The 42,352-nt window shown below is 57.7% G+C and carries 38 protein-coding genes; 21 read left to right on the forward strand and 17 right to left on the reverse strand.

Features of this window, described 5'->3' with window-relative positions; translation table 11 throughout:
* Positions 1-121: 121 nt before the first annotated feature.
* The 4 genes from ABSG47_RS09510 to ABSG47_RS09525 form a co-directional block, all read right to left on the reverse strand.
* A complete protein-coding gene (locus ABSG47_RS09510; RefSeq protein WP_424169215.1) occupies positions 122-577 on the reverse strand; it encodes a DUF2335 domain-containing protein in 456 nt (151 codons plus the stop codon).
* Positions 578-649: 72 nt separating this feature from the next.
* Positions 650-802 (reverse strand): hypothetical protein, encoded by a 153-nt coding sequence (locus ABSG47_RS09515; protein ID WP_424169217.1) that lies wholly within the window; start codon positions 800-802, stop codon positions 650-652.
* Positions 803-1,419: 617 nt separating this feature from the next.
* Positions 1,420-2,058: a translation initiation factor IF-3 gene (infC, locus tag ABSG47_RS09520; RefSeq protein ID WP_481133027.1), complete on the reverse strand. Its 639-nt coding sequence runs from the start codon at positions 2,056-2,058 to the stop codon at positions 1,420-1,422.
* A gap of 161 nt (positions 2,059-2,219) precedes the next feature.
* A complete protein-coding gene (locus tag ABSG47_RS09525; RefSeq protein ID WP_424169219.1) occupies positions 2,220-3,674 on the reverse strand; it encodes a MiaB/RimO family radical SAM methylthiotransferase in 1,455 nt (484 codons plus the stop codon).
* Positions 3,675-3,713: 39 nt separating this feature from the next.
* Between ABSG47_RS09525 and ABSG47_RS09530 the strand changes: the two genes are divergently transcribed.
* The 7 genes from ABSG47_RS09530 to ABSG47_RS09560 all read left to right on the forward strand — a co-directional run bounded on the left by ABSG47_RS09530 (position 3,714) and on the right by ABSG47_RS09560 (position 10,145).
* Positions 3,714-4,946, forward strand: coding sequence for an MFS transporter (locus tag ABSG47_RS09530; RefSeq protein WP_424169221.1), 1,233 nt, complete (start codon positions 3,714-3,716; stop codon positions 4,944-4,946).
* Positions 4,947-5,035: 89 nt separating this feature from the next.
* Positions 5,036-6,454 (forward strand): alpha/beta hydrolase, encoded by a 1,419-nt coding sequence (locus ABSG47_RS09535; protein ID WP_424169223.1) that lies wholly within the window; start codon positions 5,036-5,038, stop codon positions 6,452-6,454.
* 65 nt (positions 6,455-6,519) lie between these two features.
* On the forward strand, positions 6,520-6,846 hold the full coding sequence (locus tag ABSG47_RS09540; protein WP_424169225.1) for a type II toxin-antitoxin system RelE/ParE family toxin: 327 nt from the start codon (positions 6,520-6,522) through the stop codon (positions 6,844-6,846).
* Positions 6,843-7,178: a helix-turn-helix domain-containing protein gene (locus ABSG47_RS09545; protein WP_424169227.1), complete on the forward strand. Its 336-nt coding sequence runs from the start codon at positions 6,843-6,845 to the stop codon at positions 7,176-7,178. The genes ABSG47_RS09540 and ABSG47_RS09545 overlap by 4 nt, the downstream gene beginning before the upstream one ends.
* A gap of 115 nt (positions 7,179-7,293) precedes the next feature.
* Positions 7,294-8,781 (forward strand): hypothetical protein, encoded by a 1,488-nt coding sequence (locus ABSG47_RS09550; RefSeq protein WP_424169229.1) that lies wholly within the window; start codon positions 7,294-7,296, stop codon positions 8,779-8,781.
* 33 nt (positions 8,782-8,814) lie between these two features.
* The gene (locus ABSG47_RS09555) at positions 8,815-8,955 is read left to right on the forward strand and encodes a helix-turn-helix domain-containing protein (protein WP_424169231.1); all 141 of its coding nucleotides are present in this window, start codon (positions 8,815-8,817) and stop codon (positions 8,953-8,955) included.
* Positions 8,956-9,347: 392 nt separating this feature from the next.
* Positions 9,348-10,145: a hypothetical protein gene (locus tag ABSG47_RS09560; RefSeq protein ID WP_424169233.1), complete on the forward strand. Its 798-nt coding sequence runs from the start codon at positions 9,348-9,350 to the stop codon at positions 10,143-10,145.
* A 76-nt stretch (positions 10,146-10,221) separates the two neighbouring features.
* On the opposite strand, the gene ABSG47_RS09565 is transcribed toward ABSG47_RS09560, so the two are convergent.
* Complete coding sequence (locus ABSG47_RS09565; RefSeq protein ID WP_481133028.1) at positions 10,222-12,477, reverse strand: 30S ribosomal protein S1; 2,256 nt, start codon at positions 12,475-12,477, stop codon at positions 10,222-10,224.
* Positions 12,478-13,051: 574 nt separating this feature from the next.
* Here ABSG47_RS09565 and ABSG47_RS09570 point away from each other — a divergent pair.
* From ABSG47_RS09570 to ABSG47_RS09580, 3 genes are all read left to right on the forward strand, one after another.
* A complete protein-coding gene (locus tag ABSG47_RS09570; RefSeq protein ID WP_424169235.1) occupies positions 13,052-13,618 on the forward strand; it encodes an HIT family protein in 567 nt (188 codons plus the stop codon).
* 85 nt (positions 13,619-13,703) lie between these two features.
* The gene (locus ABSG47_RS09575) at positions 13,704-14,597 is read left to right on the forward strand and encodes an aldo/keto reductase family oxidoreductase (RefSeq protein WP_424169237.1); all 894 of its coding nucleotides are present in this window, start codon (positions 13,704-13,706) and stop codon (positions 14,595-14,597) included.
* 79 nt (positions 14,598-14,676) lie between these two features.
* Entirely contained in the window at positions 14,677-15,087 is a 411-nt protein-coding gene (locus ABSG47_RS09580) for a hypothetical protein (RefSeq protein ID WP_424169239.1), read from the forward strand.
* Here ABSG47_RS09580 and ABSG47_RS09585 read toward each other — a convergent pair whose 3' ends face one another.
* A complete protein-coding gene (locus ABSG47_RS09585) occupies positions 15,088-16,209 on the reverse strand; it encodes a DNA recombination protein RmuC (RefSeq protein WP_424169240.1) in 1,122 nt (373 codons plus the stop codon). It abuts the gene before it with no gap.
* Positions 16,210-16,845: 636 nt separating this feature from the next.
* On the opposite strand from ABSG47_RS09585, the gene acpP reads away from it, so the two are divergent.
* Positions 16,846-17,094, forward strand: coding sequence for an acyl carrier protein (gene acpP, locus ABSG47_RS09590; RefSeq protein WP_058188192.1), 249 nt, complete (start codon positions 16,846-16,848; stop codon positions 17,092-17,094).
* A gap of 3 nt (positions 17,095-17,097) precedes the next feature.
* The gene (gene fabF / locus ABSG47_RS09595; RefSeq protein WP_424169242.1) at positions 17,098-18,345 is read left to right on the forward strand and encodes a beta-ketoacyl-ACP synthase II; all 1,248 of its coding nucleotides are present in this window, start codon (positions 17,098-17,100) and stop codon (positions 18,343-18,345) included.
* An 83-nt stretch (positions 18,346-18,428) separates the two neighbouring features.
* On the opposite strand, the gene ABSG47_RS09600 is transcribed toward fabF, so the two are convergent.
* The 3 genes from ABSG47_RS09600 to ABSG47_RS09610 form a co-directional block, all read right to left on the reverse strand.
* Positions 18,429-19,205, reverse strand: coding sequence for a YIP1 family protein (locus ABSG47_RS09600; protein ID WP_424169244.1), 777 nt, complete (start codon positions 19,203-19,205; stop codon positions 18,429-18,431).
* A 234-nt stretch (positions 19,206-19,439) separates the two neighbouring features.
* The gene (locus tag ABSG47_RS09605; RefSeq protein ID WP_424169246.1) at positions 19,440-20,582 is read right to left on the reverse strand and encodes a DUF5715 family protein; all 1,143 of its coding nucleotides are present in this window, start codon (positions 20,580-20,582) and stop codon (positions 19,440-19,442) included.
* A 272-nt stretch (positions 20,583-20,854) separates the two neighbouring features.
* A complete protein-coding gene (locus tag ABSG47_RS09610; RefSeq protein WP_424169248.1) occupies positions 20,855-22,006 on the reverse strand; it encodes an alginate lyase family protein in 1,152 nt (383 codons plus the stop codon).
* A gap of 265 nt (positions 22,007-22,271) precedes the next feature.
* Here ABSG47_RS09610 and ABSG47_RS09615 point away from each other — a divergent pair, with 265 nt between their 5' ends.
* Complete coding sequence (locus ABSG47_RS09615) at positions 22,272-22,751, forward strand: nucleotidyltransferase (RefSeq protein ID WP_424169250.1); 480 nt, start codon at positions 22,272-22,274, stop codon at positions 22,749-22,751.
* 19 nt (positions 22,752-22,770) lie between these two features.
* On the opposite strand, the gene ABSG47_RS09620 is transcribed toward ABSG47_RS09615, so the two are convergent.
* Both ABSG47_RS09620 and gyrA read right to left on the reverse strand, forming a co-directional pair.
* Complete coding sequence (locus ABSG47_RS09620) at positions 22,771-23,202, reverse strand: hypothetical protein (RefSeq protein WP_424169252.1); 432 nt, start codon at positions 23,200-23,202, stop codon at positions 22,771-22,773.
* Between the two features lie 50 nt (positions 23,203-23,252).
* The gene (gene gyrA, locus ABSG47_RS09625) at positions 23,253-26,090 is read right to left on the reverse strand and encodes a DNA gyrase subunit A (RefSeq protein WP_424169254.1); all 2,838 of its coding nucleotides are present in this window, start codon (positions 26,088-26,090) and stop codon (positions 23,253-23,255) included.
* A 269-nt stretch (positions 26,091-26,359) separates the two neighbouring features.
* Between gyrA and ABSG47_RS09630 the strand changes: the two genes are divergently transcribed.
* Positions 26,360-27,571 carry an MFS transporter gene (locus tag ABSG47_RS09630; protein WP_424169280.1) on the forward strand — a complete coding sequence of 404 codons (1,212 nt, stop codon included), beginning with the start codon at positions 26,360-26,362 and terminating at the stop codon, positions 27,569-27,571.
* 4 nt (positions 27,572-27,575) lie between these two features.
* Here the strand turns inward: ABSG47_RS09630 and ABSG47_RS09635 are convergent, their stop codons facing one another.
* Positions 27,576-28,796: a hypothetical protein gene (locus ABSG47_RS09635; protein ID WP_424169256.1), complete on the reverse strand. Its 1,221-nt coding sequence runs from the start codon at positions 28,794-28,796 to the stop codon at positions 27,576-27,578.
* Between the two features lie 117 nt (positions 28,797-28,913).
* Here ABSG47_RS09635 and ABSG47_RS09640 point away from each other — a divergent pair, with 117 nt between their 5' ends.
* From ABSG47_RS09640 to ABSG47_RS09660, 5 genes are all read left to right on the forward strand, one after another.
* Complete coding sequence (locus ABSG47_RS09640) at positions 28,914-29,504, forward strand: DUF488 domain-containing protein (RefSeq protein ID WP_424169258.1); 591 nt, start codon at positions 28,914-28,916, stop codon at positions 29,502-29,504.
* Positions 29,444-29,881, forward strand: a complete 438-nt coding sequence (locus ABSG47_RS09645; RefSeq protein ID WP_424169260.1) for a DUF488 domain-containing protein — start codon at positions 29,444-29,446, stop codon at positions 29,879-29,881. The genes ABSG47_RS09640 and ABSG47_RS09645 overlap by 61 nt, the downstream gene beginning before the upstream one ends.
* Positions 29,882-29,909: 28 nt before the next feature.
* Positions 29,910-30,593 carry a dual OB domain-containing protein gene (locus tag ABSG47_RS09650; protein WP_424169262.1) on the forward strand — a complete coding sequence of 228 codons (684 nt, stop codon included), beginning with the start codon at positions 29,910-29,912 and terminating at the stop codon, positions 30,591-30,593.
* 65 nt (positions 30,594-30,658) lie between these two features.
* Positions 30,659-31,696 (forward strand): Holliday junction branch migration DNA helicase RuvB, encoded by a 1,038-nt coding sequence (gene ruvB / locus ABSG47_RS09655; protein ID WP_424169282.1) that lies wholly within the window; start codon positions 30,659-30,661, stop codon positions 31,694-31,696.
* Between the two features lie 34 nt (positions 31,697-31,730).
* Positions 31,731-32,288, forward strand: a complete 558-nt coding sequence (locus ABSG47_RS09660; protein ID WP_424169264.1) for a thioredoxin family protein — start codon at positions 31,731-31,733, stop codon at positions 32,286-32,288.
* Between the two features lie 58 nt (positions 32,289-32,346).
* On the opposite strand, the gene galU is transcribed toward ABSG47_RS09660, so the two are convergent.
* Genes galU through ABSG47_RS09685 form a run of 5 tightly spaced genes read right to left on the reverse strand, consistent with a single transcriptional unit; the run spans position 32,347 to position 40,776 of the window.
* Positions 32,347-33,246, reverse strand: a complete 900-nt coding sequence (gene galU / locus ABSG47_RS09665) for a UTP--glucose-1-phosphate uridylyltransferase GalU (protein ID WP_481133029.1) — start codon at positions 33,244-33,246, stop codon at positions 32,347-32,349.
* Positions 33,247-33,301: 55 nt separating this feature from the next.
* The gene (locus ABSG47_RS09670) at positions 33,302-35,014 is read right to left on the reverse strand and encodes a DUF885 domain-containing protein (protein ID WP_424169268.1); all 1,713 of its coding nucleotides are present in this window, start codon (positions 35,012-35,014) and stop codon (positions 33,302-33,304) included.
* A 58-nt stretch (positions 35,015-35,072) separates the two neighbouring features.
* Complete coding sequence (gene mfd, locus ABSG47_RS09675) at positions 35,073-38,654, reverse strand: transcription-repair coupling factor (protein ID WP_424169270.1); 3,582 nt, start codon at positions 38,652-38,654, stop codon at positions 35,073-35,075.
* 31 nt (positions 38,655-38,685) lie between these two features.
* Entirely contained in the window at positions 38,686-39,294 is a 609-nt protein-coding gene (locus ABSG47_RS09680) for a thymidine kinase (protein ID WP_424169272.1), read from the reverse strand.
* 33 nt (positions 39,295-39,327) lie between these two features.
* Entirely contained in the window at positions 39,328-40,776 is a 1,449-nt protein-coding gene (locus ABSG47_RS09685) for a M20/M25/M40 family metallo-hydrolase (protein ID WP_424169274.1), read from the reverse strand.
* Between the two features lie 114 nt (positions 40,777-40,890).
* On the opposite strand from ABSG47_RS09685, the gene ABSG47_RS09690 reads away from it, so the two are divergent.
* Positions 40,891-41,823, forward strand: a complete 933-nt coding sequence (locus tag ABSG47_RS09690; protein ID WP_424169276.1) for a VOC family protein — start codon at positions 40,891-40,893, stop codon at positions 41,821-41,823.
* 18 nt (positions 41,824-41,841) lie between these two features.
* On the forward strand, positions 41,842-42,352 hold a 511-nt coding region (locus tag ABSG47_RS09695), incomplete at its 3' end, for a creatininase family protein (protein WP_424169278.1).

Consider the following 42,352-nt stretch of genomic DNA (forward strand, 5'->3'; position numbering starts at 1 on the left):
GTAGCTCTTTCTTCTGCTGATTCTGAGTAAAGCATAAATGGGGTTAATTGCATGCAAAGTTTCTGAAGGAAGTGGGGTTACGAAAGGGTGGTGGACTTTGGTAATGACGAAGGACTAGGGACTAGGGCAGTTCTGCTCTTGCTGTGGAGCGATCCCAGCCTGGCCGCAAAACAAATACGCGGCGAGGGTGGGGCGTCCGAACTTTATACCTTCGGGAGAGATGCTCTAAACTCGCGATAACCGCAGAAATTCCATAAATGCTTTTACCCGTTGCAATCAACGCGAAACCACCGAGAATGGTAACAAGGCAAATGATGAAGGCGTAGTGCGATCCCCGAGCCTGGCTCGCGACATTGCCTGAAACCACCGCAGTCTCTAAGGCCTCGCGGTGTGCGCTCTGCCGCTCGGCCATCGCCATTATGCGTTCAGCGCCATTCGGTATCACTTCGTTATATCTGGCTAAAAGGCCCGGCGGCGGCAGAGGTCCAGTAAATGAGACCGATTGCGTAACAGTAGCGATTGAGGTATTTGCCTGGGGTGGCGGAGGATTGTTGCGGTTGCGCTTACGATTGGTCACAAGGTATTAAGCAGCCTGCATTTCTGACTCATTCTGATAAATTGCGTCAGCTAAATCTTGTCCCACAACAATTCAATCGGCAGCAATAGCCTTGGCGTCCGCTTCCTCAGTCGTTTCGCTTCTGTTGTAGTCGTCGAATTGACCAAACATATCGAATACGCGAGCAGCGCCCGACACAAAAGACGGCTGTGCGAATAGAAAATCCGATTTCACTTGGCTTTCCATGATCTCCTCAGCACGTTATCAGTTATCGGCTGAACGCTTCCATCCGTAAGATGGGTCGGGACGAGAAAGGTTTCTCGCAAAGACTGTCGGCAAGGAATCGCCTGATTCCAAAGCCAATAGCGCCCTCAGTATTAAACATTGACTTAAAAAAGTCTACCAGAATAGTGAAGAATTATGTGAAACCGTGTCAAATCGACAATTCATTCACGGCGATTGCTCCCTCAGAACGAGCCCGGTTAGCTTGATGGGGGTTCCAGGCTACAAAGGCCCGAATCCTAGAAGATTCGGGCCGTGGTTTTTCTGTTCCGATTATGAGTGTGGCACAAATGCCCCTAATTGCATGCAAACTATTTTGAGGGCGGCACGGTACGAAAGGGTATTGGACTTTAGTAATGGGGGAAGGCAGGGAAAAGGGACAAGGGACAAGGGACTGAGGGACTGAGGGACTGAGGGACTGAAAAGCAGAAGCAGGTTCTTCCCTCCGCCTGAGAGACGGGTACGCATAGATACAAGCGATGGCAACTTTATAGGAAGTGAGCGGGAGTGCTATCCCACCCATTCGGCAAAGAACGCCGAATGGATGGGGCACCCGAATTTTGCGGTGATCCGAGAGGCTGCTACTGGGCGACGGGTGTGGCGGCGGCTGGCTGCGCGGGGGCTGCCGCAGGCTTGGGCTTGGGGGCTTCCGCTTTTTTGCTGGGCGCGAGGATGGCGTGCAGAATGGTGCCTTCCATGCGCGGCATGAACTCGACAACGCCAACCTCGCCTATGTCCTGAATGAGGCGGTTGATGATGTTGTAGCCCAGGTCGCGGTGAGCCATCTGACGACCACGGAAGCGGAGGCTGGCCTTGACCTTGTCTCCACCATTGAGGAACTTGACGGCCTGGTTCTTCTTGGTCTGGTAATCGTGTTCGTCAACAGTGACAGAAAACTTGACCTCTTTGACGATAATGACCTTCTGCTTTTTGCGCGCGGCGCGGTCGCTCTTGTCCTTCTCGTAGAGAAAACGGCCATAGTCCTGAATGCGGCATACGGGCGGTACGGCATTCGGCGAAACCTCGACCAGATCCAGCCCGCGCTCGCGAGCGATCTTTAGCGCCTCAAAAGGCGCCAGAATTCCCATTTGTTCGCCATTTTCGTCGATTACGCGGATCTCGCGTGCGCGAATCCTGTCGTTGATGCGGATAAAGGACTTAGCTGCTCGTTTATCGAATGCGATGGTGCTCCTCCATTGTCGTTCCGGCGGAGGATTCAATCCTCAGCAGCGGGAAACGCACCCTGAGTATAGCACTGGTTTGGTTACGAATGTGCATGCGGTAATGGCTCAGTTTGAAAAATCCCACAGGGGCTAAAGCCCAAAGACTTTATCAGCCGGATTTTCGGCACGACTGAAGTCGTGCCCTGTTACAAAACAATTCAAACTGAGCCAGTGCCTGCGTGCGGGCTGGGGAAAACGCGATCTTCCCTGGTGGACGGGCTGACGAGGGTTGCGGCGAGAGTGAGGTCGTCAGCGAGGGCAGCGATCCGGACACTGACTAGAGTGTTTGAGGGGGTAATTCTCTCATCCGCATTCCGGATTTCGATGGGGAGAAAGTTCTGGGTGAGAGCGGCTGTGCGGCCTTCCGCAGCAAGGGCTTCCGGCGTATGCAGAGTGATGGCGTCCAGGGTGCGGCCGATCATGGACTGGCGGTGCGCGTGGGTCTTTTCGCGGGCGAGAGTGCGGAGAGCGGCCATTCGTTCTGTGACAACGCGGGGCGGAACGGGCGACTGCCGGTGCAGTTCCCAGGCGCGCGTGCCGGGGCGTGGCGAAAATGGGAAGAGATGCAGGTAGCCGAAGGGCAGGGCGCGGATCAGCTCGTATGTCTCGGTGAATTCGGCGTCGGTTTCGCCGGGGAAACCGGTCATGACGTCGGCGCCGAGGGTGAGGGTGTCTCCGCAGGTGGCACTGAGCGCTGCGGCCTTTTCTACGTAGTGCCAGGGGCGGTAGCGGCGGTGCATGCGGCGAAGCACGGCGTCTGATCCGGACTGGAGCGGCAGGTGGGTGTGACGGGCAAGGCGTGTGGGTGGGAATTCGCGAAATAGATTGATGAGGTCGGCGTCCCAGTCCATGGGCTCAATGGAGCTTAGGCGGAGACGGGGTAATTCGGTTTCCGTGAGGATGGCGCGGACGAGGGCGGCGAGATTCGGATTGTTGTCGAGATTGCGTGGCAGGTCTCGACCCCAGCGGCCTAGATTGATTCCCGAAAAGACAAGCTCATTGCCTCCGGCGGCGACGAAATTTCGGACCTGGCGGAGGATGGATTCCGACGAGAGACTGCGCGAGTTGCCGCGGGTTTGGGGAATGACGCAGAAGGTGCAGCGGTTCCCGCAGCCTTCCTGAATTTTGAGGTTGGGACGGGTTTGGAGACCGGGCAGGACTTGGGCTTCTTCCAGAAAGGAGTGGGCGAAGGCGTCGTCGGCCCATATTGCCGCGCCGGAGTTGGTGAGGGCGGTGATGGGGACGATGGGAGACGCTGCGCTGGGTGAATTTGCGGCGAGGCTTGCGGCGATTTGCGGGGCGAGGGCTTTGTGGCTGTTGCCTACGACGGCGGAGACGCCTTCGATGGCGGCGAGTTCTTGCGGGGCGCGCTGGGCGTAACAGCCTGTGACGAGGATGCGGGCTTCAGGGTTGAGGCGATGGGTGCGGCGGATGTAGGCGCGGGCTTCGCGGTCGGCTTCGGCGGTGACAGAGCAGGTGTTGACGATGACGACTTCGGCTTGCGGCATGGGGTCCGATGCGAGTCCCGATGCGTGGAGACGCTCGGCGATGGCTTCGCCGTCAGCGCGGGCTGAGCGGCAGCCGAAGTTCTCGATATGGAAGCCGGGAGGCATAGGTTTAGTTTACGAGCAAAGAGAGATTTATACTGAGGCTTGACCACCCCTGCCTCCAACCTAGCCGCAGGCCGGCCTCCGCACACCAGCACAGAGCAGGTGGCGACGACGCTGCGGATTGTTGGCTACACGTCATTCACGTTTGTGGTGTACCTGGCGATTGGGCTGCCGCTGGCGATTCTGCCGCCGCATGTGCATCTGCGGATGGGGTTTTCTACGACGCTGGCCGGGCTGGTGATTGGAATCCAATATATTGCCACGTTTATGAGCCGGCCATGGGCGGGGCATATCTCTGACCGCGCGGGCGCGAAGGTGGCGGTGCTGTGGGGCATGGCAATGTGCGCGGTGAGCGGCGCGCTGCTGCTGGGGGCCGATTTGCTGAGTAGAGACCTGGTGCATTTCTCGCCGTGGCTGAGCATGACTGCGCTCATTGCCAGTCGGCTGGTGCTGGGCGTGGGCGAGAGCCTGGGTTCAACGGGGGCGACTTTGTGGGGCATCAGCGCGGTGGGGCAGGAGCATACGGCGCGGGTGATTGGATTTAACGGCATCAGCACATACGGAGCGATTGCGCTGGGTGCGCCGCTGGGAGTGATTCTGGAGGGGCGCTGGGGGTTTGGGTCGATTGGCGTGCTGACGATTGCGGTGTGCCTGGTGAGCCTGATCCTGGCGGTGGGAAAACGGCCGATTCCGGTGGTGCATGGCGATGCGCTGAGCTTTCGCAGCGTGCTGGGGCGCGTGGCTCCGCATGGGATGGCGCTGGCGCTGGGCGGCGTGGGCTATTCAGTGTTGGCGACGTTTGTGACGCTGTTTTACGCGAGCCGCCATTGGGACGGTGCGGCGCTTTGCCTGACGGCGTTTGGAGTGGCGTTTATTGCTGCGCGCATCCTTTTTATTCATGCGATACCGCGGTTTGGCGGCTTTCCGGTGGCGATTGCCTGCCTGAGCGTGGAGTCTGTGGGGACGCTGGCGATGTGGCGGGCTGAGACTCCGCTGGTGGCGGCGGTGGCGGCGGCGCTGACGGGGTTTGGGTTCTCGCTGGTGTTTCCGGCGCTTGGCGTGGAGGCGGTGCGGAAGGTGCCGGAGCAGAATCGCGGGTCGGCGCTGGGCGTGTACACGGGTTTCTCGGATGTGTCGTTCTTTCTGGTGGGGCCGGCGGCGGGTGCGATTATCGGCGCGTTTGGCTATGCGAGCGCGTTTCTGTTTGCGCTGATCTGCGTGGTGGCGGGGCTGGGGATTGTGCTGGTACTAAGCCGGCGTAATTCTGTCGCCTGACGCCAGCTACATTTCGCAATACAAGGCAGATTTTTGCGCAGGGCGAATGCTAGCATGGGTTCCTACCAAAATCCTTTTCGGAGATGGCTATGTCGCCCTTGTATGTTGTTCGCCTGTCAGGCAGTTTTCAGATGCTGCTGGTGCAGATGCCGGATTCTGTTCGCAAAGAAGTGCTGGATATCCTCAACGCGCTGAAGGCGGATGCGCATTTCATACCGAGTGAGACGGAGTACCGTATCACGCGTTCAGCGGACGATGCGGTTGTATGCGCGAAGATCGACGGATGGGATGGATGGTCTCTGAGCTGGCATCTGGAATTCGCTTCCGGGAACCTCGATCAGCCGATTGTTATGTTGAGCGCGATTTCTCCTGGCGTGACGGGAGCGGGGTTGGCGCCACAGGCTGGGACAAGGGATTTACCGACGTATATGGCGCCGCCAGCGGCAATGCCGCAGATGATTCAAGAGCAGCAGGCACAGATACAGCAAGGTGAGACGCCCGAGCCGACGGCTGCGGCGCAGGACCCGAACCTGTCATACGTGCGGGTGTTTTATTCGACGGATCGGGAGGAGACGATTCAGTTCGGCGTTGGACCGCAGTATGGGCCAGGGCGGTCGCAGGGTGGGGTGCTGCATTATGGCGAGTGCGAGATTTCGATTCCGAAGACGCATAAGCTGGGGATGCTGGAGAGCCCGTCGATTTTGCGGCTGGAGTTCAAGCCCGATCCGCAGAAGCATATTGTGCTTGCTTCGATAGAGTCGCTGGAGGAGCAGGCGTTTCTTACGGCTGTGGCGGATGCGGTGGACGAATCGGCGACGCGCGAGGCGTTTGTGTTTGTGCATGGATTCAATGTGGCCTTTGCGGATGCGGCGCGGAGGACCGGGCAGATTGCCTTTGACCTGAACTTTGTGGGCGCGCCGATTCTCTATAGCTGGCCTTCGAATGGGCGCGTGGAGGATTACACCTTTGACGAGACCAATGCGCAGTGGTCGCAGGACCACTTCAAGCGGTTTCTGTGCCTGCTGGCGCAGAATGTGAAGGCCGAGAAGATTCATGTGATTGCGCACAGCATGGGCAACCGGGTGGTGTGCGGAGCGCTGAAGGAGTTGAGCCTGCAGGCGGATAACCCGGTTGCGCTGAGCCAGATTGTTCTGGCCGCGCCGGATATGGATGCGGATACGTTCAAGGAGCTGGCGGCGATGCTCGGCAAGCTCTCCAAAGGCGTGACGCTGTATCAATCGTCGAAGGACAAGGCGCTGCTGGCTTCGAAGAAGATTCATGGAAATCCGCGGGCGGGTGAGCCGGTGCTTGTGATCCAGGGATTGGATTCGATTGATGCTTCGGCGGTGGATACGGATTTTCTGGGGCACGGCTACTTTGCCGATACCTGGGCGCTGCTCTCGGATATTCACGCGCTGCTGGCGAATGCGGAGCCTGCGGCGCGGAGGGTGGGGATGGTGGTAAGGCAGACGGCGGATGGAGCTTATTATGCGTTTCGGGGAGCGTGAGAGAAACTCTTTTAATTCTTGACGAAAGGTGTCCATTGGAGTACAAACTAAAAATGCAGGGCGTTGTGGAATTGCCTTCATACCTGAAGGAAGCAGAGAAGCTTTTTACCGAGGCCGAGCGTGAGGCGATTGCATGGATGGTGGCTTCCGACCCCGAATGCGGCGAGGTGATTCCGGGGACAGGTGGATTTCGCACGGTACGCGTGGGACGCGCGGGCATGGGAAAGCGCGGCGGCGCGCGAGTGATTTACATCCTGCGAAATGAAAACTATCCGATCTTTCTTACGGACGCATTTGCCAAGAACCAGAAAGAAAATCTGACCAGGAAAGAGCTGAATGAACTGGCCAGATTTGCCAGCGTACTTTTTGCCACATACGGGAGCAGGCGATGAGCGAAATGTTTGAGAGGATGATGAACAGCCTGAGAGAGGTGGAGACCTTTCTTGGCGGCGATTCAACGGGATGCCGGGTTCATATTCCCGCGGATATGGATGTGAAGGCGATTCGCGGGAGGCTGAAGATGACGCAGGCGCGGTTTGCCGATACGTTTGGGTTCAGCCTGGATGCGGTGAAGCATTGGGAGGGCGGCAGACGGACGCCGGAGGCTTCAGCACGGGCGTTTCTGACTGTGATTTCGAAGAATCCCGCAGCGGTGATTGAGGCGCTGCATCCGGTGAGTGCGGCGAAGGCTGCGCGGAAGAAGAGTGCGAAAGACGCTGCCTGATTGGGCTGATAGTATCCCATTCATGCGCGATGAAGCGCATGAATGGGGCACAGAAATTCATGACTGGGCCAACCGCCGATAGGTCCGGAAATGAACCGTGCTGTGTTCAGATATCATGAAACTCCGCATTCTTACGATAGGAATCTCCTTGAACCTGAACCGTCGCCGATTTCTCTTTCTTTCGTTGGCAGGAGCTACGCAACTGGTCCGAGGGGTGACATCTGCCCGCGCCGAACCCTCCCTGAAGAAGGTGCAGATTGTGATGGGAGAGGAACGGCTGGGACTGGTGCCCGTGGACTACACGGGGCTTAGCTATGAGGCTCCGCAACTCTACAACCCCGCTTACTTCTCCGAGACCAATACAAGTCTGGTTGAAGCCTTCCGCAAGCTGAGCTCGCATGGGGTGTTGCGCATTGGCGGTAACTTGAGCGATGTGACGCGGTGGAAGGGGCCGAACGGGGATTTTTCTACGCCCAAGCAGACTGCCGGTATTGAGTACGGTAAGACCTACTGGGAGTGGAAGCTGACCGACCCCAGTGTCCGGGCGAACAAGGATGGTGCGATCACGCCGGAAGCGATTCGGACCCTGGGCCGTTTTCTGCGTGCGACGGATTGGAAGCTGATCTATGGCTTGAACTTCGGATGCGGTTCCGCTGAGCGCGCTGCTGAGGAGGCCATGTACGTTACGCAGGAGGCAGGTGATCGCCTTCTGGCCTTTCAGGTTGGCAATGAAGCTGACTTTTTCGGAGGCCGGCCGCTCTTCCGGCAGAAACCCTACGACTTCGACCAATACTTTCGCGAGTACGGAGAGTTTGTGGACGCGGTGCGCGCCAGAATTCCGAAGGCTCCCTTTGCAGGGCCGGATACGGCCACCAACATGGATTGGGTGGATCGATTTGGCCAGCGCGTGGGCACCTCAGCGGTGATGCTTTCCAGCCACTTCTACGCGATGGGCCCGGCAAAGGACCCCAGCATGGATGCAGCCTTTCTGCTCTCCCACAACAAGAGGCTCGACCAACAGATCCAACAGGCGAAACAGGCCGTTGCCCACTCCGATGGCTTACGCTTCCGGATGACGGAGGGTAACTCCTGCTTTGGAGGAGGAAAACCGGGTGTCAGCGACGCATTTGCATCCGCGTTGTGGGGAGCGGATTACATGCTGACGTGTGCATCGGGCGGGTACTGCGGGGTAAACCTGCACGGCGGCGGTGATGGCCTCTATACGCCAATTGCAATCGGAGAAAACCTTTCGACTGAGCTACGCCCGCTCTACTTCGGCATGCAGTTCGCCGAGCAGTTTGCGGGGTGGGAACTTCAGAGTTGTGCCGTTGAAGGAGAGGCAAGTGAGGGAGAGGCAAACCTCACAGCCTTCCTTGCCCACAAAGGTAAAGAGCGTCAGCTGGCTTTGATCAACAAGGACGGAGCGCCGGTGGAGGTGCAGCTCAAGGGCGCCATCGGCGTCCACCACGCCGGCCACGCCATGCGCCTGAGCGGGCCCGGACTCGATGCGAAGGATGGAGTTACGCTGGCCGAGGTGAAAGCGCCTTCCGGAAGTACTTTTTCTGTTAATGGCTACACGGCGTTGCTGCTTCGTTGGCGATGAATGGATGCCGTGATCGAGACGCGATGAAACGAGATGACGTTGAAAGAGCTTCGCCGGGCGCGGGCCATGACGCAGGTGCGATTGGCAAAGAATCTCGGCGTGGCGCAGAAGCAGATTTCGGAGATTGAGAAGCGGACTGATATGCACATTTTCGACGCTGCGGCGGTCGATTGAGGCGATGGGTGGAAAGCTGTCCGGTTGTGCTGGCGGGGATTGCTTCGCTGGATGCTTGATGGGTCAGAGGTAAATGCGGATTCTGTACACGGCTGACGGGGGGCGTGGGATGTTGGCGGGAGTGCTATCCCAGGTCCTCAACAGCAAGGACCTGGGGCACCCGAGTTCTGTGATGGAATGAACAAGGTAAGACCTGGGCCACTGGCCCACATATCAATATTCCTTGCGCGCAGTCTTAGGTAAGACTAGAATTTCTATATTAATAGTTGAATGCAGTTCTGCTGGAAGGCAGATATTCAGCTAAAGTGGATCCCGCTTGACGGCGGCACCCAATGTTTTAATCACCACCTGTCGGGTGGACAACTTTGATCTGTCGGATCACGAGGTAAGTTATGCCTAACGAACAAGCCCCGCTACCTGAGCGGGTAGCAAGTCATTTTTCCCTCCTTCGCAAAGCAGCACAAGATCTCAATTCAATCTCTGATGAACTTTCAAAGTGCATTTCTGAAGTGGATATTGCACTTAAAAAGTTAAATTTGGGCATCACTGTCTGGGTTCCGGTTAGCAAGAATGGCGGAGGCGAATCCGACAGCTGGTATGTGAACCAAGATATTGGCTACGCTAAGATTGGTTCTACTTGGGGTGTCAGTCTCCGGACGATTGATGGTGACTATGCTTTACCGGAAAGTGAAGATATAGATAGTTGGTTATTCAATGATGCTCCGCGCACATTAAGAATTGCAGCAATTGAGAAAATTCCGGAGCTTCTTGAAAAATTAAGTAATGAGGCAATTGAAACTACGAAGAAACTTCGTGGCAAGCTGGCTGACGCGCAGGCGGTAGCGCAAGCAATTAAAGATGCGACTTTAGACACTCAACGCGTCTTGCTCGGGCCTCGCCGTACAAATTCCCAAAGATTAAAAGACGACGAAGTTCGCACCGCAATCTGTTCCACACTGCACAGTGCGGGTCACGCTTCTGCCGCCACTCTCTTATCCACCGCCACGTGGACCTTCGACGATTCTGGTTTACGTATCGAAGTAGCAAGCTTGGGAAAGAAAATGCTTGCTCTTACGGTAAATGCTTCCGCAGAGAAAATTATTCGTAACGAACTTAACCGGTTAGGCTACCCGGGGCTCATCTCGATATTTTCCACTACCGGAGTGCCAACCAATAAGGAGGGCCAATAATGGCCTCCTTAATACCCGGCATTTTCATTGCAACACTAGCCACACTGGTGATCGTCACTTTTGGAGTTCTGGTTTACTATGCTCTCCGAACAAAAGGTGACGTAATTGCTGAACTATCACATGGCAAGACAAGTCTGAGAATTGCGGCAAAAGACAAACGTCGCAATGACAAACAATTACATGAATAGAAACCAATGATTAAATCGCATCCTACACCACGACGGCCACCCCGAAGGGTGGCCGATGGTGTTTGCGCGTAGGCGCGGGTGTCTGGACGACTAGTCCTTACTCGGACTTCTTCCAGTTGATCAGGTCGCCGAGGGTGGTGGTGGAGCTGGAGACTGGGGCCTTGTGGGCGCTCTCCTTGTAACTCTCTACGGCCTGGCGGCTGGCTTCGTGGCCGATGGAACGCAGGCTCAGGCCCACCTTCTTTTCTTCCACGTTGATCTTGATGATCTTGAACTCGTGCTCGTCGCCCTGATCCATCTTGGCTGGTGTACCGCGCGGTGCGGAGCACCTTGCCGTGGACGACATCGCCGACGCGGTGGGTGGCGAAGAAGCTCTCCCAGACATCGGGCTGGAGCTGCTTGATGCCGAGGGAGAGGCGGCGGTTCTGCGGCTCAACGCCGAGAACAACTGCCTTTACCTTTTCACCCTTTTTGACGACTTCAGACGGGTGCTTGACGCGCTTGGTCCAGCTCAGGTTTGAAACGTGAACCAGTCCGTCAATGCCGTCTTCAATCTCAATGAATGCGCCGAAGTCGGTGAGGTTGCGAACGCGGCCTTCCACAATGGTGCCTGCCGGATAGCGCTCAGTGAGGTGCTCCCAGGGGTTTTCGAGGAGCTGCTTCATGCCGAGTGAGATGCGGCGGTCAGCCGGGTTGACGGCCAGGACCACGGTTTCGACCTCGTCGCCGGCCTTGACCAGCTTGGAGGGGTGCTTGAGGCGCTTGGACCAGGTCATCTCAGAGAGGTGAACGAGGCCTTCAATGCCCTGCTCTAACTCGACGAACGCGCCGTAGTCGGTGACCGAGAGAACGCGGCCGCGGACGTGTGCGCCGACGGGGTAGCGCTCGGTGGCATCGAGCCACGGATCAGGCGTGAGCTGCTTGAAGCCGAGCGAGACGCGCTGCTTGTCCTTGTCGAACTTGAGGACCTTGACCTGGATCTCGTCGCCGACGTTGACCAGATCGCGGGGGTGCGTGAGGCGGCCCCAGCTCATGTCCGTGATGTGCAGCAGGCCGTCAATGCCGCCGAGATCGACGAACGCGCCGTAGTCGGTGAGGTTCTTGACGGTGCCGGTGAGGACTGCGCCCTCGTCGAGGTTCTCAAGGGTGAGGCCGCGCTTGGCTGCGACTTCTTCCTCAAGAATCTCCTTGCGGGAGACGACGACGTTGCCGCGCTTCTTGTTGAGCTTGATGACGCGGACTTCGATCTGCTGGCCGAGATAGCCGTCGAGATTGCGGACGGGACGAATCTCAAGCTGCGAACCGGGAAGGAATGCCTTGATGCCGATATCGACGGTGAGGCCACCCTTGACGCGGCTGACGACTGTGCCGATGACCGGCGTCTTGTCGTTGGCTGCCTTCTCAATGGTGTCCCACACGCGGAGGCGCTGAGCCTTGTCATAGCTGACGAGATAGCCGCCCTCCGGCTCCTCGCGCTCGATGACGACTTCAATGACATTGCCAGCTACGAACTTGACTGCGCCGGTATGATCTGTGACCTGCTCGATCGGCACGAGGCCTTCGGACTTGAGGCCCACGTCGACCACGAGATGCTTTTCCGTCTGCTTGAGGACTGTGCCGGATACGACTTTGTCGCCGTAGGCTTCAACCGCAGCGGCTTCAGCAGCCTGCTCACGCTCAAATGCCGCAAGAGCCGCGGAGAAGTCATCCATCGACTCACCGTGCTCATGGAACTCAGCGTGCTCCGCTTCCCACTCCTGCGACGAAGACCTGTCGCCGGGGACCCCGGTTTCGGCTTCCGCAACAGATGCTTCTTCGGCGGACGCTTCCGCGACATAATCTTCTGCGATATGCGCTTCTGCAATGGGCGTTTCCGCCACATGTGCGGGGGCCGGGGACGAGATGGCTACCTGGGCTTCCACTTCCGGGGCCTCAACTGCAGAGGCTTCGAGTTCGGGAGTGTCGGCTAAGGGTTGTGGTGCGGCATCGGCGTCCAGCGCAGGGGCTGTGATTTCTTCGGGCTCGGGTGTGGACGTGGATTCGTGGGACGGCTGCTCCAGCTCCGTCTCAGGTTCAAGGACAGGGGTTTCAAGTTCGGTGTTCAGGGTTATGCTCTCGGTTTCGGGATTGAGGACGTTTGCCATCACTGCCAGCTCCAGGAATTACGCGCCGGCGCAAGCCGGCCTTCGCTTCCTGCTATCGCGCGGCCACATCCACCGGAAGTCCGCATGGCATAGTCCTTGTCATGGGCGGGTGATCCGGGGGTACCGTTTGACGAGCCCCGCTGGGGACTGCGAACGGCTCGTCTCCGTGAGGGTTTCCGACGTGTGATTATGCGCCCTTTTCGGAGCGCTCCCCAAGTCAGTTTCCGCGCAGGAAGCTACATAGATAAGTGTAGCTTTATGGGAAGCCTGAGTCAATTCGGGACGATTCCAGATGGTGGAGCGGGTGAGGGACCGCAAATACCGGGAGAATTCCCGCGAAATGCTGGGGACCAAAGCGCGCGCGGCGGGGCGGCGGCGATGGTGCGGAGAAAAAAATCCTGTAAATGTTGACGGCGAGTTTGGCGCGGGGGTTGTGATCCGCTTGAACGCGGGGGTTAAAGCCCGGAGATATTTTGCGCTTGTTTTTGGCACGACTTAAAGTTGTGCCCCGATACAGACTTTGACTCGAACTCGCCCACCAAGCGGCGCATCGCTTGCCTATACTAGGCAAGCGATGGACATTCTGTGGACTCCCTGGCGGTATAGCTACATTACGGGCGCGGACAGAGCAATGAAGCCGGGCGTGCCGGCGAAGCTGGCTGCGTGGCCGGACGATAAGGGCTGCGTCTTCTGCAACCTGCTGGCATCGGTAGATTATGCGATTGCGCAGGGGATGGATCGGGATGAGGCTGAGGCTGCCGCTGGGCTGGTGTTTCGCGGCGAGCGGTGCTTTGTGTGCCTGAATGCGTTTCCGTATACCAGCGGGCATGTGATGGTGATGCCGTATGCGCACCTCAACCGGCTTGCCGCAATGCCGGTGGAGACGGCGCATGAGCTGGTGGAGCTGGCGCAGCGCACGGAGCGGGTTCTGGAGGCGCTGTACAGGCCGCATGGGCTGAATTTTGGACTGAACCTGGGCGAGGCTGCGGGTGCTGGAGTGGCGGGACATCTGCATCTGCACGCGCTACCGCGTTGGGTGGGCGATACGAATTTCATGACCGTGATTGGCGAGACGCGCGTGGTTCCGGAGTCGTTGGAGATTACGTGGAAGCGGATGCGCGAGGGGTTTTCGGTTGTTTGAGCTGCGACGGATCGCCGGCAGGAAGCATTGTGTGCGGGATTGAGTGGCGAATATCTTACGCGACTTTTGAGAAGTGAGAAGAGAGATGATTGAGGCAAGTATAAGATCAGAAAAATTGGGTGGGACGTTTACGTTTCCGGGCACGGAGTTGAACGTGAATCGCCTGGGTTATGGCGCGATGCAACTTGCGGGACGGGATGGCAGCAAGGTTGTGTGGGGCGAGCCGAAGGATGTGCCGGGCGCGCTGGCAGTGCTGCGCGAGGCGGTTGAAGCCGGCGTGGATCATATCGACACGAGCGATTTCTATGGGCCGCATGTGACAAACCAGATCATCAAGCAGGCGCTGCATCCGTATCCCGAGAACCTGGTGATTGTGACCAAGGTGGGCGCGAAGCGTGGGCCGAATGCTGAGTGGCCTCATGCGCGGACGGCACAGGATGTGACGGATGCGGTGCATGATAATCTGCGCAACCTGGGTATGGATGTGATCGACGTGGTGAATCTGCGGCTGGGCGGATTCTCAGGGCCGGAAGATGAGCCGTTTGAAGAGCCGCTGACGGCGCTTGTCGAGCTGAGGCAGCAGGGCAAGATCAAGCACATTGGCATGAGCACGGTGAGCGCGGAGCAGGTGGCTGAGGCGCAGAAGATCACGCCGATTGTGTGCGTGCAGAATTTCTACAACGTGGCGCAGCGCGGGGATGATGCATTTGTCGATGCGCTGGCGGCGCAGGGGATTGCGTATGTGCCGTACTTTCCGCTGGGCGGATTTTCGCCGCTGCAATCGGGCAAGCTGGATGAGATTGCGGCTGGGCTTGGCGCAACGCCGATACAGGTGGCGCTGGCGTGGCTGCTGCATCGCTCGCCGAATATGCTGCTGATTCCGGGGACATCCTCTGTGGGGCATCTACGCGAAAATCTGAAGGCCGCGGAGCTGAAGCTTTCGGCGGAGACGCTGGCGGAGCTGGATTCAATCATCTGACTCGATGCGCCAGAAACACGCGAGGCATGGCGTTGTGTATCATTCCTCCACTGGTTTTGCTCTGGAGGTTGGGAACACAATGAAACGCATTCTTCTTCTCTTCTCAGTGTGCGCGGTTCTGTTTACGACAGTAGCCGCGCGCGCCACCTTTGCCGCGACCGATATTAGCGGCACCTGGACCGGCGACATCGCGACTCCGGACGGCAGTAGCATTACGCTCACCTACACATTCAAGGTGGATGGCGCAAAGCTGACAGGAACGGTGCAGGGACCGCAGGGCGATCCGATAATCCTGGATAACGGCAAGGTGGATGGCGACAAGCTCAGCTTCGATGTGAGCTTCAATGCCATGACGATCAACAACGAAGGCACTATGAATGCGGACGACACGATCAAGCTGAGCACGAAGGCCAGCGATGGGAGTTTTCCGCCGGGCGAGTTGACGCTGAAGCGGGTGAAGGCAGCGGATGCGCCGAAGCCGGCGATGTAGTTAATCCTGAACTGTAGACTCGTCTGCGCTGGCGGCGAGGGTTAGCGTAGGCTCGTCTGCTTCCGCTGTATCCAACAGATTTTTCGGCAGCGATTTGGTGCTGCGGATGCCGAGTTTCTTGAGCATCTCTACCTGGCGGACGAGATTGCCGGGGCCTTCGGAGAGTTTCTTGATCGCGTTCGCATAGCTTTGATCGGCTGAGCGGATGCCTTTGCCGATGGATTCCATGTCCGTAACGAAGCCGACGAATTTTTCGTAGAGCGCTGTGCCGCGTTCCATGACGTCCTGAACGCTACGCGCCTGCAGTTCCTGCTGCCAGAGCACGTGGACGATGCGAATGACGTAGAGCAGTGTGGTGGGGCCGACGAGGAGAATTCCCTGCCGGTATGCGTCTGACCAAAGGCTTTCATCGTTCTGGAGCGCGAGCAGGAAGGCCGGCTCGATGGGAATGAACATGACGACGAAATCGGGCGACTCGATGCCGGAGAGGCGATGATAGCCCGCTTTGCCGAGACTTGCGATGTGGCCGCGAACGCTAGCGAGATGCAGCTTGAGCGCTGCGGTGCGGGCAAGGTCATCTGTGGCGCTAACGCAGTCAGTGTATGCGGTGAGCGAGACTTTGGAGTCGATGACGAGATGACGGCTGCCGGGCAGGTAGACGATGACGTCGGTGCGCACGGTGCGCGCGCGGTCGCCGTTCTCAGTGTCAGCGGTTGAAAAGGACTGCTGGAAGCTGTACTGTTCGCCTTCGCGCAGGCCGGCCTTGTCGAGCAGGTCGCGCAGGATGAATTCGCCCCAATCGCCTTGAGTCTTGGCGGAGCCGCGGAGCGCGGTGGTGAGGTTTTTGGCTTCTTCCGCGAGCTGTACATTGAGCATGCTAAGCGAGCCGATAAGGGTTTCGAGCCTGGTAACGCCGGTGTTGGAATCCTTCTGCGCCGCTTCAACTTTTTCGCGGAACTCTTTGATTTGAATTTTGAGCGGATCGAGCAGGCTGCCGAGATCTTTTTGACTGGCATCGGCGAAGGTCTTTGATTTTTCGTCGAGAATCTTTCCGGCGAGGGCCTCGAACTGATTGGCGAGCGCGGTTTTGGCGGTTTCGAGCAGCGCGACTTTTTCCGCCATGTTTTTTTGTTCGTTTTCAATTCCCTTTTCAAGCTCTCCGATACGCCCGGCCTGAGTTTCAGCAGTCTTGCCTGCGGATCTCACTTCTTGCAGAGCAGTATCGCGCTCTTCCGTAATTCGCTCAACGGCTTTTTGTCGCTCGGTTGCGAGAGATTCAAAGCCTGCTCGAGAGTCAGCCAACGATTGTGCTTGATTGAGTTGTGTGCGTAGTGATGTGGCATCCTGCTCAGCGCGGATTTTTTGTTCTTCGAGAAAAGATTTTTCAGTTTTGGCGGAGAGGGTCCGAAAAAAAATACCAATTACGAGTCCTACAAGCGCCGCAACAACCGCTATGACTGCAACCCAAGCCTGCATGATTTCCTCTTCGCTTAATTTACGCCTGTTGGCTGTGCATTTCGTGTCTGGCTTTTGCTTTTCTCTGTTCCCTGATCGCTATTCCCTTTTCCCTGCTCTTGCCGCCTTTACACACTGTGAATCAGCCCGTTAGACTTGGAGTTTCGGGACCGCGGGTATTTTTTTATCAGCCCCGGTTGTATTCCCCGCCGCAGACCGGGTATTGTAGGCAGGCGGAGAATGGATTTTTTATCCCCGGGCGATTCCCCGGATTTCCAACAGATTCAACGAGGAGAAGCACGCATGGCCGTCGAAGAGAAAGTAAAACAGATCATTGTTGAGCAACTGCAGGTGGATGAGGCGGAGGTGACGCCCGGCGCCAGCTTTCAGGAAGACCTGGGCGCGGATTCGCTTGACGTGGTTGAACTTGTGATGCAGTTCGAAGAGGCCTTCGATCTGGAGATTCCTGACGAAGACGCCGAAAAGATCAAGACGGTCAAGGATGCGATCGACTACATTGAGAAGCACGAAAAGACAGCGAAAGGCAAGTAATCGGTGACCCGAAGAGTCGTCATAACCGGCCTTGGGCTGGTTTGCGGTGTGGGCAACACCGCGCCCGAAGTGTGGCAGGGGTTGATTGCGGGAAAGAGCGGTGTCGGCCCGATCCAGGGCTTTGACACGACCGGCTTCCCTGTCACCTTTGCCGCCGAGGTTCGGAATTTTGACCCGCTTAATTTTGTGGATAAGAAGGAATCGCGCAAGATGGGGCGATTCTCGCACCTTGCCTTTGCCGCGACGGCTGAGGCGATGGCGCAGTCTGGTCTGCAGATCACGCCTGAGACCGCGGAGCGCGTGGGCGTGTTTATCGGGTCGGGCATTGGCGGCTTTGAGGTGATTGAGCGCGAGCACTCAAGCATGCTCAATGGCGGCCCGCGCAAGCTGTCTCCCTTCTTTATTCCCGCGGCCATTGTCAATATGGCGGCGGGGTTCATTTCCATTCGCTATGGTGCGCAGGGACCGATTTCAGCCACGGCCACGGCCTGCGCCACAAGCGCCAACTCCATTGGCGACTCAGTGCGGATGATTCTGCATGGCGATGCCGATGCGATGATTGCAGGTGGGTCGGAGGCCGCTGTCACACCCCTGTCCGTGGGCGGATTTGCGGCGATGCGGGCGCTTTCAACGCGCAACGATGAGCCGACAAAGGCCAGCCGGCCGTTCGACAAGGACCGCGACGGATTTGTGATTGGCGAAGGCGCGGGCATTGTGATTCTGGAAGAGCTGGAGTTTGCCAAAAAGCGCGGCGCGAAGATTCTGGCCGAGGTGATTGGCTATGGCATGAGCGCCGATGCGTATCACATGACGGGGATTGCACCGGAAGGCGCGGGCGCACAGCGCAGCATGCGGGCAGCGCTGAAGGATGCGGGCATTGCGCCGGACGCGGTGGGCTATGTGAATGCGCATGCCACTTCAACGCCTGCGGGCGACGGCAATGAATCGAAGGCGATTGAGCTGGTCTTTGGCGAGAACGCGCTGTCAAAGAAGCTGAAGGTGAGCGGAACGAAGTCCATGACGGGCCATCTGCTGGGCGGCGCGGGTGGACTGGAGGTCGGCATTACAGTGCTGGCGCTGCAGAACCAGATGCTCCCGCCGACGATCAACCTGGACAACGTAGATCCGGAGTGCGTGCTGGATTATGTGCCGAATGTGGCCATTCCGCACAGCTTTGATGTGGCGCTGTCGAATTCATTCGGGTTTGGCGGGATCAACGCTACGCTGATTATGCGGCGGTGGACTGAGTAAGCAAGGGATCAGGTTTCAGGGGTCAGGGGTCAGCACAACGGCGCGCATCCAGGATGCGCGCCGTTGTTGTTTAGGGATGAGACTTAGAACATCGCAGAGAAGCCAACGCCAGCAATTACGATCAATGCCCACCAGCCAAAAACCACGGTATAGCCCGAACTGCGCTTAACGCCAGCTACGGCAGCTATGCCGATTGATGTGAGAACAAGACACCAGATCGTGAGCACATCCAAGCTCATCGCCAAGGAATAAAGAGCATGGGGTGTTTCCGATTGATCGAGAAACGCAGCGATATTGGTTGGCACCGGATTACCAATGTTAAAGCCCTCTGGCGCTGACTCAACGAAACAAATGATGGAGCCCAGCACGAACCGAATCGGCCATAGTACCAATCCGGAGAATATCTCTACTGCAAGAATGGAGCCGTATGTTGCCTTGCCTCCGAAGCCGAAGTTGATGGTTGGCCATAAAAACAACGCTGCTACCAAGTCGATGATCAATAGTCCAATCGGAGATAGGGCCCAAGTAATAGCCTGGTTTTTCGGCCCTGCCGCATCGGCCTTGGCACGTTGCTCCGGCGGCATCTGATCCATCATGTTCTTGGCAAATTGGGGAGCAAGACGCTGCTGATTTTCATATACGACTTTCCACGTCACTTTTTCTGTGATGGCTCCGTAAAAAAGCCCTCCGAACAGAATGATGATCAGAAACGGCATCCACCAGCTACGATGTCCCGCCTTGATGTCGTTGAATGTTTTGGACGGCGCTGTGAAGGTGTAGATCACGCGCTGGATCTGCGAAAGACCTGGGACAGGCTGGGGAATTGGTTCGGAGACAGGGTACACAATCGGATCGCTCATGGTATGCCTCACAAAAGAATGCAATAGCTACTTGAGCGCGATTGTATCGCGAAAAGATGAGGGCTGCGAAAACTTGGTAGCGGCTCAGTTTGAAAACATCCCGCAGGGCTAAAGCCCAACGACTTTGTCAGCCGGATTTTCGGCACGACTCAAGTCGCGCCCTGTTACAAAACAAATGCAAACTGAGCCCGTACCGAAAACTTCGCGCTGCTTGAGGAGGCTGTACGGATGGGATTATCGCGGACCGTCTGTGGAGGCTGCCTGTTCGCTGGCTTTGCTGTGGGCTTTACGGGTAGACGCGAGAGACGCGGCTGGCGCCGGCGGAGGCACGTAGGATTTGTAAACGGTGATGTGAAAACAGGCCTGGCGAAACTCCTCCTCCACGTCGATCTTGCCGTCGAGCTGCAGCGGCAGCAGGAAATTCCGCATCCAGGCAAGCTCGGCGCGGCTCATGGTGTTCTTGCCGATGTCGATGGTGGCGCCGGTGAGATGCGGGCTGACAATGTCGCCCTCGGCCTCGGTCGCGTTGCCATTCACGAGCCGGAGCTGTTTCTGGTATTCCACGGTGCGCACGGCGGAGGTGACCTGAATGGGCCCGTCAAAGCGCTGCGCATGGGCTTTGGATATATCTTCGAGAAAGATCGCGGTCCAGGGCCGCACGTAGCGATGCGTCTCGGCAAGGTTGTTGTTGACGCTGAGTGAGACGGAGACCGGAACGGGCACCAGCAGCTTTTGGTCGATGCGGTCTTGCAGGTCTTGTTCGTCGAGGATGCGTTCGAGACCATCTCCTTCGGTTCTTTCATTCTGACGCTCGAGCGATTCAAGGGATCCCTTGAGCGGCGCGGGCATGGAAACGACGCGGGAGGAAGCATGGCGCGTGGAAGGCAGCGTCATGCTTTCCGTATTGAGCGAAGCAATCTCCACGCGCGGATCGGGAGCGGATTCGGTTTCGGGCTGCGGCACGGGTTCGCGGCGAAAGCGCCTGCGCACGGCAGGCGCATAGCGGACTTGTGGCGCAGTACGTGTCTCGCGCTGCGGACGCGCACTTGCAGACTGAACCGATGTGCGACCTATAGAGCGCGGCAGGTTACGATTCTGAGCGCGATTTTGAAGGCCGTTCGCTGCCTGGGTACGTGGAGCCGCGCTTCGTGTGGTGGCGCGACGGCCCGCGGCTGAAGTTGCCGAGGCGCTGCCTGCATTACGCGACTTTGCCGAAGCGGACCTGGCGCTGGATTTTGTGTAAGCCGTATGGGACTGCTTGCGAACGGGTGTAAGCGCAGGTGCGCGCTTGTGCGCTCGCGTGACCGGAGTGGCGAGGGCGGAGGCTGTGGCAAAGATTGCCAGCGTAAAGATGAGGCACGCATTCCGAAACTTCATGGAAGTGTGCGGAGAGTCCCAGAGCTTTTTCAGTTTATGCCACACAGAGGCCTTTTGGAGAGTATCTATGCGGATGCGGCTATGTCCGATAAGATTTGCCGATAGCATGGCGCTGCATTTCTTAATGTTGAGCCTATCGGCATTGACGCGCAGAAGGTGCCTGGCAGCGCACGCTTAGAAAGATGGAGTTCGCGCGGCGTGGACTATGGATTTGAATGAAGCGAAAACCGGGCCTGGAGGCAAGGCTGAAGAGGCTGTAGATGTTCGCTCTGCTACTTTGCGGGCGCTGCGTAGAGCGTGGCATTTCCACCGATAGTGGAGTCAGATAATGGCTGCTTGAGTAGCGTGCTCCAGGTTTCGGAGGTGCTTCGGAGCTCGCCGGGGTGACGCGCAGCCCAGAACTCGACCCACGCAGGCGGCTTTTTGCCGTTGAAGAGCGAGAAGGTTTGCGGCTCCGATGCGTACTGCTTCATCAGGTCAAGATTGGCAGAGGCGCGCACGAGAAAATCGACGGCATCCGCGATGGTGTGGCCGTTGGAGCGAGCGCTGTAGAGGTCTGTGCCCTGGTGCGCGGCAAGTTCGGCGATCATGACCAGTGGCTCAAGCGCAAAGCTCTGGTAATGAAGCGCATTTTCGTGACGCGCCATTTCGAGCGGCAATGAGCCGTCGGGATTCATCTGGCCGATGGCGCGCGCATACTGCTCAAGACCGCGACGATAGAGATTGTTATCCGCAGTAAGCACGCCGACCGATGTGGCGCAGAGAGCGCGCCAGTAGGAGTGATTGTTTTCATGCGCATGGTCGTCGGGATGCGGATCCTGATCGAACATGTAGATGGTGACATCGTGCATCCACCCGCTAATCTGCTTGCGCTGATCGGCTGTGATGGCGGGGTCCGATTGCACGACGGAATATGCGAGCGAGATGGAGCTGAGCGTCCACTCCACCTGATACCAGGCCTGGCTGCTCTCCTTATAGCTGTAATCGAGCAGTGTTTTAGCCGCGGCCCAACGGGCGAGCAGATTGGCGACGCAAGTGGCTTCGGCGCGATCGCCCGTGGCTACATAGCGGCCTGCTCCATCCGTCGCCGCATTTTGAAGCTGCTGATAAACGACGGTGGCCGTTGCTTCTTCCGGGTTGACGGGGCCGTTGCTGCCGCTGAGGTAGTGATGCGGAACGATCATGCGACCGGTTGGCGGGGCCGGCTGTTCGGAGTGCGTGCAGTCCCACTTGTCCTTGAGAGCCGCAACTACGCGCGGATTGGTGGCTGTGGCAAGCGCAGAACGGCGCGCGGCGACGTCGAGAAAGGATGCCGAGGGGTTTGTGACGCTGGCTTTATCGAGAAGATCTTTTTGCGCGTCGGAGGGCAACACTGATGCGAAAAGGGACAACGCAAGAAGGGTTTTGCGGAACTGCATGCGCATCAAAATAAGGCCTCACTCTATGCATGACAATGGTACAGGGTCTAGTAGAAAAATGAAGCGCAATTGTCTTCTCCATGAAACATAACTGCATTTATAATAAGAGGATAAAGACGAGTTGCTATGGATAAGACCTTGCGGCGAGTGACCAACCTGGAAGAACAGCAGGCCGAAACATACCGCTATTGGCAAAGCCGGCCATTAGGTGAGCGTTTAGCGGCAGTGTGGGAAGTTACGGCCGCAGCTTATGCATTCAAGGGGATCCAATATGACCCTACCAGAAGATCTGAAGCAACTCTTACTCGCGTTCAACGCAAACGGAGTTAAGTACCTAGTCGTTGGCGGGTATGCGGTTGGCGTCCACTCAGAGCCCCGCGCAACAAAAGACCTCGATCTATTCATCCGCTCAGAAACAGAGAACAGTGAAGCCGTGTATCGCGCATTAGCAGAGTTTGGAGCACCGCTGGCAAGTGTTACTACAGCGGATTTCCGTGACGATCCAAATTCAGTCTTCCAGATTGGCCAGCCACCGGCACGAATCGATATTCTCCAGAAAATTGACGGCGTTGATTTTGACGAAGCATGGCAGGACCGTACGGAAACACACGTAGATGGCATCTTTGCTCCTGTAATTTCACCGAAGCACTTGATCCAGAATAAGCTTGCGTCTGGCCGGCTCCGTGACCTGGCAGATGTAGAAGCAATCCGTGAAGCGCATAAACATCGGAAAGAAGAAGACAATCCATAGGTCTTCTCCCTTTGCTGTTTCACTTTTTTACGCTTGAAAAATAATTTTCCGCCATCCCCAATAAGTCCGAATCCGTCATGACACCTTGCAATATTTGCGGCTTTTTACCGGGCGCGATCCGATAATATCCGACGCCATACCGGCGCACATCAAACGTAGTCACTGAATTCGCAATTTTAAGTTTGAAGGAACCCGCATGGATTTTTTCGAGATCAATGCCTCGCTCCGCGAGCGGCTTCCCTGCCTGTTCCGCATATAACTGAAAATCAGAGAACGCTTCGCCGCTGTCTGCTTCGCTACGCGCAGATGTTGAATGGTCCGGCGCAAAGAATGCAACTACCGTAGGACCATTTATTGCAATAATCTGCGGATGATGTGGATTAGTTTGACCACTGGAAACGACGCTGCATGGGATTACAGAACATACAAGCGTAAGCAGACGAAAATTCATGCATCAAAGATACGACATCGGCCGGCAAAGATATTGCCGGCCGATGTCAATTACTGCAGTAGCGTGGGCTGCTCGTCGTCCTTGCCGTTTACTTCTTCCGGAGGGATGATTACGGCGGCGGCTACCTTGTCTTCGGCATCCAGGTTGAGCAGGCGCACACCTTGCGTGGCGCGGCCCGCAGCGCGGACTGTTTTGGTATCGAGGCGGATGATCTTGCCCCACTGGCTGATGACCATCAGCTCGCTGGTTTCATTTACCAAGAGAATAGACGAGGTTTTGCCCACCTTTGGCGTGGCTTTCAGGTTGTTCACACCCTGCGCGCCGCGTGCGGTGAGGCGATACTCATCCACATCTGTGCGTTTGCCGAAGCCATTCTCCGTGACGGAAAGAATGAGCGACCGCGTGACACATAGCTTGGTGTCGAGTTCCTTGAGCGCGGACCATGCGTCTTCGACTGCCTTCTCGGCATTCTTTTCGCCGGTCTTGAGCTTCTCGTCTTCAGAGTCGCCGCCGCGCCGGTCTTCGCGAGCCTTGTGCAGCGCATCCTTTGCGTCGCTGTAGGCCTTGCGTAACGCAGCAAGCTTGTCCGTCAGGTTGTGTGTCCTGGCGCACTCATCGCGTTCCTTGTCGCGGGTCTCGTCGGAGTCCGTGATGGCCGCGCCGATAACATAGTCGCCCTTCTTGAGCGTGATGCCCTTGTTGCCCGCGGCATTCCGGCCCATGGGGCGCAGACCGATGCCGCTGCGCTCTGCGTCATACTCTTCCTGGAAACGGATCGCCATGCCCTCGCGCGTGGCGAGGAAGATGTTCTGCTTGCCGTTGGTGATCTCAGCGGTGACGAGATCGTCGTTCTTGTCGATGGCGATGGCGATGATGCCGCGCGCCATGACATTGGAGAAGTCCTTGAGCGGCGTTTTCTTGACTGTGCCCTGCTGCGTGGCGAAGAAGATGTACTTGCCTTCTTCTTCAAGATCGCGCACGGGAAGAATGGCGCGGACGGTTTCGCCCGGCTGCAGGTTCAGCAGGCTGGCCATGCTCTTGCCCTTGCCTGCTGCGCCCACATCCGGAACTTCGTAGACCTTGAGCCAGTAGACGCGGCCTGTGTTGGTGAAGCACAGCAGGTAGGCGTGCGTGGAGTCCACGATGAGCTTCGCGACGAAGTCCTCTTCGCGCGTCTTCATGCCCATGCGGCCGGTGCCTCCGCGCCGCTGCTGGCGATAGGTGCTGATGGGCGTGCGCTTCAGGTAGCTCTGATGACTGACCGTTACGGCCACCTGCTCATCTGCAATCAGGTCCTCAAGCTGCAGCTCGGCGGACTCATCGATAATCTGCGTGCGGCGCTTGTCGCCGTACTTGTCGCGGACCTCTTCAAGCTCCTTGATGATGACCGAGCGCAGCTTCGTGTCGCTGGCGAGAATGGATTCGTACTCCGCGATCTTTTTGCGGATCTCGGCAAGCTCATTCAGGATTTCATCGACAGAGAGCTGCGTGAGGCGATAGAGCTGCAGTTCGAGAATCGCGTCAACCTGGCGAAGCGTGAGGCCCTTCTCTTCATGCGAAAGAAGCTCACGATTGAGATTGATGACGATCTCGCTGCCCTTGCCCCAGGCGTAGAGGTTCTCGCGGGCTTGAGCGCGTGAGCCTGATCCGCGGATGATCTTGATGACCGTGTCGAGATTATCGAGCGCGATCTTGTAGCCTTCCAGGATGTGCTCGCGCTCGCGTGCCTTGCGGAGCAGGTACACGGTGCGGCGCTGTACTACTTCCACGCGATGATCGATGAAGGCGCGAATCGCCTGATCCAACCCGAGCTCACGCGGCCGGCCATGCAGCACGGCCAGGAAGATCATGGAGAAGCTCTCCTGCATCTGCGTGTGCTTGTAGAGCTGGTTCAGCACGATCTCCGGCTGCGAGCCGCGCTTGAGCTCGATGACGATGCGCATGCCGTCGCGATCGCTCTCGTCGCGCACATCGCTGATCTCGTCGATGATCTTTTCATTCGCCAGCTCGGCGATGCGTTCGATGAGCTTGGATTTGTTGACCTGGTAGGGAATCTCGGTGACGATGACAGCTTGCTTTTCCTTGGTCAGGAATTCCGTGGCTACGCGGGCACGCATCATGAAGCGGCCGCGGCCTGTGCGATAGGCCTGCTCGATGCCGCCGCGACCGTAGACGAATCCGCCTGTCGGGAAGTCCGGTCCCTGCACGTGCTTGAGCACTTCAGCCAGGCCCGCCTTGGGATCCTTCACAAGGTCAATCGTTGCATTGACGACCTCGGTGAGATTATGCGGTGGAATGTTCGTGGCCATGCCGACCGCGATGCCGCTGGAGCCATTGACAATCAGATTCGGAATGCGCGTGGGCAGCACCGTAGGCTCAACCGTGGACTCGTCATAGTTCGGCACCATGTCCACGGTATCCATGTCGATGTCTGCCAGCAGCTCGCCTGCGATGCGGTCCATGCGGCACTCGGTGTAACGCATGGCTGCCGGCGGATCGCCGTCCACGGAGCCGAAGTTTCCCTGACCATCGATGAGCGGATAGCGCAGTGAAAAGGGCTGCGCCATGCGAACCAGAGTGTCGTAAATGGCGGAGTCGCCGTGCGGGTGATACACACCCATAGCCTGACCCACAACCTTGGCGCACTTGGTGTACTTCTTGTTGTGCTCCAGGCCCATCTCACTCATGGCGTAGAGGACACGGCGATGCACGGGCTTCAGCCCGTCGCGAGCATCGGGAAGCGCACGGCCAATGATTACTGACATCGAGTAATCGAGGTAGGAGCGGCGCATCTCCTCTTCGATATTGATGGGAATGAGACTGGGGTTGGAGCCGCCGGGGGGAGTGCCGCCGTCAAGGGGAAGCTGCGGGTTCTGATCGTCTGCCATAGATTGTCTTTACGCACGTTGCGCGTGTGCGGCAAAAACGGAGCCGAAATGCGGCAAGTGCTGTATCTATTTTACGCGTTCAAAGCAGGTTTCGGCAAGGCAAACGAATGCTAATAAGCCTTTATTTATCTTTATTTTGTAGACATGGAACACTGCTTGCTACGGCCTATCGGCGCAGAGTCGTCCGATAGAATCTTCCCGTGCCTATCGCAACCGGAAATTCACCCGAAAAGCGCATCAATACTCCAGCCCAGGTTCTGTTTGCCAGCATGGTTGGAACGGCGGTCGAGTTCTTCGACTTTTACATCTATGCGACGGCGGCCGTACTGGTCTTTCCGCATTTATTCTTTCCAAAATCGGACCCCACGACGGCGACGCTCGCTTCACTGGCGACATTCGCGGTGGCATTCTTTGCGCGGCCCATCGGCTCAGCGCTCTTTGGGCATTTTGGCGATCGCATTGGCCGCAAGCGTACGCTGGTGCTGGCGCTTTCCACCATGGGCCTGTCGACATTTCTGGTGGGCGTGTTGCCGGGCTACTCCGCGATTGGGATAGCTGCGCCGCTGCTGCTGGCGCTGTGCCGCTTTGGTCAGGGCATTGGCCTGGGCGGCGAGTGGGGCGGAGCGGTGCTGCTGGCCGTAGAAAATGCGCCACCTTCAAGGCGCGCGATTTACGGGATGTTTCCGCAGCTCGGCGCGCCTATTGGCTTCGCGCTCTCCGGTGGAATTTTCCTTCTGCTTTCGCAATGGTTGAGCAACGAACAATTTCTAAGTTGGGGCTGGAGGCTGCCGTTTCTGGCCTCTGCCGCGCTGGTGCTGCTGGGCCTGTATGTGCGGCTCACGATTACCGAAACGCCGGTCTTTGAAGAGGCTCGCAAGCGCCTGCATCCGGTAAGCGTGCCGCTCTTCTCGGTCTTTCGTCATCATGCGCTGCAGATTTTTGCGGGCATACTTGTCTGCCTGTCCACGTTCGTTCTGTTTTATCTGATGATCGTCTTTACGCTGGACTGGGGCACCACGGCGCTGCACTATAACCGCAACACGTTCCTCATCTACCAGCTCATTGGCACGGCTGCCTTTCTGCTGACGATTCCGATTGCCGCATGGATTGCGGAACGTGGCCGCCGCCGCACAATGATTGTCATCACGATACTGATTGCGGCTTTTGGCTTTGCGCTGGCACCGCTGTTCGCGTCAAACGCGCTGGTCATGCTGCTCGTGGGCCTTTCACTGATGGGCCTTACGTATGGGCCGCTCGGCACGGTGGTTTCGGAACTCTTTCCTACGCCGGTGCGCTACACGGGCAGCTCCATTGCATTTTCAACTGCGGGAATCCTTGGCGCATCGCTTGCGCCTTATATTGCGCGTTGGCTGGCTACAAATTACGGACTGCCATCTGTGGGCTATTACCTGACGGGGTCCGCGATTCTTACGCTGATTGGACTGTTCATGATCCGCGAGACCAAAGATGCGGTGCTGTAGTGCTTCAGAGCAATCCGGGAAGACTCAGCAGGCAGAAGACAGCCTGCAGCAGAACCACTGCGCCGCCCGCGGCCAACGCAAGCTTGCGCCGCGGCCCTTCATACGCATCCGCAAAGACGCCGCCGATGAAGGTGAGTAGAAACGGCACTCCCCACAGCCACGGCGTGGCGTGAACGCCTGTTGTCACCAGAAGGAAACAAACCAAAACACAAAACAGCGGAGCTGTGTTGCCGAAGTAGCGCGAGCGCCGCAACACAAGATACAAAATTGCCGACGCAGCCGCGGCGATGGTGATGCCTGCATTGCTGAATGTGGTGAAAAAGCGCTGGATGGGATCAAGCGAGAACCACAGGAAGCCCGATGCCGAGCGGAAGAGATAACTGAAGGCGTCCGGCGAAAAACCATAGCATGCAAAGACCAGCAGCAACGCGCCTACCGCGGCCATCATCACGATGGGCAGCGCCTGGCTTCTGCGGCCTTCAACAACCCACAGCATGAGCAGCAGGCCCAGCAGCGCCACCACCGGCAGCGCTGCAATATGCGCGGCTGCGGCCACGCCAAAGATGCATGTAAGCAGCACAATGCGCGGGCGCCATTTTTTGCGCGGCCCCTGCATGGCATGCGCCACGCCGATACAGGTGTATATGCCGCCGTAAACGCCCAGCGTGGCCAATATCTCAGGCCCCGGTGTAATGCTGGCTTTGATGATCGAAGGAGAAAAACAATAGAGCGCCAGGGCTGTGTAGCCGCCCCAGTTGCCGTAGAGTCGCCGCGTAACCCACCACACACCCCCGCCCAGCACTACGCCGACAAAGAGAAACGGCAACCGCAACAGCATAAGCACATACGGCATCTGATGCCGCAATTCCCAGGTGCTGAGTTGCGTGTTGTCGGTTGGCGCTGTCTGGATTACGCGGTCTTCCGGCTTGCGGAAGTGATCGAGGCCGCGCTCCGCGAGCAGATTGAGCGTAAGCGGCAGGCCCGCCATGCGATAGGCCAGAACACCGTCATGGATGTTGCCGCAGCTTGTGAAATATCCCGCAAGCGGAGAAGGCTTCTCCCACATTTCGCGCCCGCAGCGCGCGTACTGGTAATCGCGATCCGTTAGCGTTTGCCGGCTCATGAGCCAGAAGCCCTGTGCCAGAAAGAGCGCAAGCATCACGGCGGCGACGCGCTGCGGGAGATTGAAGCGGAAACGGCGAAGGCGGGCGAAGGGGCGAGTCATTAGAAGATTCGAGCTATGGGTTTAGTTTAAATGGGAGGATCCGCATAGAGGTCAAAGTGTTCTATTTATGCCATTTTTCCGCTTTATATCGATGCTATCCTTGTTTAAGATCTGGCCATGAGCACTGTTTACACCGTCGGGCACTCGGCGCACTCATACGAGGAGTTTGCGGCGTTACTCGCCTCACAGGGTATCGAGGTGGTGGTAGATACACGCTCCGCGCCGTACTCCCGCTTTGCTCCGCAATTCGATCGTGAAATTCTCCAGCGCTCACTTGTGCAATCCGGCGTGAAGTATCTCTTCCTCGGCGGCGAACTTGGCGGGCGTCCAGCCAACTCCAGCTACTATGATGCGGACGGGCGTGTGGTTTACAGCCGAATGACAAAGGACGCTGCATTTCTCTCCGGCATCGAGCGGCTGGAACGCGGAATCGCCGAGTATCGCGTGGCGTTGATGTGCGGGGAGGAAAACCCGGCCCACTGCCACCGCCGCCTGCTTGTTGGCCGCGTGCTGGCAGAACACGGTCATCAACTGCTGCACATTCGCGGCGATGCTTCGCTGCAAACCGATACTGAAATTGCCATCGCTTCCGGCAAATCGCTCGTGAACGCGCAGCCCGCACTCTTTGCCGAACTGGACGAGGACCAATGGAGATCTACAGCATCGGTTTCACCCAAAAGAGCGCCGGCGAATTCTTCGGCATTTTAAAGCTGCATGGCATTGAGCGCCTGCTCGACGTGCGGCTGAACAACACTTCGCAACTTGCAGGCTTTGCCAAGCAGGCCGACCTTGCCTATTTTCTCCGCGAGATCTGCGGCGCTGAGTACGAGCATGAGCCACTGCTTGCTCCTACAGCAGACATTCTGGACGCCTACAAAAAGCATAAGGGCGACTGGGGTGTGTATACCGAGGCCTATCTGAGTCTCATCCGCGCGCGCAAGGTGGAAACCGCTATCGATCGCGAGAGTTTTCGCAAAAAGACCGTGTTGCTATGCAGCGAGGCTACTGCGGAACATTGCCACCGGCGGCTGGCGCTGGAATATCTGCAGACGCACTGGGATGATATAGTCATCCATCATCTCTGAAAATTGCACGTACAGGCGGACCAGCTTCATGAAGCTCGACCGTATTGTTTGCCTTGCTAATTCATACAAACACGATCATCGCTGCGTTGCGGGCATCAGCCTGAACTCGAAGAAGTGGGTGCGACTGGTCAGCGCGGAGATTCCCGGCTGCATCTCTCGCGAGCGGACATGTTACTCGGATGGCAAAGAAGCAAAGGCGCTCGATGTTTTTGAGGCTGAACTGAAAAGTCCGTGCGGTACTCATGTGCATCCGGAGGATGTATTCGTATCGAGCAAGCAATGGCGAAGATTGCAGCGCCTCGAACGCCTCGCAGATACAGAGTTTCTTGCAGAATTTCTCAATCCAGAGCCTGTCGTTCTTGAGGGGTACTCCGACAGAATTTCCGTGCATAAATTTCAGGAACGGCCGGCACGCATGTCCCTGGGATTGATTCATCCTGAAGATTTGTGGTGGTGGATTCGCGAAGAAAAGGGAAAGCGCAGATACCGGGCAAACTTCCGCCTTGGCCAAGTTGCCCGCATCCGGTACGACCTTTCCGTCACGGACCCTGATTGGAAAAACCAACTCAACCTCTTGCCCGCTGGAATCTATCCGAACTCGATGTTTTGCGGCGGCCGAGTATCAAAAACTTTTCTCACTGTCAGCCTGAGTGAAGCGTTTGAGGGATTTCATTACAAGCTGGTCGCCGGAGTCATTAACCTGCACGCTTGAATCCGCGCATATATTTCAGAGCCGCTTTGCCCACTACGACCTTACCCGTTAGACTGACCCTCAGCATGGCCATTGCCCACGACAACTCCCCTGAACGGCTCGTCAGCGCCTCGCGCGCTGAGGAGGAGCAGAATTTTGAGCTGAAGCTGCGTCCGCACAGGCTGGGTGAGTTTATCGGGCAGGCGAAGGCCAAGGAGCAGCTTGCCATTGCGCTGGAGGCTGCGAAGTCGCGCGGTGAGGCGTTGGATCATGTGCTGCTCTTTGGGCCGCCGGGGCTGGGCAAGACGACACTGGCGACGATTATTGCCAATGAGCTTGAGGTGGGCTTTCAGCAGACATCGGGCCCGGCGCTGCAGATTCAGGGTGATCTAACGGCGATCCTGACTAACCTGCGTGAGAGGCAGGTGCTGTTTCTCGACGAGATTCATCGCTTGCAGCCGGTGCTGGAAGAAAAGCTCTACACCGCGCTTGAGGATTACAAGCTGGACATCATCATTGGCCAGGGGCCTGCGGCGCGCACGCATGTGATGGAGATTCGGCCTTTCACTTTTGTTGGCGCAACCACGCGGCCGGGTCTGCTTTCATCGCCGCTGCGTTCGCGCTTTGGCATTCTGCTGCGGCTTGAGTTCTACACGGAAGACGATCTGCGCTTCATTGTCGAGCGCTCCGCAGAGGTGCTTGGCGTGCCCATTGACACTGACGGCGCCGCAGAGATTGCTCTGCGCTCGCGTGGCACGCCGCGTATTGCGAATCGCCTTTTGCGCCGCGTGCGCGATTACGCGCAGGTGCGCGGCACGGGCGTGATTGACCGGCCCACGGCACATGCCGCGCTCACGATGCTCGAAGTAGATGCGCATGGCTTTGACGAGATTGACCGCAGGCTGCTGCTGACGATTATTCAGAAGTATGATGGCGGCCCGGTGGGCCTGAGCACGCTGGCTGCTACGCTGGCCGAAGAAGAGGACGCGCTTGAGGAAGTCTATGAGCCGTTCCTGATCCAGATTGGCTTTCTGGACCGCACGCCGCGCGGCCGCGTGGCTACTCGGCTGGCTTATGAGCACTTTGGGCTTGCCGTGCCGGGCAAGCAGCCGGGACTTTTCTAACCTCATCCAATTTTGAGAACAAAGGAGAATCCGCATGGCTCGCACTGAATCGACCATGCTCACGCTGGGCACCGTAGCGCCGGACTTTGCGCTTACCGATGTTGTCACGGATAAGACCGTGCAGCGCGATGACTTCAAGGGCAGCCACGCGCTGCTTGTGCTCTTCATTTGCACGCACTGCCCGTATGTGAAGCATATTGAGAAAGAACTTGCGCAGTTTGGCAAAGATCATGCCGGCAAGCCGCTCGCAATCGTGGCTATCAGCAGTAATGATGCTGTGGCCTATCCTGCTGACAATCCCGAAGGCCTAAAGCAGCAGGCGGAGACCTTTGGCTTCAACTTCCCGTATCTCTTCGACGAGACGCAGGCTGTGGCAAAGGCGTATGACGCGGTTTGCACGCCGGATATTTTCCTCTTCGATAAGGAGTGGAAGCTCGCTTATCGCGGGCAGTTTGATGCAAGCCGTCCGGGCAACGGCGTTCCTGTTACTGGGGCCGATCTGCGTGCCGCTGTGGATGCTGTGCTTGCCGGTAAGTCCGCGCCGGAAGATCAGAGGCCGTCCATTGGCTGCAACATCAAGTGGAAAGCGTAAAAGCAGCGAAGCCGGCACAATGCGTGCCGGCTTCATTGCGTGGCCCAGACGCGATTGACTACAGCGGAAGCTTTTTGAGATAGGCGCGGAATTTTTCGCCGAACTCCGGCCGCTTGAGCGCGAACTCCACCGTTGCCTGCAGCATTCCGAACTTGTCGCCCACGTCGAAGCGCATGCCCTCGAAGGTGAATCCGAAGACCTTCTCGTGCTGGAGCAGCGCCAGGATGCCGTCCGTCAACTGAATCTCACCGCCAGCGCCGGGCTTTGTCTTCTCGAGCAGCTCAAAGACCCTCGGCGTGAGAATATAGCGGCCGATGATCGCCTGCTTTGACGGCGCATCTTCAAACTTCGGCTTCTCCACCATGCCGGTGCAGTTGTAAATCCGGGGATCGACGCTGTCCTGCGCGCCGGCCAGAACGCCATAGGCGCTGATGCCGGAGCCATCAATCGTCGTCGTTGCGAGCACGGACCCGCCGCGCTCCTCATACACGCCAATCATCTGCTGGATGCAGGGAGGCTCTGCGTCAATTACGTCATCCGGCAGCAGAACCGCGAATGGCTCATCGCCCACAAGCTGCTTGGCGCACAGCACGGCGTGGCCGAGGCCGAGCGGCTCCTTCTGGCGCACATAACTGATGCGCGCCATGGAAGAAATCTTGCGCGAGAGTTCGAGCAGTTCCTTCTTGCCCTTTTTCTCCAGCGTGGCATCGAGCTCATAGCTGATGTCGAAGTGATCTTCCATAGCACCCTTGCCGCGCCCGGTGATGAAGATGATGTGCTCAATGCCTGAAGCAAGCGCTTCTTCCACGCCGTATTGAATGATTGGTTTGTCGACCAGTGCCAGCATCTCCTTGGGAATCACTTTTGTCGCGGGCAAAAAACGTGTGCCCAAGCCACCAGCAGGAAAAACAGCTGTCCGAACTTGCTTGCTCATGCTTGAAGTCCTCGCTTTTCTCATCGTTGAGATTTCTATGATTTGAGATGCAAAATTCGATTGTGTCGCCGCCTGTACCTCACAGCACTGGTGATTCATCGCCCAGCATTGCTTCACGCACAATCTTGATTGGCGGAAATCCCTGGCGAAGGAAATTGTTGTGAAATTCTTCCAGCGAAAATGCCGCGCCCTGCTTCTTCTTCATATCTTCGCGCAGCTTCAAAATCTCCAGCTTGCCGAGCGTGTAGTAGAGATAGGTTGGATCGCTGGTGCCGCGCTTGGTTTCAACCAGCGCTGACTCCTTGGATTGGTAACCTTCCTTCTGGAAGAATTCGACAGCTTCGTCGAAGCTCATCTTACCGGTGTGCATCTGAATGCCAACGATGAAGCGCGCATTCCTGAGCAGCGCATCCTGCAACTGGCCCAGGCGCAGGAACTTTGCTTCACGCTCATCCTTAGCACCCGCGCCGGGCTGACCGTAGCCCTGGTCGAGCATCATCTGCTCGCAGTAGTGAGCCCATCCTTCTGCGTTGGAGGTTGCGCCAAGCAGCTTGCGCACGCGGCTTGGGGCCTGTGGCACCCAGAGGAACTGAATGTAGTGACCGGGATATGCCTCATGCACCGCTGTCGAGATCACTGTGCCTATGTTGAATGCGTGCATGAAGCTTTCCACCTGCGGCGGGGTCATGTCTTTATCGGGCAGTGTCACGTTGAAGTACGCTTCCGTTGCATGCATCTCGAACGGCCCCGGAGTATCCATGCTGGCAAAGGTGGTGGCGCGCATGAAGGGCGGCGTCTCTTCCACGATTGGGCGAATGTCGGATGGAATGGTGACGATGTGATTTGTGCGGATGAAGCCGATCAGGCTATCAAACGTCGCACGGAAGGCATCGAGCAGTTTGCCGGGCGCGGGATGATTGGAGCCAAGCTCCTCCAACACCTCACGCGGGTCCTTGTTCGGTTCCAGCTCTTTTGCAAGTGCGTTGAAATGCTGCTGATTTTTGCGGAGATCGGCCCAGCCAATCTCAAGCAACTTATCGAGCGGAATATCCACCATCTCGTCGTAGGCTAGTTTCTTTTGGAACGTATCTGCGCCGATGCGAAAGTCTCCCTGCGAATGCGGCAGAACATCTGTCTTGAGCCAACTTTGATAGCTGTTGAGCGCGGCGGTCACTGCACTGTTCGACTTTGCGAACTCCGCCTTCAGCTCCGCGTCCTTCACGTCTGCAAAGGCCTGCGGAACGTCGCTTTGAAAGAAGCTCACAATTCCGGGAAGCTGCTCGATTGCAATCTCCGTGTAAATCTTTGGCGGATTCTTGAGATTTGCGCGCGCCTCGTCGAGCCTGCTGAGTGCGAGCTTTTCGCGTGCGATGACCGAACGCAGACGCTCATCTGGCGAAGCGAATTTGCGCTCCATCAGCGAGAAGATAGAGCCGGAGATTGAGCTGGAGTATGTATCGGGATTCTTTTCCCACGGACGAATGGTTTCGAGCGTCAACAGTTCCGAACGGATTGTGCCCAGTACCAGCTCGCGGTCGCCACGCGCAACCTGATCCAGACCGGCTGCGGGGATTGCGGCAATGCGTGTTTCGAAGCTCTTAAGCGCAACTGCCTCGGCCGCAATACCCTTTGGAGAAAAGTCCTCGAGCTGCGTGTCGTACTGGTGATAACCGGCCAGCGTTCCGGCCGTGGGCTGATAGGGGAAGTAGACCTTGTCCAGATACTCGTCCGACACGCGCCGAAACTGCTGCTGCGAGGTCTCAGCAGCCGAGGCTGCAATCGCGGAAGCCATACATGCTCCTATTGCAAACTTCTTGATCGTTGATTTCATATCTTCCTCAATCTTCCTATCATGCGCGAACCGGTTCGCGCTCCAACTGGCTCAGCAAATCTCGAATCTCCAACAGAATCTCATCCGGACGCGTGGCCTTGAGCGGAAACTTTAACATACCCTGTGGAGTGAACTGCGCGCCGCGCTTGGCGTTCCGCGCCACCAGGCGCATTAGCCGCTGCGGATCAATCGCGGCGTTATCAGTAGCCGCCTCCTGCGTGAAGCGCATCTGCAACTCAGCGCGTTTGCGGTCAATCTGCGCAACACCGATGCGTTCACATTCGAGGCGCAGTGATGCAGCTTCAAGCAAGTACACCGCGGGATCGGGCAACGGCCCGTAGCGATCTTCCATCTCAGCGCGCAGCTCCGCAATGGCAGCTTCACTCTCGGCTCCGGCGATTTTCTTGTAGAGCCGCAGCCGCTGATTTTCTTCTTCCACGTAGCTCTCGTCAATACGGAGTGCGATGCCAAGGTTAAGCTGCGTTGTGGGTTTCTCTTCAACGCCTTCGCCCTTCATCTCCTTCACGGCCTGTTCCAGCATCGACGTGTACAGCTCAAACCCCACGGCTTCAATGTGGCCGCTCTGCTCGCCGCCCAGCATGTTGCCCGCGCCGCGCAGTTCCAGATCGAGCGCAGCAATTTTGAATCCCGCGCCGAGGTCGCTGAACTCCTTGAGAGCAGCCAGCCTGCGGCGTGCAATTTCCGTCAATTCCTTCTCATTCGGGATGAGCAGATACGCATACGCGCGCCGGTTAGAGCGTCCGACGCGTCCGCGCAACTGATAGAGCTCGCTCAACCCGTGACGGTCGGCACGGTTGATGAGAATCGTGTTTGCCAATGGAATGTCGAGGCCATTTTCAATGATCGTCGTCGCCACCAGCACATCGTACTCGTGATGCATGAAGGCCAGCATCACCCTTTCGAGCTCGGTTTCGCCCATCTGTCCGTGCCCAACGGTTACACGCGCTGCTGGAACGAGCTCTTGTATCCGCGCTGCAATCTCGTAGATGGTCTCCACACGATTGTGCACAAAGTAGATCTGTCCACCGCGCTCCAGTTCCAGCTCAACTGCCGAGCGCACGAGCTTCTCATCGAACTTGGCGACAATGGTTTGAATCGCCATGCGATCTTTTGGCGGCGTCTCAATCACAGACATATCGCGCAGGCCCACCAGCGACATGTGCAGCGTGCGCGGGATGGGTGTGGCACTCATGGCCAGCACATCAATCTCTTTCTTGAGCTGCTTGAGCCGTTCCTTGTGGCGCACGCCAAAGCGCTGCTCTTCATCCACAATGAGTAGGCCGAGATCCTGAAACTTGATGTCCTTTGAGAGCAGACGGTGTGTGCCGATGAGAATATCGACCTTGCCCGTCTCCACTTGTTCCACAATCAGCTTCTGCTCCTTTGCTGTGCGGAAGCGCGAGATCATTTCGACCTTGATGGGGAACATCGAGAAGCGCTTCTTGAATGTTTCAAAGTGCTGAAAGCTGAGCACCGTTGTCGGCGTCAGAATCGCTACCTGCTTGCCGTCCTGCACGGCCTTGAAGGCGGCGCGCATTGCTACTTCTGTCTTGCCATAGCCCACGTCGCCGCAGAGCAGGCGATCCATCGGCGTGGTGGATTCCATGTCCTGCTTGATGGCCTGGACGGCCGTAAGCTGATCGTCGGTTTCGGTGTAATCGAATGCGTCTTCAAATTCGCGCTGGAACTCATTGTCCGGCGAGAATGCTGTGCCCTTGGCGTCGTGCCGCTCGGCGTAGAGCTTGAGGAGTTCGTCGGCCATGTCCTGCATGGCCTTGCGCACGCGCGCCTTGGTCTTGGCCCACTGCTGCGAGCCGAGCTTGTTGAGCACCGGCGCGGGGCCTGCGTCTGTCGAGCGGTATTTCTGGATGAGATCGAGACGCGTGAGAGGCACATACAGCTTTGCGCCTTCAGCGAATTCCAGAATCATGAACTCGATTGACAGACCATCCTGCACAATCTCTCTGAGACCCTGGTACTGCGCAATGCCATGCTCCACATGGACGACGTAATCGCCCATTGCAAGATCTCGGAAGTCCGAAACAAAGGCCGCAGTCTTTGATTTCTTCGGCTCAAGCCGCGCTGTTACATCGGCGTCGTCGTTCAGATCGTTCGCACCAAAGAGAACCAGGTTCGCATCGGAAAAACTTACGCCGGCGGCAATGGGCGAGCGCACAATGACCGGCACGCGCAGATCGTCAGCCAGGTAGCTAGCTTCTTCCAGCACAGTCTCACCGCCCGCATGCACCATGCGGCTGCCCAGACGATATGGAACCTGGTACTCGCGCAGCACCGTGGCCATGCGCTCCACATCGCCCTGATGCGCTGTGGCGATGACAACGCGAGTTGGCACTTCCATCAGTTTGCGAAGCTGCTCCACAAGTGCGGGAATGGAGCCGTGAAAGCGCAGCGTGGGCCGCGTGTTCAGCTCAATCTCGCCGAGCGTGGTGTCTTCATCGAGCACATCTACTGCGCCAAGTTGATCCAGGTCGAGGCCGAAGTGTGCCTCCAGCAATCCCTGCAAAATTTCCGGGCGCACGTAAATGTCTTCCGGCCGGATGAGATTGCCGATGCCGCTGCGCTCATGACGCTGTTCAACTTTCTCCCACCAGCGGTCAATCTGGTTGCGCACCATGCCGGGCTCATCGACAAAGAGCGTGCATTTGGGCGCGAGCTTCAGCAGATGGTTTTCCGCGCCGGCCACGGGCGCAAAGAACTCCCATCCCGGAAAGATGCTTACGCCACCCGCCGCGGCGGCCTCAATCGCGAATTCTTCAGTCGTTTCGTCTTCACCATCCACGGCCACGCGCTGTTTGCTCAGCCGAGCGTGTACACCGGCCAGCAGCCGCTCCGTTAAAGGCGTTTCGGTGAGCGGCAGCAGCAGCGCCTCATCCATGCCGGATTGCGAGCGCTGTGTTTCGGGGTCGAATTTGCGAATCGTCTCAATCTCATCGCCAAAGAACTCGATGCGAATCGGCCTGTCCGCTTCCGGTGAGTACACATCGAGGATGCCGCCGCGCCGCGTGAACTGGCCTGGCATCTCTACGAGATCCATTTGCGTATAACCCACGCTGGCCAGGTGCGCGGTGAGCACCTCAATGTCAATCTCTTCGCCTCGGTGCAGCGTGACTGCGAGGCTTGCATAGTAGTCGCGACCAAAGAGGCGGAGCGCAGCAGCTTCTACCGGCACAATCAGAATGGAAACAGAGCCGGTTGCCAGCTTCCATAGCGCGGACGCGCGCTGCTCCTGCACATCAGGATGCGGCGAGAGATTTTCAAACGGCAGAACATCATGCGCCGGCAGCCGCACCACGCGCCTGGGATCAACGGCTCCGGTCAACTCGCAGCCGGCCTTCAGCAACGGTTCCAGCGCTTCGGCGGCTTTATTGTCCGGCACTATCACGATCACTGGCTGCCGAGCGGCTTTTGCCATGAGCGGGATGTAGAGCGCACGGGCCGTTCCGGTGAGCCCGGAGACACGACGACGCCCCGCGCTGAGGTTTAAATGCCTCTGCACGCGCTCAAATGCGGAAGAATGCTCCAAATCCGCGAAGATTTCGCGGACGAATGGGAGAATCATGCAATCTCATTTTATCAGCGGAGTCTTGGCGCTAATGTGGCCTGCCGGGCAATACGAAATGCTCTTCGCAGCGCGGCTCGTAGCCGTCCCCGGCCAGGATCACGGGGCTGTCATATGGCGCGGGCTTGCCGTCAATCAGACGCTGTGGGTACAGCGCCCGCGCGCCGCAGTGGCAGTACGCAACCATCTCCGTGATATTGCCTGCGGAATTCCGCACGAGCCAGGAGAGCGACAGCATTTCGCCGAAGGGCAGGCCACGGAAGTCGAGTTCGAGGCCGGAGACCATGACGTCGTAGCCCTGCTCCAACAGCCGCTTGGTGAAAAGAAACAATTCCTGCACAAACTGGCCTTCGTCTATGGCAATGCAATCGACCTTCTGGCCGATTTTGCTTTCCGTCTCCGCAATCGTCTCCAGCAGGCACCACGGATTGGACGCGGGAAACTCCGCTGCTTCCATGCGCGAGCAGCCATTTGTGTTGCGGCTTTCGACAATGCCCACCGCAGCCTTGGTGTCAGAGCTGGGCTTGAGCACCATCACGTGCTGCTTGGCATATTGCCGCCGAATCTCTACGCGGCGCAGCAACTCCGCCGTCTTGTTGCTGCGCATGGTGCCTACGATCAGTTCCAGCTTGCCCGTCATTTTGTTCTAAGTTCCTGTTTTAGAGACAACACTCTACTGCTCGCCCACTTCTTTTGAAAACTCATAAAAGAAGTCCAGCGACTTCCAGTATGAATCCATTGGCAGGCGCTCGTCTTGTCCGTGCGCGCGCTCGTCGCCGCGCTCCAGCGCCACCGCAGAGTAGCCATAGCAGGGAATGCCCGCCCAGGCAAAGTAAATCGAGTCACTCGCGCCGTTTTCCATAATCGGCGTGATCGGCACGCCCGGCCAGATAGCCTGCGTGATCCGCGTCAACGGCTCAAAGACCTCCGCAATCGGCTTCGGTGGGTCCATTGCCTTGCGGTCAGACGCCTTCTCCAGCACGCTGCCGGAATCCGTCACGTACTTCACCGTCAGCTTCTCATCGCCAAAGAGCGTAATGAGCTGCTGGCGAATCTCCTCCGGCGAGTGACCTGGAAAGATGCGGCAGTTTACGTTGGCCTGCGCTGTCTGCGGCAGCGCGTTGTTGGCATGTCCGGCTGAGAGGCGCGTGGCAACGCAGGTAGTACGGAAGTTCGAATTCATGCTCGGGTCCGCGCTCAGCCGCGCCGCCGCGGACAGGTCAGGCGGCGTGGCCAGAATGCCGCGAATATCCGCCGCGGTCTGCTCCGGCTCCTGCTTTTCGAGATTCGCGAAATACGTTCGCGTCACCTCATTCAGCTCAAATGGAAAGCTGAAGCTGGAGAGCTTGTTCAGCGCCGTCGTCAGATCGTAGATTGCGTTGTCAGGCCGCGGCAGGCTGCTGTGGCCGCCACGATTGGTGGCCGTGATCTGGTAGTCGGCATAGACTTTTTCGGTTGCCTCCACGGCCGCAACCACCGCCTTGCCGTGCTCCAGTTCCACGCCGCCCGAATCCGGATTGATGACGTAGGCCGCATCCACCAGTTCGCGGTGCTGCTGCACCAGCCACTGCGCGCCGTTGTACTCGCCGCCTTCCTCGTCCGCCGTCAGCGCCAGAATCAGGTCGCGCTTGGGCTTGTAACCCTCGCGATGCAGCCGCAAAAACGTGGCCACCAGCGCGGCGTCGCTGTCCTTCATATCCTGCGTGCCGCGGCCGTACACGTAACCGTCTTTCTCCACAAACTCGAAGGGATTTGTGTGCCAGTCGGAAGGCAGCGCCTCCACCACATCCATGTGGCAGAGAAAAAGCACCGGCTTTCTATCCGGCGCGCCCGCAGCCCGGTATCGAACCACCAGATTCATTTTGTTTGGCGCTGGCCCCAGCAGCTTTACGTCTTCACGCGCAAAACCAGCGTCCAGAAAGCGCTTCTCCATCGCCGTGGTCCCAGCGGTCACATTTCCTTTGGGCGTATCTGTGGTGTTGATCTCGATCAGCTGCTTGAAGATTTCGTGCGCCTCGGCACGGTCAGCAGCAGAGGTTGTGGGAATTGCGCTCTGAGCCTGCGCGGGCAGGGTAGCTAACAATGCGATGGCAGCAAAGGAGGCAAAGGCTTTCAAGGGCATGAGCGCATTGTAAGGCTTCGACGCGGCCATTCTGCGTAGATTCGAGTTGGCTCCACGTTGCGCGGCTGCGGAAATCGATTTATCGTGGTGCGGTCCCGAAAAATCGAGGTTCCCATGCGCTCCAGAGTCTTCGCCACCGTTTTGCTGTCCATTTCCGCCGCGGCAATTGCCGCCCAACCTGCACGTCCTAAAATTACCGGCATCTCGCATCTGGCCGTCTACACCTCCAACCCCGCCGCTACGGAGCGCTATTACACCTTCAACATTGGCGCGGTGAAAATGCCTGATCCGGAAAATCCGCAGGGCGTGAAGTATGCGCTCTCCGCCACGCAGTACATTGAGGTGCTGCCGCTGCCTGCCGATGCCGGTGTAAATCGCCTGGACCACACCGCCTACAACACCGAATCCGCCGAAGGCATGCGGAAGTATCTTGCCGCCAAAGGCTGGAAGGTTCCCGCAGCCGTGAGCAAAGGAGCGGACGGCAGCCGCTGGTTCGCCGTGCTCGACCCCGAAAACAACAAGGTCGAGTTCGTGCAGCCGAATCCGAAGACCAAGGTGGACGCTCCGAATGCCATTGGCCACCACATCATCCACCTCGGGTTTATGGTGCATGATCGCGCCAAGGAAGACACCTTTTATCGCGCGATTCTCGACTTCCGCCCCTACTGGTACGGCGGCATGAATCCGGAAAAGATCGACTGGGTCAGCCAGCAGGTGCCGGATGCGCATGACTGGCTGGAGTACATGCTGACCAGCGGGCCTTCAGGATCGGGCATTCCGGCCAGCATCTCGCAGCGTTCGCTCGGCGTGTTGGACCACCTCTCCATCGGGCAGGATTCCGTCGATACCGGCTACGCAACGCTCAAGAACGGCGGCCGCCTCGTCGATGTCCGCACAGATGCACATACGCAGATTGGCAAAGACGGCAAAGGCCAGTTCAATCTCTATGACCCAGACGGCATTCGCCTGGAGTTGATGGACTGGCATGCGACTCAGAAGCCTTGCTGCTCGTCCTTCACTGCGTCAGACCCCACGCCGTCCGAATAATTCGAGGAGAATCCGCTCATGCTTCGCAGACTTGCGCTTATTGTGTCTCTACTCGCTGCTGCATCCGCGCTGCACGCGCAAACTCTCTCGCCTAAATGGGAAGAGCTGACTGCGCCCGATTTTGTCACGGCGATTCATCAATCGCAGGGAACATGCGTGTTGCCCTTCGGCATTCTTGAAAAGCACGGCCCGCATCTGCCGCTCGGCACTGACCTGCTTGACGTGCGCTTTGCAGCGCTGAATGCCGTCAAGCAGGAGTACGCCGTCGTCTTCCCGGAGTATTACTTCGGCCAGATCTTTGAGGCGCAGCAGGAACCCGGTACCGTCGCTTACTCGCTCTCAACGCAGCTTCTTCTGCTGCAGGAGACCGTAAAAGAGATGGCGCGCAACGGCTGCAAGAAAGTGCTCATCGTCAACGGCCACGGCGGCAATGAATACCTTCTGCCGCTCTTTGCACAGGCGCAGCTTGCGACGCCGCGCGATTATGTTGTTTACGTCTTCGGCATCCCCAGCCGCAACGCGCCCGGCG

It is taken from the genome of Occallatibacter sp., from assembly GCF_049510455.1.
GTDB lineage: Bacteria > Acidobacteriota > Terriglobia > Terriglobales > Acidobacteriaceae > Telmatobacter.

What these genes read in the sequence shown, in the direction of transcription:
- ruvB (WP_424169282.1), top strand. Translation starts at nt 30,659, where the DNA reads ATGGCCATTGCCCACGACAACTCCCCTGAACGGCTCGTCAGCGCCTCG.
- ABSG47_RS09525 (WP_424169219.1), bottom strand. Translation starts at nt 3,674, where the DNA reads ATGCCTCCCGGCTTCCATATCGAGAACTTCGGCTGCCGCTCAGCCCGC.
- ABSG47_RS09565 (WP_481133028.1), bottom strand. Translation starts at nt 12,477, where the DNA reads ATGGCAAACGTCCTCAATCCCGAAACCGAGAGCATAACCCTGAACACC.
- galU (WP_481133029.1), bottom strand. Translation starts at nt 33,246, where the DNA reads ATGAGAAAAGCGAGGACTTCAAGCATGAGCAAGCAAGTTCGGACAGCT.
- ABSG47_RS09515 (WP_424169217.1), bottom strand. Translation starts at nt 802, where the DNA reads ATGGAAAGCCAAGTGAAATCGGATTTTCTATTCGCACAGCCGTCTTTT.
- ABSG47_RS09545 (WP_424169227.1), top strand. Translation starts at nt 6,843, where the DNA reads ATGAGCGAAATGTTTGAGAGGATGATGAACAGCCTGAGAGAGGTGGAG.
- ABSG47_RS09600 (WP_424169244.1), bottom strand. Translation starts at nt 19,205, where the DNA reads ATGAGCGATCCGATTGTGTACCCTGTCTCCGAACCAATTCCCCAGCCT.
- ABSG47_RS09535 (WP_424169223.1), top strand. Translation starts at nt 5,036, where the DNA reads ATGTCGCCCTTGTATGTTGTTCGCCTGTCAGGCAGTTTTCAGATGCTG.
- ABSG47_RS09685 (WP_424169274.1), bottom strand. Translation starts at nt 40,776, where the DNA reads ATGCCCTTGAAAGCCTTTGCCTCCTTTGCTGCCATCGCATTGTTAGCT.
- acpP (WP_058188192.1), top strand. Translation starts at nt 16,846, where the DNA reads ATGGCCGTCGAAGAGAAAGTAAAACAGATCATTGTTGAGCAACTGCAG.
- ABSG47_RS09580 (WP_424169239.1), top strand. Translation starts at nt 14,677, where the DNA reads ATGAAACGCATTCTTCTTCTCTTCTCAGTGTGCGCGGTTCTGTTTACG.
- gyrA (WP_424169254.1), bottom strand. Translation starts at nt 26,090, where the DNA reads ATGGCAGACGATCAGAACCCGCAGCTTCCCCTTGACGGCGGCACTCCC.
- ABSG47_RS09645 (WP_424169260.1), top strand. Translation starts at nt 29,444, where the DNA reads ATGGAGATCTACAGCATCGGTTTCACCCAAAAGAGCGCCGGCGAATTC.
- ABSG47_RS09635 (WP_424169256.1), bottom strand. Translation starts at nt 28,796, where the DNA reads ATGACTCGCCCCTTCGCCCGCCTTCGCCGTTTCCGCTTCAATCTCCCG.
- ABSG47_RS09605 (WP_424169246.1), bottom strand. Translation starts at nt 20,582, where the DNA reads ATGAAGTTTCGGAATGCGTGCCTCATCTTTACGCTGGCAATCTTTGCC.
- mfd (WP_424169270.1), bottom strand. Translation starts at nt 38,654, where the DNA reads ATGATTCTCCCATTCGTCCGCGAAATCTTCGCGGATTTGGAGCATTCT.
- ABSG47_RS09650 (WP_424169262.1), top strand. Translation starts at nt 29,910, where the DNA reads ATGAAGCTCGACCGTATTGTTTGCCTTGCTAATTCATACAAACACGAT.
- ABSG47_RS09560 (WP_424169233.1), top strand. Translation starts at nt 9,348, where the DNA reads ATGCCTAACGAACAAGCCCCGCTACCTGAGCGGGTAGCAAGTCATTTT.
- ABSG47_RS09615 (WP_424169250.1), top strand. Translation starts at nt 22,272, where the DNA reads ATGACCCTACCAGAAGATCTGAAGCAACTCTTACTCGCGTTCAACGCA.
- ABSG47_RS09550 (WP_424169229.1), top strand. Translation starts at nt 7,294, where the DNA reads ATGAAACTCCGCATTCTTACGATAGGAATCTCCTTGAACCTGAACCGT.
- ABSG47_RS09585 (WP_424169240.1), bottom strand. Translation starts at nt 16,209, where the DNA reads ATGGCGGAAAAAGTCGCGCTGCTCGAAACCGCCAAAACCGCGCTCGCC.
- ABSG47_RS09570 (WP_424169235.1), top strand. Translation starts at nt 13,052, where the DNA reads ATGGACATTCTGTGGACTCCCTGGCGGTATAGCTACATTACGGGCGCG.
- ABSG47_RS09670 (WP_424169268.1), bottom strand. Translation starts at nt 35,014, where the DNA reads ATGGCTTCCGCGATTGCAGCCTCGGCTGCTGAGACCTCGCAGCAGCAG.
- ABSG47_RS09620 (WP_424169252.1), bottom strand. Translation starts at nt 23,202, where the DNA reads ATGAATTTTCGTCTGCTTACGCTTGTATGTTCTGTAATCCCATGCAGC.
- ABSG47_RS09610 (WP_424169248.1), bottom strand. Translation starts at nt 22,006, where the DNA reads ATGCGCATGCAGTTCCGCAAAACCCTTCTTGCGTTGTCCCTTTTCGCA.
- ABSG47_RS09680 (WP_424169272.1), bottom strand. Translation starts at nt 39,294, where the DNA reads ATGACGGGCAAGCTGGAACTGATCGTAGGCACCATGCGCAGCAACAAG.
- ABSG47_RS09630 (WP_424169280.1), top strand. Translation starts at nt 26,360, where the DNA reads ATGGTTGGAACGGCGGTCGAGTTCTTCGACTTTTACATCTATGCGACG.
- ABSG47_RS09575 (WP_424169237.1), top strand. Translation starts at nt 13,704, where the DNA reads ATGATTGAGGCAAGTATAAGATCAGAAAAATTGGGTGGGACGTTTACG.
- ABSG47_RS09555 (WP_424169231.1), top strand. Translation starts at nt 8,815, where the DNA reads ATGACGTTGAAAGAGCTTCGCCGGGCGCGGGCCATGACGCAGGTGCGA.
- ABSG47_RS09690 (WP_424169276.1), top strand. Translation starts at nt 40,891, where the DNA reads ATGCGCTCCAGAGTCTTCGCCACCGTTTTGCTGTCCATTTCCGCCGCG.
- ABSG47_RS09640 (WP_424169258.1), top strand. Translation starts at nt 28,914, where the DNA reads ATGAGCACTGTTTACACCGTCGGGCACTCGGCGCACTCATACGAGGAG.
- ABSG47_RS09660 (WP_424169264.1), top strand. Translation starts at nt 31,731, where the DNA reads ATGGCTCGCACTGAATCGACCATGCTCACGCTGGGCACCGTAGCGCCG.